The organism is Psychrobacter sp. UBA2769 (genome assembly GCF_002352555.1).
Classification (GTDB): Bacteria; Pseudomonadota; Gammaproteobacteria; order Pseudomonadales; family Moraxellaceae; genus Psychrobacter; species Psychrobacter maritimus.
In genome coordinates this window covers 1-57671 of record NZ_DEIR01000004.1, presented here as the reverse complement: position 1 = coordinate 57671, position 57671 = coordinate 1, and the positions used below count along the sequence as shown (strand labels likewise).

Genomic DNA, 57671 nt, shown 5'->3' with positions numbered 1-57671 from the left:
GACACGTTAGGGGTGGTTTATGGAACAGTACGCGCACGGGGCATATTTTGCCCATGATGAATAGTTTCTTAACAAGTATCGTGAGCAGCCAAAGGGACTTTTAGGACAGGTAACGAGGCAGGTAAAACCATGTATCGAAAATGACCCCATGAAAGGCTAGTTTATGGACAGGTATCGAGGCAGTTAATGGAACAGTACGCGCGCGTGATTAGTTTCGCGACAAGTCACCCCATGTTTTTGACCAGTAGCGACAGACAGACGTTGTTAAAAGGCTTGTTAAAAGAATAAGCGAGCAGACAAGAAAGCCCGAAATCACTTGGGCTGCAGGTCAATAGTTCGATGCCTTTACAGCGCACCGAGCACGATTTGATACTCACAATAATCATTTAGGAATAATATGAAAAAGATACTTACAGCATTAGCCATGACAGCGTTACTAACCGCTTGCAGTTCAAACGATACGGAAACCAAGCCAGTCGCCACTCAAAGCGGCATACCAAACTTAGGTGGCAGGTCTGAGGCTGAATTACTAACCGATTGCCAAATCGATATACAGAACAAGCTAAGCAATCCGCGCTCGATGGATATAATTTACAGTGATTTAAAATACAAAAAAGAAGTTAATCACGAATTATGGTTGCAGTTTTACGCAAAGAATCAGCTTAATGCGGAATCAAAGCATACTGGAATGTGTGAATTTGACGATAACGGCAAGCTATTAAGCTCTAAGTTTGAATAATTAACGAGTACATCAACAGCAATCAGGCAGAATAAAAACCGATTGTTGGTACTGGTAATGGTATTGAGCAAATCAGACCATGGGTAATTATTTACTTATCAATTACTTACGTCTAGTGTTTACTTCCTACAGTGCCGACCAAACTCACAAATGACAGCAAGTGACTTTTGCAAAGTGCGGTATGAAATGCGGTCTATTTCAAAGACAGAAAGCGAGCAGCCTTATCCATCAAAGGTTACGGCTGTCTGTTTACTTCCTTACTTACCGATCAAACATTAAAAAGCAACTTATCTGACAGGTAAAGCAGATGCTCTTCCAACATATAAAATTATGGATATACAGACTATTGTATATTTGATATCGTTATAAGAGCTTTACAAATTCACCACTAGGAGATGAAAAATGTATAGTGGATAACAATTTGACAGGAAGTGAATTAGCGCACGCCATGCTAAGAAATGGTTATAAAAATATATGGTGTGCTGTTGGTGATGAGAGTGATCAAGAAACGATGTCTTACCTCAGCGGTAATGACTTTACAGCTTACATCGTGGAATTTAAAAACGGCTGCTTTTATTGTAGTGGCGGTATGCCATGGTTGCATGCTGTACCAATCAAAATAGTGCCAATCACACAACATGAATTAGTTTATTAACTGACCCTAACTAAAAAACTTGCCATTTAGAGCGGGTTTTTTATTGCCTAAATATTGTGTTTAGCTGCTTATCGAAAACAAACCCATGAAAGGCTAGTTTCTGCACAGGTATCGAGGCAGTTAATGGAACAGTACGCGCACGGGGTAGATTTTGCTCATGCTGGATAGTTTCAAGACAAGTAACGAGGCAGGCAAGTGAGTATTGAGTTATCAACCAATGATATGAGCCTTAATACGTTATCTATACCGCCTAATTTAGCCGCTACAGCGTTTTAACCTCGATATGGTACAAAGTTAGCTAAGCTAAGTTAGAGCCTATGAGCTTGTTTTCACTTGCTGGCATGTTGAGGAATGTTGAAACTTAAACGACTGTTTTTAAGGTTTAGCCTGTTAAGTAATGTTAAGGTTTTAACTACCAATAGCCAAAAAATAAAGCTAATGGCTACCAAAACGGCTACCAAATATGCAAAGGTTTATATAATTGCTTTTAAAAACAATATGTTAGATGTAAAAAAGGACAGTAGCGTGACTGTCCCTTTTATCATAGTGCGGTAGGCTTACTTTATTATAAAAGTAAAAAATTAGCTAGCAGGTACATCAAAGTAATTTAGATCAAAGTTCATCATTGGATCGCTACCGGCTTTAACCATCTGTGCATGAGCATCGATACGTGGCAAGATACGACCAACGAAATAATCGGCAAGCTTGGCTTTATTGGTATAGAAATCACCTTCTTTACCGTTAGCGGCTTCGACCATTAAGGCAAACATATACGAGTAGGCAAGATAACCAAAGGCATGCATGTAGTCAACCGCACAGCCGTTGATTTCGCTCTTGCGCTCACCGATGTTGTTTAACACAGTAGTGGTTAGCTCTTCGATGGTATCAGCAGCATTTAGCGTCGCTTGCTTGATACCATGATCCGCTTGCATATTATTGACAAAATCACGAATCTCACCTAAGAAATGAGTGACGTATTTGCCATTATTTTTCGCCACTTTACGACCTAGTAGGTCAAGCGCTTGAATACCGTTGGTGCCTTCATAAATCTGCGCGATACGAGTATCACGAACGATTTGCTCCATACCCCATTCGCGGATATAGCCATGACCGCCAAATACTTGCTGGCAATCAATGGTCGCTTCTAATGCTTTGTCGGTCAAGAAAGCTTTGGCAACTGGCGTTAGCAGGGCAACGCGTGCTGCTGCTGCTTGAGCGGCTTCAGGATCGGTACTAAATTTCTCTTGATCTAGGTTTTTGGCAACGTACATTGCAAAACAACGTGACGCTTCAGTATTGGCTTTAGCATTTAACAGCATGCGACGTACATCGGCATGATGAATGATGGCATCGGCTGGTTTTTCTGGGCTTTGAATTTGCGTGTCGCTACGGCCTTGACCACGGTCATTAGCGTATAAAGCAGCGTTTTGATAAGCAAGCTCAGAACCACCTAGGCCCTGTAAACCCATGGTGACACGCTCATAGTTCATCATAATGAACATTGAAGACAGACCGGTGTTTTCTGCACCCACCATCCAACCTTTGGCGTTATCAAAGTTCATCACACAAGTTGCAGAGGCTTTGATGCCCATTTTGTGCTCAATAGAGCCAACTGCTAAAGTGTTGCGCTCACCTAAGCTACCATCTTCATTAACCAAGAATTTTGGCACAACAAATAACGAGATGCCTTTTGAGCCTTCTGGCGCATTCGGGGTTTTTGCCAATACCAAATGAATGATGTTTTCGGTTAGGTCATGCTCACCGCCGGTGATAAAGATTTTGGTACCAGAGATATCATAGCTACCGTCATCGTTAGGAACGGCTTTGGTTTTGATGATACCCAAGTCAGTACCAGCATGCGGCTCGGTCAAGCACATAGTGCCAGCCCATTCACCGTTGTACATTTTCTCTAAGTAAGTTTGCTTTTGCTCTTCAGACGCTGCCGCATTTAGGCAAAGTGTCGCGCCAACAGTTAGGTTTGGATAGAGGGCAAATGACTGGTTGGCCGTGAAGACCATCTCTTCAGTCAGCATGGTGACCATTTTTGGAAAACCTTGACCACCGTATTCAGAGTTACCGCTTAAGCCAACCCAACCTGATTCTGCATACTGCTTATAAGCCTCTTTAAAACCAGTCGGGGTGGTCACAATGCCATTACCTTCAAAGGTTGCGCCTTCTTCATCACCGCTACGGTTGATAGGCAATAACACGTTTTTTGACAGCTTTGCCATTTCTTCCAAAATCATATCGACGGTTTCCATGTCAACATGAGCAAGGTTTTCGTTATTTTGCCAAAATTCATGGGCTTTAAAAACGTCAGTTAAAATAAAGCGCATGTCTTTAAGAGGGGCATTATAAACAGCCATAAACATTCCTTTGGTTCAAATGAATAAAAGTAAGTGGGTGGAAAATATCGCGTTGTTCTTTTGGGTGGCACATAAGCATAGATAGCTAAAGTTTAGCAAATTAGCGTATCGAGAGGGGGTTTTCTTCGTGAATTGTGCGTACACCAAAAATAGTTTAATGGGCAGAGTCGCTGTTTTGTCTGCGTCAATTTTTAGTCAAAAAATCAGTTTGGTAGATTAGCTAAGAAAATCGGCAACACACCTAAGTATGTTGCCGATAGGACCTACATATTAACATCTACATCAACGCCGCTTTATTGTATAACACCTAAGCAATAAAAATAGCTTTAATCTATCTATTACTCATACAAGCATTATTAATTACAGCGTCGTCAATTTCCGCAAAAACTAGCCGTGTTAATTACTAGCCGTTTTCATTAAAAGGCAAATTGATCAACGTCCATCGTCATGTACGGCTCAACACCAGTGCTGATGCGCTGTACGTGCGTGGTGGTACGTGGCAATAACTTCGCAAAGTAGAATTGTGCGGTTTTTACTTTGGCATCGTAGAATGCTTGCTCGCTGCTACCATTAGCGATTTCAGTTTGTGCAACTAATGCCATACGAGCCCATAAGTAAGCTAGGGTCACATAACCGCTGAAGTATAAGTAATCAACAGCCGCGCCGCCAACCGCATCAGGGTTTTCAGTCGCTTGCATGCCGATACGGGCAGTCAAATCGCTCCATTCTTTAAGATGCTTGGCAAGTGGGCGGATAAACTGACCCATCGCGTCGTTTTCTTTATTTTCTTCGCAGAATGTTTGGATAATTTTGATAAAGTTGGCAAGCAGTTTACCTTGTGAACCCAATACTTTACGACCTAGTAGGTCGAGCGCTTGGATTTCAGTGGTACCTTCGTATAAGCAAGCAATACGCGTATCACGGACGTTTTGCTCCATGCCCCATTCGCTGATAAAGCCATGACCACCATAAACCTGCACGCCATGGTTGGCTGCTTCTAGACCAGTCTCAGTCAAGAATGCTTTAGCAATCGGCGTCAATAATGACAGCATTTGATCAGCAAACTTCAGGTTATCGCCTTCGCCTTTTGCCACGGTATCGGCAAAATGTGAGAGGTAATAAACCAAGGCACGACCGCCTTCTGCAAAGGCTTTTTCGGTCAATAGCATGTTACGAACGGCTGGATGCACAATGATAGGGTCAGCGACTTTTTCTGGCGCTTTAGCACCTGATAGTGAGCGCATCGCTAGACGGTCTTTGGCATAAGTTAGCGAGCCTTGGAACGCATACTCTGCTGCTGTTAAGCCTTGAACTGCTGTACCAATACGGGCCACGTTCATAAAGGTAAACATGCACTGTAGACCACGGTTTTCTGGGCCAATTAGGTAACCTTTGGCGCCATCGAAATTCATTACACAAGTCGCTGAGGCTTTGATACCCATTTTGTGCTCGATAGAACCACAAACGACGCTATTCTTTTCGCCTAGGCTGTTGTCTTCGTTGACCAATATCTTAGGAACGATAAACAACGAGATGCCTTTGGTGCCAGCTGGTGCGCCTGGTAGGCGAGCCAAACAGATATGGATAATGTTGTCCGTTAAATCATGCTCACCGGCTGAGATAAAGATCTTCTGACCGGTAATGCTATAACTGCCATCATCGTTAGGTACGGCTTTGGTGCGGATAATACCCAAATCAGAACCTGCATGTGCTTCAGTTAAGCACATGGTACCTGACCATTCACCGGTGACCATTTTTTCTAGGTAGGTTTGTTTTTGCTCATCCGTACCATGGTGCTCGATGGTTTGGATAGCGCCATGCGATAGGCCAGGGTACATAGAGAATGACCAGTTCGCGGTACCAACCATCTCATTGATGACGGTTGATAATGAGAACGGCATGTTTTGACCACCGAATTCTTCTTCAGCAGATAAAGCTGGGAAGCCAAGCTCACAATAGGCTTTATACGCTTCTTTAAAACCTTTTGGCGTGGTAACAGTGCCGTTGTCAAATTTACAGCCTTCAGCATCACCGCTTTGGTTCAATGGTGACAGCTCATTTTCAGCAAAGCTTGCCGCCATCTCAAACAGGCTGTCCATCAACTCACGATCCGATTCTTGGAACGCCGGCAAGGTTTTATAGTGACTTTCGCTGTCAAGTAACTCATGCATCACGAATTGGATATCACGTAGGGGCGCTTTATATTGCATAACTTCCTGTCCTTTTTTAAGGTGCGACCGGCAGTAAGGCGGCGACTATCATTGACTGTGATTAGTTAAGTCTGAGTCGCCAGCCAATTACTGGTATGAAATCTGTCTGCATAAATAACAAACAATGACACCGATCATATGAAATAGATTGAGAAGAGTAAAAAGAATTATGACTGTATTCGTAAATTCTTGGTAAAAGATAGGCGTTCAGTGGCAAATATACAAGTTTGGTGACAATACTGATAAGTCATCAACCTGTCTTGCATCCTATATATCATCGACCTTACAGAATAAAACGACTCGCAATAACTCTATGAAAATGCTATCAATCTACTTTTATTGGACAGTATTAAGAAGGATTGTTTTTGGACAAATGTTGCTGCGTTAATAGCACGGTTGCTTGCTCAGCCGTCATAGGTTTACCAAACCAATAGCCTTGCCCGTACTGGCAACCCATGTCTAAGAGTAAATCACGCTGCTGCTCGGTTTCGATGCCTTCGGCGATAACCTGCATATCAAGCGCCTCCGCTAAATCCAAAATCGCTTTGACAATCGCGCGCTGTGTACGGTCATCTGTGATTTTGGAGATAAAGCTTTTATCAATTTTAATAAAGTCAAAAGGGTATTCTTGTAAGTAACTCAATGAGGCATAACCGGTGCCAAAGTCATCAAGTGCCAGACAGATGCCGAGCTCCTTGAGTAAGTTAAGCTGCTTTTTGACATTGGCATGGCGCTGTATTAAAGAAGATTCTGTCACTTCAATATGCAGTTGGTGGGCGGCAATATCATGCTCTACTAGTAAGTTACTGACCATATCAAAAAAATCAGGATGGCTAAATTCAGCGGCATCAGCATTGATACAGATGTGTTGATCAAAGCCCAAACCTTGCCAAATTGTTAGCTGCTCGGCGATTTGAACCGCCATTTGCGAAAATAACTCAAGCGATAGTTTATGAGAAATGATGGCATCGATAAAATCAATGGGTTTTAGCAAACCGCGGCTAGGGTGTTGCCAGCGTACTAACGCCTCAAAACCGGTAATCATGCCTGTGTCTAAGGCAAATTTAGGTTGATAATAGGGTACAAATTGCCCTGCATTGGTGGCAGCTCTCAGCTCAGATTCTAGCTGTATATTATGCGCATTGACCTCATTTATGGCTTTATGATACCAACATACATCATCGCCACCCTGCTGTTTGACATAATTCAAAGCTTTTTCGGCTTTGGTCAACAGGCCGATAAATTCATTACCATTTTCAGGAAAATAGCTTACCCCGACAGAAATATGGCAATAGACCTCGGTGCCTTTTGCCGTGTTGCCATTTAAGAAGAAAGGGCGCTCGCACATTTGCATTAAGCTGTCTAACTGATGGCGCACCATATTGGCATCATTACATTCAAACAATAAGGCAAAGTCATCACCGCCAAAATGGGAAAAACAGCGTAAATTATCAAGCTCAAGCTCAGTAATACGTAAGACGAAATTTTCTACTAGGGTATTGATTGCATCCGGTCCCAATAGACTGGCAAGGTTGCGATAACGGTCAATGTTTAGGCGTACCACGACCACTTCTTGATAGCTGTCTAACAACAATTCACTGGTTTGACTTAAAAACACTTTACGGTTCGGTAGTCCGGTCAGCTGGTCATAATTCAGCAGGTGCATCACCTTTTTTCTGTTTTTAGCAAGCGTCGCCATATCACGAATGGTACCGACGTAATAAGGGGTATCTTCTAGATAAATTTTGCGGTAGGTGATATGGCAGTCGATGACTTGCCCGTAGCGGTTTGCCATTGAAAAGTCAATTTCACAAAATCCTGTACTGTCCAAGCTGTTAATCAGATTTTTGAGCACTGCCTGTTCATCTTCTGACAAAAACTCAGCAGCATATATCCCAAGTGGACGCCCAAGCAAAAATTTTTCTGTATAGCCAAGCATCAGCTCATAGTTAGCATTGACGGATAAATAGCGTAATTTTTCGTCCAATATGAATATGGCGTCTTCAAATTGCTCGCACAATTTGACCAATAGTTGCTGTTTATCTGATATTGGCATAGGGGTGAATGCGCTCATAATGGACTCATAACATCGAAATTAAATAATAAATGGGCTTGGTAATGGTGAACAGTTTGGCCACTATTGATTTAAAGCATGCATAGTTGCCAATGCCGACAATGTCGCCAGTGCAACCACGGGCGCGGTTTCAGTGCGCAGAACCCGTGGGCCAATTTGCCAAGGTGCAAAACGCACATCCGCAGCTTTGGCGCATTCATCAGCGCTAAGCCCGCCTTCAGGTCCGATTAATAATTCGATATAAGGCGCATGTTGCTTTAAGACGACAGGCAGGGCCTCAGGCATTAGAGGTTGTCCAGCTGCTGGCACACTCAGTTGCAGGCGCAAATCTGCTGGCTGCTGTAATACTTGATAATAAGTATCTTTACTCAGCTCAGCCACCATAGGGCTGACGACCATTTCTTTTTCGTTTGCTTTTTCGCTAGCTGCTACATTTAATAGCCAGTCATCAATCGATAATGGCGCGATAATAAGCGGTGGACGGTTAAGACCGCATTGCTCACAGGCGGCGATGGCGACTTGCTGCCACTGTGCCAGTTTTTTCTCTACTTGGGCAGGTTTTAGATTGACCTCGCCATGATGGCTGCTCAGCAATTGAATGGCAGTCACACCAAGTTCAGTGGATTTTTGAATGGCGTAATCCATTCGCTCACCGCGACTTATGACCAGTCCAATTTTCGTCAATACAGCGGCATTGCGGTCAGTATTTACATGAGCCAATAACGTTGCAGTGGCGTGTTTTTTGCTGATGGTTTGTAGCTGTACCTGATATTCACCGCCGAAACCGTCAAACAAAATCCCTTTATCGCCAATGTTAGCGCGTAATACACGGCACCAATGATGGACGATGCTTTCGGTTAATTCGACGCTGGCACCGATAGGCAAGGTGCTAAGCTGAGGGTAGGTCGCAGCCTTTTCATTTTCATTGGTAACGTCATTACTAATGTTGCTATTGGTGGCATAAAAGAAACGTCGCAAAATTACTTATTCCTATAATAGGTGTCATGATATTTTTCAATATCTTAGCAGAATATCATTTGAGTGGGTAAAGGGATTGTCACTAATGGAATGCGCATAACTGCAATTCCCATACCAAAAAAGACTGGCGCTCCTAGGAACGCCAGTCATTAAGCAATACATTCGATAAATATTTAAGCAATCAGGCCTAAGGCTTCGACTAAGCGCTTGTTTGGCTCAACCTTATTCATGCTATAAAAATGCATGGCAGGTACGCCCTCACTAATCAATCGCTCGCATAAACGATAAACGACATCAAAGCCGAACTCACGAATAGCAGTACGGTCATCACCAAAATCCGCCAAGCGCTTACGTACATAACGTGGAATATCAGCGCCACAGCTATCGGCAAAGCGCACTAGATTACTAGAGTTAGTAATCGGCATAATACCGGCTACCAATGGCTGTGCAACCGTATCAATACCGCGTTTTTCTAAGGTATCACGCAGATACAAGTAGCTATCGGCGTTATAGAAAAACTGGGTAATTGACGCATTGGCGCCCGCTTGGTATTTATTCACCAAGTTGTCAACATCAAACTCAAAGCTGCGCGCTTGTGGATGCATCTCAGGATATGCTGCGACCTCGATACGAAAGTGATCACCTGAATATTCGCGGATAAACTTAACCAAGTCTAACGCAAATGGCAGCTCGCCCATACCAACCTGACCGGACGGCAAATCACCACGCAGGGCGACCAGGCGTGTGATGCCCAAACTCTTATAAAGATCGAGCAATTCAGCGATTTCCGCTTTGTCATCGCCAATACAAGACATATGCGGCGCAATATCAGTGTCACCGCGCGCGCACAAAGCTTGAACGATATCTAAAGTGCGGCTACGGGTTGAACCACCCGCACCGTAGGTCACTGAAAAGTAAGCAGGTGATAGCTTATTTAACTCATCATAAGTGCTGAGAAGCTTTTCATGTCCTTGCTCGGTTTTAGCTGGAAAAAACTCAAAGGAGAAAGCAGGCTTAGTCACAGTCTGGCTCCTTTTAGTATTTATAAGCGTCAGGCTTAAATGGACCTTCGACAGGTACGCCTAAATACTCCGCTTGTTTTTCAGTTAGCTTAGTTAGCGTACCGTTAAAACCAGCAACCATCGCCGCAGCCACTTCTTCGTCTAGCTTTTTCGGTAAGACTTTAACGTATAAGTTGTCATTGCGCTTATCTGCTGGCAAGTCAGCGAATCTTTCTTCGAACAGATACATTTGCGCCAATACTTGGTTGGCAAATGAGCCGTCCATTACGCGCGATGGGTGACCGGTTGCATTACCCAAGTTTACTAAACGACCTTCAGCAAGCAGAATCAAATAATCGTTTTCATCGTCTGAGCGGAAGATTTGATGCACTTGTGGCTTAATCTCAACCCAGCGCCAGTTATCACGCATAAACTGCGTGTCGATTTCGGTGTCAAAATGACCGATATTACAAACGACTGCACCTGGTTTAAGAGCCGCTAGCATATGTTTGTCACAAACATGGTAGTTACCGGTAGTGGTGACAATCATATCTGTATCTTCAAGCAGACGGGTGTTGATATTTTCTGCGCCGCCAGTGTTATCACCATTGATGTACGGTGATAATACTTCAAAGCCGTCCATACAAGCCTGCATGGCACAGATAGGATCGACTTCTGAGACACGTACGATCATGCCTTCTTGACGTAAGCTTTGCGTAGAACCTTTACCAACATCACCATAACCGATAACTAAGGCGCGGCGACCAGCAAGGAACATATCAGTAGCACGTTTAATAGCGTCATTTAAGCTATGACGGCAGCCGTATTTGTTGTCGTTTTTAGACTTGGTAACCGCATCGTTAACGTTGATCGCTGGTACTTTTAGCGTGCCTTTATTGAGCATCTCAACCAAGCGATGGACGCCTGTAGTAGTCTCTTCAGAGATACCATGAATGTTATCAAGCAGCTCTGCATAATCATTATGAATCAACGCAGTTAAATCACCGCCATCATCTAAAATTAAGTTGGCATCCCAAAGCTGACCTGATTCTTCACCGCCAACGTGGATTTGTTGACGTAAGCACCACTCGTACTCTTCTTCAGTTTCGCCTTTCCAAGCATAAACAGAGATACCAGCAGCAGCAATAGCCGCAGCAGCATGGTCTTGGGTTGAGAAAATGTTACATGAAGTCCAGCGTACTTCAGCACCTAGCGCGACTAATGTCTCGATAAGGACCGCAGTTTGGATTGTCATGTGGATACAGCCAGCGATTTTCGCGCCTTTAAGCGGTTGCTCGGCTTCGTAGCGACGACGTAACCCCATTAGGGCAGGCATTTCGGCTTCAGCAAGTGAGATTTCACGGCGACCGTAATCAGCAAGGCTGATGTCGGCGACTTTATAGTCGGTGAAAGAGGGATCGATCGTATGGGCAGATGGGGTGTTAGACACTGCGTCCATAATATGCTCCTATCAGTTAATAGATAAAAAGAATAAAAACGCAGGTGCCGTTATTTGCGCTGTTCATAACCAAAAATGGCAATGAACAGTTAACCGAGCCTAACATAACAAATGATTTGCAAAGCGATAAAGCTTAAATGCAATAAGCACTTATTATGGCGCAACACCTCTCGGAGGTCGTTATTGTAATAGATGAATCAGTGATTGTCACCTATTGGATAACATAAATATTAGGCAGTAAAGGTATGAGTAATTTTGTCTTTTTGCTAGGCACAAAAAAAGGCCATCGATGGATAGCCTTGATTTGTTTTGATAATCACAGGAATTATATACTACTAGACAGGCTTAGAACCAGTTATAGGTTAAAGACGTGAAGAAGTTGATACCGTCTTGGTTATAGCGCGTGCCAAAATCTTCATTAGTTGCATAGTCTTTATTGGTAATATTGTTAAGACGACTGGTTAATGTTAGATTTGGGTTAATATGATAATTACCACTAATGTTAAATAAGGTGTAATTACCAAGTATGTCATAACTAGTATTATAGCGCTTACCAATATATTCTACTTCAGCCCGTATATCCAAATCTGATAGACGATAACCAGTATAAATTAAACCTGAGTGCTCAGGACGAAAACCAAGGAATTTATTATCGTTACTACTATCTGTAGCTTTCTGATAATCGTAATTAGCACCAAATAAATAATTATCTACTACCCAGTCTGATGTTAAGGTTACACCTTTTATTTTAGCTTCATTAATGTTTTTCATACTACCGTAAAGATTTTCAGGAGTAGAAATACCATCGTTAGCTATTAAGTCTTCAACATCATTACGATAACCTGTTATGCGCGTAGACTGGAGTAAGGTTTCATATTCAACAAAGGCTTCGTAGTTATCACTAATTTCAGGTTTAAGGTTAGGATTACCACTATAGCCTGGGAATATGTCATTGAACGTAGGTGCACGAAAACCCTTAGCGTAGCTGACACCAACACGAAGATTAGGATTAATATGGTATGCGCCACCTAAGTTATAAGTAGTCTGATCACCATATTGTGAGTTGTCGTCAAAACGGACGTTGGCTTGTGCATTGAACTGATTGTTTGCTAGCAAATAACCTAAAAAAGCACTAGTCACATCGCGATCGTCAACATTATATCCAGGAACATCAGTGTCTAGACTTTGATTGAGATACTCAAGTCCGTAGATACCTTGTCCAACTGGTAGTTTGTGCTGACCTATTAAACTAACTTGATCCTGTTTAGTATTAAACTCATTGCCATATTTACTGTAACCGTCACTGTTATCTATAGAATGTCCATATTGCAGCTTTACTGAGGAGTCGGGTAGATATTGCCAGTCAACAAATGCTTGCGCAGAACCGTTTTCTTGTTCAGCATGCGCATTCTCATAATCACCATCATCAAATTCAGTGGTTGATTTGCTATACAGAGCACTAGCACCTGCTAACCATTGGTCATTAATGCGTTGATTTAAGGCGATACTAAAGTTATTACTTTCAAAACCATCGTCATCTTTATTATAAGTGCTGCTAACGGGTTTGGAAGAAACAGCGCTGAATCCATTAGTTTCATTATGGCTTGCTGATAAACTTAGTGCCGTACCACTTGCATTAGCAAATTGAGCACTAGCACCATATAAGTATTGATCATGCGAACCGACACCAGCAGTAACAGAGAGTTGGCTTTTTTCAACATCCGTACCCTTTGTAAAGACTTGGATGACGCCGCCCATAGCATCTGCACCATAAATACTAGATCCTGATGCACCATATAAAATCTCGATACGAGCTATTTGATCAGCAGGTAATAAGCTAAGTGCAGCACCGCCTGCACTTAATGTGCTGTAGCGTATACCATCTATAAGCACTAAGATTTGCTTATTATCATAACCGCGCATATAAAAGTTTGATACCGTACCCGTGCCTCCGGACTGCTTGATATTAATACCTGGCTGACGTTTAAGTACATCAATTACCGTTTGACCCTGATAGAGCTTTAACTCTTCTTTATTAACAACACGAGTCTGAGCAATGGTATTGCTTATTTTAGTTGGCGTACGCGTCGCGGTTACCACAATTTTATCAAGCTCGACCTGTGGCAGCTCGCTATCATCAATAGTGCTGCTGTCAGCAGTTGCGACTGTAGCACTCATAGCAAATACGCCTAAAGCACTTAAGATACACAACCGAAGATAGGTGGTCGAAGACGAACGGGATAAAGCCATATTTGATTCCAAATTGATCATGTCAGAAAGTTACAGATGCGAAAGCTGAGACGCTAATATTTACAAAAAGTAATAATTATATTACACCCCCTTATTATCTATAAAAGTCCCTTACTTATAAACCACTTTAACCTAATGTTTATTCATTATAAGCTGAGCAGTTTTCATGATGGATGGTTGTTTATGCACTTAAATGACTTAATTAAATAAAATTAACTATAGTGGGTATATTCCTAAATTATATAGGTAGAGCGGCGATAAGAAGTGAATGCCTAAATATGAGAAGTTAAAATATAATTGCCTAATAAAGACTGCGATAAAAACACGCAATCAAAAGCATTACCGTCATAAATAATTGCTATCATAGGGCAGGTTTTATCTATTTTTCTGTTGTGCCATTCATCAAGCTAAGAGGTTTGTTTTGTCTATTCAGCGTTATCTGAGTGCTCGTACCGCGCCATCTCCCTCAATATCATCTCCGAAAACGCCGCTTATGATGACGGCGTTTCTGTTTGCGATGATATTGAGCGTATTAAGCCTGTTAAGCGTCGTCTTATCGCATAGTGCGACTGCTGCCGAAGCCAGCATACTGGGTGTGGGTGGTCAAAGTGAGGAGGCGACCAAAACCTCGATACCAGATTCGTTTGGTCGCGATACGCCGCGCCATACAGTACAAGGTTTTATCGGAGCATTAGGGGAAAACGACTATCTGCTGGCAAGTAATTATTTAAATTTGTCCAAATCTGATAATCCAACCACCATTGTGCGCCAATTTAAGCAAGCGCTCGATGCCGGTGGACGTTTTCAGCCTGACTTACAGATTAACAATACCCCTGAGGGCAATTTAACCGATCAGCTACCACCTAGCCAAGAAAGCGTGGGCGTGATTAATGTTGGCGATAAAAGCGTGCCGCTGCTGCTCGAAAGGGTTGTGTCTAAGGAAGGGGAGCAGTATTGGCAGTTTTCGAGTGACACGCTTGATGCCGTACCAGAGGTGATAGAGAACTATGAGCCGACGTTGGTTTCTCGCTATACCATTGATTCACTAGAAGGCAAAAAGCTGTTTGGTTACCAGATGGCGGATTTATTTGCTGCCCTCACCATGATTGTCAGTAGCTTTATACTGACTTATATTTTGGTTTGGCTGCTCTATCACTTATTAAAACTGGCTTATCCGCGTATTCGTGGTGAGGCATTACCCTTACCTGATAATGTGATATTGCCGCTGGCAGTAGTGGTTATGGCGCTGATATTGTCTGAGGTGATGGTTTATGCGGGTGTCTCAGTAACATTGCGCGAGCCGGTCAATCGCTTTACTGATATTGCCTCTTGGGTGGCGACCACTTGGTTGTTATTACGCGTTATTGATTCGATATTTACGCGCGCCGTCAATTTAAGCTATAAGAAAAACTATACCGAACGTGTTTCTATCTTGGGACTGCTGCGTAAAGTGGTCAAAGCACTATTATTGATATTTGCCGTTATCGTCATCTTTGGCAATTTGGGCTTTGACTTGACCACAGGTATTGCGGCATTGGGGGTCGGTGGTTTGGCCTTAGCCCTTGGTGCGCAAAAGACGATTGAAAACTTGGTTGGTAGTGTCGTAGTGGTAGCGGATTCGCCCGTGCGTATCGGTGATTATTGTAAATTTGGTACCTATGAAGGCACGGTTGTCGATATTGGCATTCGTTCATCACGGGTACGTACCTTGTCGCGTACCATCGTCACTGTGCCAAACGGTGATTTTTCATCGATGCAAATTGAAAACTTTACCTCGCGTGATATGTTCCGTTTTTTGCACCAGTTATATCTCAAGCGTACCGCTGATATTGAGGTGGTATTTAAAATGGTCAAAGACTTGGATGCGTTTTTAGATGAGCACTATCTAACCAACCAAGAATGGAATCAGGTCAATATCTTAGAGCTGCGCCAAGATTGCTACGTTATCCAATTACAGGCTTATGTCAATGCCAATGGAATTACCGAGTTTTATGACAAACAAAACGTGTTATTTGTCGATATCTTAAACCAAGTAGCGAAATACAAGGTCGAGCATGCCTTGCCAACCCAGCAGCTGATTGTCAATCAAGCTGAGCTTGAGCATCAAATGTTAAATGATATCGAGGATAATGGTAGTGAAGCGGTAGAAGATAATTTAAGCACTGATGAGAATAAGACTGAGGTTAATCATGACGTTAATGACATCAGCAACAGTGATGATATAGACGGTAAGCAGAATGCGGTTGATTTAAGCAAAGAGGTGGACAAAACCAAGGATAATAAAGCAGCTGAAATCGAAGCAAACAAAGAAGCCAAGCATAAAAAAATTAACTTAGATAAAGAGCGTCAACAAAAAAGAAAGGCATTGGTAAAAAATAAATTTAAGCGTGCCAAAAGAAAATTTGGTTTTTCTATTTGGAATCAGCCTTAGGGTGTCATGTGATAGTTTTGCTTAATAACTTACGCCACGTTTTGTTCGTTAGAAAACTATTTAGTTAGATGGCTATTCAGTTAGATAGTTATAAAGGCATAGCTTATAAAAGTGCCGCTTATAAAGGGATGGCATTTTTTTGACGTAAAAAACCATAGTACTCCCACAATAATAAGCTGGCAGCGCTACGATGCGGTGACCAATCGTGAGTGAGGTTTTTTAATTGTTTCGGCGTTGGGCGTTCTGCTAACCCTAGCAAGTCCATCGCCGCCACTTTAATCGCTAAATCATCGACTGCCAGCACATCGGCTCGTTGTAATGAAAACAGCAGATACATCTCAGCCGTCCAGCGCCCAATACCGATAACGGCGGTCAAGGTTTTGATGACTTCGTCATCGGGCAGGGCTTCTAAGGCGGTAAAATCTATATTGTGCTCGACTAAAGAGCGCGTATAACGAATTTTTTGCTTAGAGAGTCCTTGTGCTCGTAAGTCCTCATCTGTCGCTGCACGAATCGCTGACGGTGTCGTCAATCCTGTATCTACTAAGCGTTGCCAAATACTGGCTGCCGCTGCTACAGACAGCTGTTGCCCAACCATCGCTCTCATTATCTGTGTAAAGCCGCCAGCATTATGGCGTAAATCAGGCACGCCAACTTGCTTATAAATAGGCGAAAATCTTGGTTCGATAGCAATCAAAGCGCTGATATGCGCTTTTAATTCTTTAATATTTTCAATGGTTTGTATGGTCATAATAATTATGATTTCACTGTTTTTTAAACGGAAAAATAGAGATATAAAAATAATGGCGTATATAGTTAAAGCTTATGATTAAAAAATTTTATGATTTTCTTTATAAAAAAGGACTGCCAATTGCAGTCCTTTTTATTTCGATACTAAGCTAAAACTAAAAACTACTCGCCATCATTTTTAGGTTTTTTAAGTAAGACTAATACTGCGCCATTACCGCCATCTTTAGGCGGGGCAGAGCAAAATGCCAATACTTCTGGTAGTTGACGTAGCCAACCATTAACGCACGTTTTTAAAATCGCTTCAGAACCTTTACCATGGACAATTTTTACCATGGTGTCATTGTTTTGCTTGGCTTGGCTTAGTAGTTGGGTCATTGCCACGCGTGCTTCTTCGATGGTGCAGCCATGAATATCTACCGCATCATACCAACGTAGCTTACCTTTTTTGAGCTGATCAAAGATTTTGTTTTGCAAGGTAGGCTGCTTATAAGATAAGTACGCTTCAGCAGCAACCGGATTAAGTAATGCTTGCATATCTGACAAGCCTGCGCCCAAATCACTTGCTTCACTACCTTGAGCTGCGGCACGTTTTGATAACGTTGCGGCGTCAAGTTTGCCGGCCTTTGAGGCATTGGCAGGCGAGCGTACATTTTTATCTTCTAATTGATTGACGCCATGCATCGCTTGCATAAATAGCACTTTATCGTCGTCGATATGTTCGCTATCTAATTGCTTGACCGTTTTTTTAACTTGTTTTTGGGTCAACAGTGACACAGGTTCGGTTGGCTTTTCACTGTCGCCATCCGCTGAGTTGGTATCGCGACCTTTACTCAGTTGCCCTTTAAGCTCTTTTAGTTGGTCTTGCATTTCTTTTGAAAACAGAGAGTTTGACATAATAGTTAACGTATCGTTGGTGAGTGAATGAGTGGCTTAATGGTTTATATAGTACATAAAAAATCGATTTAGCTTACTTTACGCCTGTGCTGCAACGCTCGCAAGTAAGGATTGTAACGCTTGCCCTGGACGCTCGGTTTTCATAAATTGTTCACCGATTAAAAAGTGCTGAATATCGTTATTGAGCATCAAACGAATATCGTCGCTGCTATGGATACCGCTTTCGGTGACAATCAGTGGCGACGTCTTTGGTAACAGCATGCCGCTATCAATGTCAGCTGCTAAGGCTTCGATTAGTATATTTTTTAGCTCAAGCGTGGTTTGTAAATCAACGGTAAAGGTATTTAAGTCACGATTATTAATACCATAGATATTGTGCGCTGAGCGTGGCAGTTGTAGGGCGCGCTCAAGCTCAGCCTTGGTATGTACTTCAATCAATACATCCATACCAAGCTCGATGCTGAGCGCATGCAATTCTTGTACTTGGTCATCGTCAAGGCAGGCCATAATTAGCAAGATGCAATCGGCACCCATTAAGTAAGATTGATAAATCTGATATACATCTACCATAAAATCTTTGCGCAATATCGGTAAGCTGCAAGATTCGCGTGCTTGGATTAAGTAGCTATCATCACCTTGGAAATAATCACGGTCGGTTAATACCGACAGGCAGCTGGCACCGGCTTGCTCATATTGCTTAGCAAACAGCGCGGGCTCAAAGTTATGATTGATAATGCCTTTAGATGGCGAGGCTTTTTTAATCTCAGCAATGATACCAATATCAGCGCCGCGTAAAGCATTGGCAAAACCGCGACGGGGCTGTGTATCAGCAGCAACTTGTGCTTTTAATGCCTCAAGCGATACTGCTGCACGAGCAGCGACAACTTCCTCATGTTTGGTGGCGACGATACGCTGCAACACTGAAGGAATAGCGGTGTCTGATTTTGGATTGGCGGTCATGGCTATATTCCGTTATTTGATAAAAAAATTAGGGTAACAATTAGGCAAATAAATTAAGGCTGCATAAATAGTTGCGATTAACAGGGTTATGAGCAACGTATTTTTTTTATTAATTCTAAGTATTTAGCTTATTAAACTTGGTCAGCTAATTGCTGCGTATATTTGGCTAGGTCATCAAGCTTAATCAAAGCGTCACCATTTTGAATGACTTTTTGTGCGCGGCTCACGCCATTCGGATAGTTGCTGGCAAGTCCTGCGGTATATATCGCGGCACCGGCATTTAAGGCAATCATATCACGAGCTTTTAGGACAGCGCGGTCGGTGGTATCTGCTCCTGATAAAGCGGCACGAATCAGCTCAAGACTTTGTGCTGGAGAATCTACATCAAGGCCAATTAAGGTTTGTGATTCGACGCCGGCATCTTCTGGCATCATCTCATAAACAGATATTTCACCATCTTTTAACTCAGCCACCGTGGTCGAGGTCGCGAGACTGATTTCATCCAGACCATCTTTTGCACCGACCACCATGACATGGCGCGCGCCCAAGTTTTTCATCACTTTTGCCAAAGGTTCACATAGTTGCGCGGTAAAGACGCCGATAACGAGATTTGGCGTGCCAGCAGGGTTGGTCAGTGGACCTAAGATATTAAAAATCGTCCGCGCTTTTAGCTCACGGCGTACCGGATTGGCGTAGCGCATCGCACTATGATGATTGGGCGCAAATAAGAAACCAATGCCTTGATTTTCAATACATTGCTGCGCTTGTTCGGGGGTCAGCGTAAGGCTAATACCTGCTTGTTCAAGTAAGTCTGAGCTACCTGATTTGGTCGAAACTCCGCGGTTACCATGCTTAGCGACTTGCGCCCCCGCTGCGGCTGCTACCAAGGCTGCGGCTGTTGACACGTTAAACAAGTTAGCCCCATCGCCACCTGTACCGACGATATCGACCATATAACGACAGTCTTTTGGGCTGATATTGGCGGCTAAAGCACGCATGGCGCTTGCTGACGCTGTAATCTCGTCAATTGACTCACCTTTCATACGTAAACCAGTCAAAATCGCGCCCATCATAGCATCGCTACATCTGCCTTGCATAATAATGAGCATGACTTGATACATCTCATCAAAGGTCAGATCAATATGCTGAAAAATCCTGCCTAAAGCGGTGGTCAGGAGTTTATGAATATTCTCATCTGAGAGCTGATTGATGTCTTCAACCCCTTGCTGGGTTTGGTTAATTTGATTGCTCTTATTAATCTGTTCCATCATTGATTTTTCATCCTGCATAGCGGCAGAGGTCATAATATTCTCACTTATTATTATCTTTTATAGTTGTCGTTTAAATACATTCATTGGGTTAAATAGAGTTTTTCTCTTAAAACAGCTAGCCTACTTGCGGTAGCTCATCTGACGACATTACGGCTAGATTGTGCGTTTGTAAAAAGTTATTCAGCAGCTGATAACCGGCTTCGCTTAAAATCGACTCAGGATGAAACTGAACCCCTTCAATCGCAAACTCGCGGTGGCGAATGCCCATGATTTCCTCAATATCGCCATTAGCATTTTGCGTCCAAGCGCTAACCTCAAAGCATTCTGGTAAGCTTGCTTGCTCAATCACCAGTGAGTGATAACGGGTAAACTTTGCTGGATTGGGCAAGTTGACAAACGCCCCTTGTCCATTATGATAAATAGCCGATAAACGCCCATGCATGACCTCGCTTGCTTTGACGATTTTGCCGCCAAACGCTTGGCCAATGGCCTGATGACCCAAGCAAATACCTAATATCGGGATAATGCCTTTAAACGTCTCAATGAGCTCTAACGAGATACCGGCGCGGTCAGGGTCACAGGGACCGGGACCAATAACAATGGCATCTGGCGCAAGTGCTTTAATCTCATCAATACTGACTTCATCGTTATGCCAAACCCTGATGTCCTGCTGCAATTCACCGAAGTACTGTACAATATTGTAGGTAAAGCTGTCGTAATTATCGATCATCAAAATCATTATGTTTTCAACTTAGAATCTTTAACTTAGAATCTTTAACTTAGTATTTTTAACTTAGAATCTTAGACGTATTGCTATGCGGGTACTTTACGGTTTTATGCTGGGTCATGATAGTTTTTATGCTCATTTATAAAGCGCAGCCATTTTTATAATGCGAAAGCTTGTTAAGCTTGCCATATTAAACGTCGTTATCTTAACACTATTTTGCCATCTATTAAATGTAGCCCCGCCGCTCTCTAATAGATAACGGATGCACTATAAAAGTGCGACAATTATTAATAAAGTGCTGTTTATGCGCTTATATAGTGCGTTTATCGTTATGTTATACTTTCATGGTTAAGGATTACAAACCACAGTTGCCATGCAAATCATTTTTTAGTATGCCAATATTTCTTACATAACTATCTGTATTTACTATTAATAATTATGATTTACGGCTTTGTATTATATTAAAATTTTTATAGTGGTACTCAGAATTGGCATAGCAGTTGCACCCATAATCAGTATTAGTAACTAACGTTACGAAACAATGCGCTACGAAGTAATGCGCTACGAAGTAATGCAGAGTTATTTATTAATATGCATTTGAACAGTTCAGCATTATGAGTCAGATGTTGCTAAAATAGCTGCTGCTTGTAGTCGGTTAAGAAAATTACCGTTAAGAGTAAAGAGACATACTGAGTAAATAACGCTGATAACACCGATTTTCTAGAATCTAATATTTTTAATCCTAAGTTTTAATTTCAGTACCATGATAACCATAAGGGAAACTATCCATGTCGAATAAACTACTTGATCTTATCAAATCATCCAATGCCAAATGGGTCGATTTTCGTTTCACCGATACGCGCGGCAAAGAGCATCACATGAGCTTTCCAGCGCACAGCGTTGACGAAGAAGTGATGGAAGATGGCAAAATGTTTGATGGCTCATCGATTGCTGGTTGGAAGGGTATTGAAGCCTCAGATATGATTTTACGTCCTGATCCAGAGACCGCCTTTATCGACCCGTTCTTTGATGCGGTTACGGTGGTTGTGACTTGTGATATCATCGAGCCATCAACGCTACAAGGCTATGACCGTGACCCACGCTCTATCGCCCGCCGTGCTGAAGAATACTTAAAATCTACCGGTATTGGTGATACGGCTTTTTTTGGTCCTGAGCCTGAGTTCTTTGTATTTGACGAAGTAAAATGGTCGATTAACATGTCTGGCGTCAGCCATGAAATCGTTGCTGAAGAAGCGGCTTGGTCAACCAATAAAGACTATGAGTGGGGCAATATGGGGCATCGCCCGCGCGTCAAAGGCGGCTATGTACCAGTACCACCCGTTGATAGCTCACAAGACATGCGTGCGGTGATGTGCGAGCGTATCGAAGATATGATTGGTGAAGGTTGTATCGAAGTGCATCATCATGAAGTTGCCCCTTGTCAGTTAGAGATTGGCGTTGCTTTCAATACGCTCGTTCGTAAAGCGGATGAAGTACAAAAGCTAAAATATGCGGTCCATAACGTTGCCCATCAGTTTGGCAAAACCGCAACTTTTATGCCAAAACCAGTGGTCGGTGATAATGGTTCAGGCATGCACGTGCATATTTCTATCTCAAAAGACGGTGTCAATACTTTCTCAGGTGATGAATATGCGGGCTTGTCAGAAACCGCGCTATACTTTATCGGCGGTGTTATCAAGCATGCTCGTGCCTTGAATGCGATTACCAACCCATCGACCAACAGCTATAAGCGCCTTGTGCCTCATTATGAAGCGCCTATCAAGCTTGCGTACTCAGCGTCTAACCGTTCAGCGTCTATCCGTATTCCACACGTTAGTAGCCCAAAAGCGGTGCGTGTTGAAGCTCGATTCCCTGACCCAGCAGCCAACCCATACCTAGCGTTTGCGGCGTTGCTCATGGCAGGTCTTGACGGTATTCAAAACAAGATGCATCCAGGCGAAGCCGCTGATAAAAACTTATATGACTTACCACCAGAAGAAGAAGCACTCATTCCAACGGTTGCTGAAAACTTAGAAGTGGCACTACAAGCGTTGAAAGATGACCACGAGTTCTTATTAAAAGGTGATGTATTCACTAAAGAGATGCTAGAAGCCTATATTGCGCTTAAACAAGAAGAAGTACAGCGCGTCAACATTACTGTTCATCCAGTTGAGTTTGACTTGTACTATAGCTGCTAATCTATAATTAACACGCCAAATTCTCGATAAAAAAACCAGTTAAGTAATTCTTAGCTGGTTTTTTTGTTCAATCAAAGTGCGTGTTTAATTGGTCGATTTAGTGTGAAGTCATTGCTGATTTAATGTTAAAAATATCGCATAATGGTTTCATCTATATATTAATAATAAATATCTACTAGGCTAACTGACTATGATTGCATCATTAAAAAGTACGGTTTTTAATAAAAGGTTGTCGCTAAGTCTGCTGACAGGGCTCATCATTAGCACGGCCAGTCTTTACGCGCCGATGGCAAATGCCGCTGCTATTTATAAAGTTGTCGATGAAAAGACCGGTCAAGTCACCTTTACCGACCGTCCGCAGAACTATGAACAGCAAGCAGGCAAGCAAATTAGCCAAACCAGTGTCATGACTGGCAGCGACAGTGTGGGTGCAAATAGTTCTAGTCAAACAAGTAATACCAACAATCAGCCTGTCAATACCGCCCAAGCGCCTGCAGCCGCCAATACCACTGCCACCGCTGCCAACAGTGACTCAACCGCTAATAAAGCGCCCATTAACTATCAGCTGACCATGACAGAGCCTAGCGAAGAACGGGCGTATCGTCGTCCCGTACAAACTATTGAGGTAAAGGTGCAAGTAAAACCTGCTCTACAAGTGGGCGATAGTGTGAGCATTTACTTAGATGGAAACGAGGTGGCGCAGGGTTTAAGCGCCTCGATTGCAACTGTCGATATTCTGCCGGGTACACATAACGTTAAAGCCGTGATAAAAAATAAAAAAGGGCAGATAGCAAAACAGGTCGAGCGTACCGTTTATGTCATCCAAAATACGCAAACCTTGCAAAAAAATAAAAAATTAGCAGAGCAGCTTTTGGCGTATCAGCGTCTGCCTTGGTATCAAAAAGTGTTGCTAAAAATGCGTCAAGATGGCAAACAGCCTAATATGTTGTCATTTACTAAGCCAATAGTTGATAAACCCATAGTTGATACACCCATGACGCTTGAAGAACCGGTAAAAAAATAACTCTGTATCACTGTGTTAAAGGCTAGTAGTGAAAGGTTAACAGTGAAAAGATAGCGGCAACCCATTAACAATAATTGCTGGATATAAAATAAGGGCAATCACTGAAAGCAGTGATTGCCCTTATTGGTAGAAGTTAGTAATAATATATATTGCTTAACTCATTACCTCTGCGTTTATTTCGTTAACTCAATCGTACCATTCGCAGTCACTGAAATGGTACTGTTGCCCGATTCAAAGCTTTGGCTTGGTACTGAGGCATCCGCCGCTTCAGCTTTCATATTCATCGCGCTATACATAGGGCGAGGGTAGTTGCTACCGGTATTTAGATTGACAGTGACGACGCGATAGCCACGCGCATCCCATGCACGAGTCAGGTTTTTAGCCTGCTGCTGAAAAGCGCGAGAAGCATCGGTCATAAGCTTTTGCTCTAGCGCATCTTTTTTAGCGTCTGAAACCCCAAAGTTTAGGTTTTCCATCACTAAGGTCTCTTGCAAGTCTGCAATCAGCTGACTGGTCGCGGCAAAGTCAGTGCTCTTTAAATCGATGCTGGCTTGTCCTGTCCAACCAATGATTTTGTCATTTTTATCATAGCGCGGATAAGTGCGCTGCTGACCAGTACTAACCGTCACACTAGGATAGCGTTTAGCGATTTTCATCGCATTGTTGATAGAGGTGTTGAGGGTGGTGGCTAGCGTCTTAGCATCTGTTGCCTGTGCTTTTTTATACATACTGGCGCGAACTTCATCGTTCTGGACTTCTTCTTTGACTTCTGTCTGAAAAGTCAACTGATCATAGCCTGTGGGTTCTGCATGGGCGCTACCCATCATCGCGGTCAGTAGGGCGGCTGTACCCGTAGCAAGTGCGGCTTTGTTCATCCAAGTGTTTTTCATAATTATCTCCTAATGAGTGCTAGTAATGGTAATCTCAATTATCTGAGTCACATTGATTTACGTTGTTATAATGCGCATTGTTATATCGGCTGTTGTTTGTGTTCATTTTTTATTCAACAGACCTTAGGTAAAATAGCAAAAAATAAAGGGGTTGCTGTGAGAATTTTGTCACTTAAGTTACAGGCTCATTGAGTCTCTAAAGCAAACAGTTTGACGATAGGGGTTGTAATAATAAAAAATTCTTGTATAATCTGCAACTGGTGGCTCCATTGGTAGCCTCGCAACATTGTTCTATGAATCCCGCCAGGACCGGAAGGTAGCAACGGTAATAGTTATAATGTGTGCCGAGGATGTGCTGATGGAGTCGCTTTTTTTTGCCTAAAATTTGCTGATAGTCCTGCTATATCGTTTTAAACGAGTCAAACCTAATAATAAGTCCTTCATTGTAAAGGGCTTTTTTTTCGCCTGCATTTCGTCTGATTTTGGACTTTGAGCAATATATATGGGGTAAAATACATTGTAGTAACCTTTATTAACAATAGTATGAGTACAAAACTTTTTGGAGTCTGATAATGAAAATGTTTGTTTGGTTATTCATTGCAGTGGTCATATTGATTGTGGTTTTTGGGGTGTCAGTATTTAATAAGCTGGTACGTGCCCGTAACCAAGCAAAAAATGGCTTTGCGCAAATCGATGTGCAGCTAAAGCGCCGTCATGATTTGATTCCAAATTTGGTCGAAACCGCTAAGCGTTATCTGATCCATGAAGAAGAAACGCTGACCCGCGTGATTAGCGCGCGTAATCACGCTCAGAGTCTGCAAGATTCTACTAAGCATCAGCCAGATTCGCTTGAACATATGGCGTTGTTTGCCAAAGCAGAGGGTATGTTGTCGAAAGCCTTGGGGCAATTCTCAGCGGTTGTGGAGGCTTACCCTGAATTAAAAGCGGATAGCATGATTAAAGAGTTGATGGATGAGCTGACCAATACCGAAAACCGGATTGGCTTTGCCCGTCAGCATTATAATGACAGCGTGATGTTTTATAACAATGACCGTGAAATGTTCCCAAACAATCTTGTCAGTAGCACCTTTGGCTTTCGTCCACTTAGCCCGTTGGTGTTTGAAGACAGAAAGGCAATTGCTCAAGCACCTGTTGTCGATATGGGCTGATATTTACATAATGTCAAATGCACTTAGTTATGGTTAGGTAAGAGTAATAGATGGATTTTTTTGGTGCACAGCGTACCCGTACTCAGCGCAGCTTGTTGCTTTATGGGCTATTTTTTCTGATTGTCTTTGCCCATATTGCGGTGGCACTTGGTGTTATGGCGCTGCTGCTGACGCTATTTACCGGTGGCATTTATCATTGGGTATTAATACTGGTGGTCGTATGGACAATCGGTAGCTTTGTTGCGGGCAGTTTTTTAGAGTATAGACGCTTAAAAGCAGGTGGTCGTGCGATTGCTCAGCGCGTGGGCGCGGTGCGATTGTTTATCGACCACAGCCAAGATGCTTGGGAGCATAGTCAAGGCATTGCCCATCAGCATCAGCCTGCAGCAAAGGTTCGCTTTAGTGCCCGACATATTGCGGTGCGTGATGAGCGTGATTTCCCGCCTGTCTATCGGCGTTATTATGAGATTGCCCAGCAGCTAGCCATTGCTTCGGGTTTGCGTATGCCGATTCTCTATGTGCTGCCTGATGAACAAGGTATCAATGGCTTTGTGGCGGGTCGCCATAGCCAAGATATGGTGCTCGTCGTCACCCAGGGCGCACTTGATAAGCTATCTGATGAGGCGCTATACGGGCTGATAGGGCATGAGTATGGTCATATCTTACATGGCGATGCGACGTTTAATTTACAGCTAATGGTGGTGTTAGCAGGCTTGCAATTACTCTATGACTGGAGTGATTCTATTAGTAATTTTGGTTCTGGTTATAAAGTCAGTCATAAAAACAGTCAGCAAAACTATTTTGATGGCTCTTTTATTAATAGTGCGGTCAATCAAAGCAACCCTTTATCGCAAAGAGCGATTGATAGCCATGCGCGTAGCACTGAAGCGCAGACAGCAAACTTTACCACTCATAGTGAATGGGTCGCCTACTGGCAAAGCCAATCACAAGGCCAGCAATCATCAGCTAAGAGCCAGTCACGATGGCTACAACATAATAATAGGTTTGATAGTCAAGCACCGCGCAATATTTGGACATTATTAATACATGGATTGAGTTTTTCTAGTATGGCCAGTGCGCAACTGATTAAGCATAGCTTTAACCGTGAGCGCGAGTTGCTTGCCGATGCGACCAGTGTGCAGCTGACACGTTCGCCGGCTATTATGGAAACCTTAAAGGCCATTCATCAAGATGCGCTTGGTTCGCGCTTAACCGGCATCGCCGATATCAATGGATTAAGTCATTTCTTTTTTGCCAGTAGTGGTGCCGATTTGGGTGACGTATCGTGGTTTGCCACGCATCCAAGTTTGGCTGAGCGCATGAGTGCTATTAACGAGAATGCTTATCATGATTTCGCGGTGCAGGTTGCTAAAGAAAAACGCATCAATCAACAAAAGATTAAAGAGATATATGAGCAGCGCCGCTTAGGTGATTGGGGCGTGATAGTAGCAAATAGCCTAAGCAATAATAAACAAGAGAAAAATGCACGTCAAACTCTAGTAACTGCTGCTCAGTCAGCGTCAGATATTTATAAAAGCGCGACCGATAAAAACCGCTGTTCGGCTGAGAAAAGACTTAATAGTAACTTCAATGATGTTATTGAAAAAGATGCTATTAAAAAAGAAATCGCTACCTTTTCTACTAGTGAAATGCAGAACGAACTGCAAGGCAATAACGGGCTTGAATTTGTTGTAGAGCAAGATGTTGTTATTGATGAGCGTTTGCAGGTACAAGCAGAAGATATCGGTACTCAGCAGTTGCTTAAGCCATGGCAAGCTAAGCCTGATAGTGATTTGCCCTCAGATACCTTGATTGGTATCGAGGACATACAAAAAGTCTCGCTACCGCAGTATGTGCTCAGTCATAGTTATCACCCGCTGGGGGCGCAAGCTCTGATTGAGTCCGTGCTACTTTGTCATCAGGGTTGTGTGCTGTCAACAACAGCAACTTATGATTTAACTGATATCTGGCTTGGGCTTGCTAACGATGGAACCTCTGCTGCTGAAACTAATACAAGCGGCAACACACAAATTTTACCGCATACACTCGATCATAAATTATTAGCGGCAGTAGCAAATCTTGATCGGCGTCTAGACAGCGCTTTGATTGCGTTGCCGTTAAAGCAACTACGCCAGCATGATTTATCAGAAAGTGTTATTGATGAATTGCGCTTAAAATATGAAGCCAGTCATAGCAATCAAGATCATCAACATTATGTGCAGCAAAAAAAGTGTCGTACGATGCTATTGCGTTATCAGCAAGGCATCATTCAGCTGTTTGAAAACTCCCTAACGGCTGATTTAAGCCAAAATATCGCTGATAATATAGATAATGATGACTCTATTGATAAGTCTCAATCATTATTAAATCCTTTAGAGAATACCTATTCTCGGTCGCCAGCGATTTTAGCGTTATGGCAGGCGCTACAGCTGCAGCAATTGTTACCCGTATTGTCTGCCGTATTAAACGATACACAGGTTCAGTCGCATCTTCACCCTCAATATCCATACTATCAATGGCAGCAAGTATTGCACGCTGGCACGGATGATATTTATGCTCAGCTTGACCCGTCAGGACAGGTGTTTGATGGTCTCGATATTGCCGCGAGAACAATGCTTACTTTATTGGCTTATCGCTTATCAAAGGATGCCAAAGGGCAGATAATATCTGCACTAGATAGCTCAGTACCTATCTCAACACCTATTTCAGTGCTCAGCTACAATAGTGCTAGCGTTGCTCATTATCTTGTAGATTTACGCCGTCATGCACGTTTGATTGATATTGATTTAGCAGCCGTTAGTGAGGCAAATTTGCAATGGTTGTTATTGACTGCGCAAAGTTTAAATAGTGTTCAATTACTGGCATTGATAGAAGCCGTACCTATTTTTATAGCATCTGCCAGTCAATCATCTAGTCCTAAAGCCAAAGGTGATGATAATTATCGACAGAGGCAACAGGGCGGCGCTCAAATAGATTATAATGCTCATATACAGGACGGCAATGCAGATAGGGCAGATAGTGTAGATAAGGTGGGCAATGATAGTACGCGCCATTTTTATGCTTATCATACGTACCGGCAATGGCTGAGTACGTTGCATACAGTGATGTTACACGATACGATAGTCAGTCAAGATGAGTATGATTGCTTGACCGAGCTTGCCAATCACTGGCTAGGCGTTCGGCAGCTTTTTTGAGCAATGTCATTAATTGCATTTGAGTATTCTTTTGATAGTAAAAGCCTGTAAATCCATTTTAGATAAGTAGGATAGTAAATAAGCATGAGTGATATCCAAGACCCGCTAATTGTATTGCAGCATCGTATGCAGCAGCGCCAGATTTTAGCGATGATGGGTATCAATCAGTGGGTGCAGCCAAGCTCTGAGACATTGAGTATCGCGGATATTTCTGCGCCTGCCTTGCCTGATGCGGTTACAGCTAACGCTAGCATTGCATCTCATTCTACTGCTTCTACAACGAGCACTGAACAGCCAAGCCTTGAATCTTCTAATATTGAATCCCCAAATATTAATGCCATATCAGATATGGTAGATGATGAGTCTAATCATTCTTATGATGACGCTAATGAGACAGGTTTAAGTCATTCTGACCAACAAAGCCCCGTTACCTATAGTTTTGACTCGACTACCCCTGACATCTCTAAGCCCGCCGTTACCTCACTTGTAAATACTGTCGTTCAGCAAGCTGCGATTGATAATGTAAATAACGCTTCAAGCTTTGAAGATAGCAGTTTTAAAGAGAATAACTTTAAAGACGATAGCTTTAAAAAGGTAGTACCATTTGATTTACAAGGTGGTCGCTATGGCGATTGGGTAATTTTGGTTGATATTCAAGCCCTTAATCATGACAGTCAAAAGCTTTGGCAGAATATCACCCAAGCGCTATCCATCAGTTGTGAGACAACCTCATTTCCTATTTGTGAAGGTATGGATACAGCTGAGCTTGCTAATGCTAGCCTTGCAGGATATGTCTTTAAGATTGGTCGTCGCGAAGAGATAAAAGTGGCGGCATTGACTGCCTTGCCTGACGGCCTTGAGCATCCGAACCTTTCTACTGTGCCCACGCTCGATGACATGCTTACTGATAGTAGCCTTAAACGTCAGCTGTGGGAGCAGTTGTCGAGCCATAATTAAAGGCTTGCCACTTACTATGACAGAGATTAAAAAATAACGATAACATTCACCTTTAACCTTTAATAACCACGATGATTTCATCATATTTAGGATAATGATTATGACCACTAAAGCCGCTCCTAACCGTGTACCCAATTTTTCAGCGGGACCTGCCACCATACCGACCGCCGTCTTATCACGCGCTCAAGAAGAGTTGCTTGATTGGCAGGGACGCGGTATGTCGGTCATGGAAGTGAGTCACCGTAGTAAAGAATACATCGCGATTACCGAAAAAGCTGAAGCCAAATTGCGCTCGTTGATGAACATTCCAGACAATTATAAAGTGCTGTTTTTACAAGGCGGTGCCAGCTTACAGTTTTCAGCGATTCCATTAAACCTGTTAAATGGTGGCCGCGCAGACTATCTAACGACAGGTACTTGGTCTGGTAAAGCGGTTAAAGAAGCACAGCGTTATGCCAAACTGGGTCTGGGCGAGGTTAACGTGGTGGCAACGGGTAAAGACAGTAAATTTACCGACGTAGCAGCCCAAAGCGATTGGAACCTAAGCGAAGATGCGGCGTATTTCCACTACTGCGCTAATGAGACCATTCATGGTTTGCAGATTTTTGAGCCACCACAAGTCGATGCGCCGATTATCGCCGATATGTCCTCTTGCATTTTGTCACAGACAATCGACGTGTCTAAATTTGGCATGATTTACGCGGGTGCGCAAAAAAATATCGGGCCAGCAGGATTAATCATTGTCATTATTCGTGAAGATTTATTGGGCAAAGCAAGTGAATGGTGTCCATTGCTGATGAACTATGAACATCAGGCGGAAAAAGAGTCAATGTCAAACACGCCAGCGACGTATTCTTGGTATTTAGCAGGGTTGGTATTTGATTGGTTAGAGGAGCAGGGCGGCGTTGCTGCTATCGGTGAAATCAACCAACAAAAAGCTGATTTGCTCTATAAAACGATTGATGATAGCAGCTTTTATAGCAATCCAGTTGACCCCAAATATCGCTCTATCATGAACGTGCCTTTCACGTTAGCAGACAGCAGCCTTGACAAAGTATTCTTAGAAGAGTCAGCGGCAGCAGGTTTGATGAATCTAAAAGGTCACCGCGATGTTGGCGGAATGCGTGCCAGTATTTATAATGCAGTGTCGCTAGATTGGGTACAGCAATTGGTTGACTTTATGATCGCCTTTGAAAAAAAGCACGCTTAAGTTAGCACAGGTTTTAAAACAAAAGACGCAACTTTTATGAGCTGCGTCTTTTTTTATGCGTATTAGTGTTTTTTAAGCTGCATAATCCGTCATGTAGCAACCTTAACGCTGCAAAATATTAGGTTAAAAAACCTAAGTTTGTTATGATAAAATTTTGCAGCACTTACGATACGTCATATACGTCATATTTTTTCAGCTTTTATTTCATAAGCGGTCGGTGGCTTTCAGTAACTGGTTAAATGCTCAATATATTCATTCGGTCTGACAAAAGGGTTTGTTATAACTTTATGATGCTAAAAAATACCATGCTAAAAGCCGTCTTGCTTGCCATTACTATCAGCTGGATACCTGCTAGTATTGCTGCGCCAATCACTACGACTGCGCTTGGGCATAATAGTACCACTGAATATATTGACGTGCCGTTTATGCCTTATGCCAATCCCAATGCGCCCAAGGGTGGCACATTATCGCTTGAGGCACGCGGCACCTTTAATGCAGCCAATAAATGGATGACCACAGGTGTGGCGATGGTTGGTACGGACTATCTGTATGATACCTTGATGACAGGCTCACTCAATGAAGCCTTTACCATGTATCCGCAGCTGGCGAATAAAGTCACGTATGACCCTGATGATACCAGTTGGATTATTTACCATGTTAATCCTGCTGCGCGCTTTTGGGACGGGTCGCCAGTGACCAGTAGTGACGTCAAAGCCACTTATGATGCGATACTGACTAAAGGCCCAATGTATATTCGCAGTTATTTAGGCGATATTAAAGACATTGAAATTATCGATAAGCAGCGGGTAAAGTTTGTTTTTAAGTCTGATGAAAATAAAGAGATTTTATTAACGGTCGGGCAATTCCCTATTTTTGCTAAGTCATCGATTGATACAGATTTTGAGAAAATCACCTTAACGCCGCTCATGGGCAGTGGTCCTTATAAGCTTGGCCGCGTCGATGCGGGGCGCGCGGTCAGCTATGTGCGTGATCCCAATTATTGGGGCCGTGATTTGATGGTTAATCGTGGTCGCTATAACTTTGATATGATTAAGTTTGTCTATTATCAAAGTGATGAGATTGCTTTTGAGGGTTTTAAATCTGGGCAATATCGCTTCCGCCCGGAAAACAAAGCCTCTAATTGGGCAACAGGTTATAATTTCCCAGCTGTCAAAGCTGGTCTGATTAATAAAGAAACCATAAGCAGCGAAAATCCAGTACCGATGCAGGGTCTGGTGATGAATATGCGACGTCCCATCTTTCAAGATATTCGCGTCCGCCAAGCATTGACGGCAGCTTATGATTTTGAGTGGATGAACAAAACTTTATTCCATGGGCAGTATGAGCGCTTACAAAGCTTCTTTCATGGCTCAGAGCTTGCTGCTACTGGTACGCCATCTGCGGCTGAGATGCAGATATTAAGCCCATTGCTGGCCAAGCTTGAACCGATTCAGCGACAAGCGGTATTAACGGAATGGCGATTGCCAACCAGTGACGGTAGCGGCTTTAATCGTAAAGCCTTATTAGAGGCGCGCCAGCTGTTGCTAGATGCTGGCTTTTATTATCAAGATATGAAGTTATATCAGCCAAATGGCAAGCTTGCTCAGATTGAAATTTTGATGACAGGCGAGACCATGGGGCGCGTGCTGTTGCCTTATATCCGCAATCTAAAGCGTTTGGGGTTTGACGCGACCTTACGTCAAGTCGATGGGCCACAATATTACGAGCGTATGCGCCGTTTTGACTATGATATGGTGGTCGACGTCTTTGCACAGAGCTTATCACCTGGTGCTGAGCAGGCGGCGTTTTGGGGCAGTGTAGCCGCTGATGAAGCGGGCAACGCCAATACCATCGGTATTAAAAATATAGTGATAGATGAGGTCACAAGCGCACTTGCAAATGCTGAGAGCCGTGATGAGATTGTTTTATATACGCACGTACTTGATCGCCTGCTACGGGCAGGACATTATTTAGTCCCTTTATACGGCAAACCTAGCACCAATGTTGCCTACTGGAATCAATATCGTCATACTGCAAAGCTCCCGACCAATGCTATCGGTATCGATTATTGGTGGACAGATAAAGAAGCAGAAGCTCGCGTTAATCTATACTTAAAGCAATAGTTTAAAATAATGGCTTAAAACAGTTATTTAAAAATTATCATTTAAACCAGTAAATAAAATCGTGTTTCATTTGGTTTTTAAAATTTAATAAAAAACATCAGTAATAAAGACAATCACTGCTAAGGATTTTATATGAGTATTCGTATTCACCCCATTAAAGCGTTCAATGACAACTATATTTGGACACTCATTAATGAAAATAATAAGCAGGCGATTGTCATTGATCCGGGTCAAGCCGAGCCAGTTATCGCCTATTTAGAAGAAAACGGCTTAGAGCTGACGTCCATCTGGACCACGCATCATCACCATGATCATATCGGAGGCGTCGCCGAGCTACAAGAATCTTATCCAATGACTCATTTGGTTGCGCATACCGAGCACAATGTCGATGAAGATCAAACTATTAAAGACGGCAGTACGGTCAGTGCTTGGGGCTGTGCCGCGCAAGTATGGGATGTGTCCGGTCACACCGCAAGCCACGTGGCATATATTTTGGATATCGATGGACAGAAGCATTGTTTTTGCGGTGATACCTTGTTTAGTGCCGGTTGCGGACGCGTCTTTACCGGCACGATTGAGCAATTGCATGACAGCTTTAAGCGTTTAAATGGCTTGCCAGCTGAGACGCTGCTGTATCCAGCCCATGAATATACTGCCAGCAACTTACGCTTTGGCTTATCTATTGAACCGGCTAATGAAGCGATGCAGCAAGCGCTTGCGCAAGCAGAAGAAAAAACCGCCCAAGGTATCCCGACGCTGCCAGTCACTTTAGAGCATGAACGCGCAATCAATGTGTTTTTGCGTACGCAAGAGCCAAGTGTGATAGCAGGGGTGAAGTATAAAGTCACTATCGATGATGACAAGTCTTTGACGGTGTTCGCCGCGTTACGTGAGCTTAAAAATAACTTCTAAATACTAAGTTGTCATCTCTCTTTATTTTAGGAAGCCGCCATTATGGGTCGTTATATCTTAAAAAGGTTATTACTGATATTACCGACGCTATTTTTGATATTGCTGGCGAACTTTGTCATTGTCCAAGCGGCGCCGGGCGGCCCTGTTGAGCAGCAACTGGCACTTATTGAGCAAAGCGCAAAAGACAGTGCGCTAAGTGGTAATCTTGGCGCGGGTAGTGCCGGTGGCAACAATAGCACTTACCAAGGTACGCGTGGTCTATCTGAGGAGATGGTGGCGGCGATTAATGCGCAATATGGCTTTGATAAGTCAGCCCCTGAGCGTTTTTGGCTGATGCTAAAGAATTACGCCAAGCTTGATTTTGGTGAGTCGTTTTTTAAAGGTCAATCGGTGACGGATTTGATTGTCGAGAAGCTGCCCGTATCCATCTCGCTTGGGCTTTGGAGCACGCTGCTGATTTATATGATAGCCATTCCACTGGGCGTGTATAAAGCCATGCATCATGGCTCAGGGATTGATAAAGCCACGGCGATGCTGCTTGCTATCGGCCATGCGATACCTGTTTTCGTATTTGCCGTCATATTACTAGTATTTTTTGCTGGTGGCAGCTACTGGAATATCTTTCCGCTGCAAGGATTAACTTCCGAAAATTTTGATCAATTAAGTCTATTAGGTAAAGTGAAAGATTACTTTTGGCATCTGGCGCTACCGCTCCTAGCAAGTACCGTTGGCGGCTTTGCTGGCTTGACTTATTTGACCAAGTTTAGCTTTTTAGAGGAGCTCGGTAAGCAATACGTCCTCACCGCGCGTGCCAAAGGCTTGGGTGAGCGCCAAGTGTTATACGGTCATGTCTTTCGTAATGCCATGCTGATTATTATCGCCGGTATCCCAGCGGCAATCGTTGGTATTTTCTTTGCCGGTAATTTTTTGATTGAGATTATCTTTAAACTTGATGGTTTGGGCTTGTTAGGTTTCGAAGCCATTCAGCAGCGTGATTATCCGGTGATATTCGGTACGCTGTTTATCTTTACTTTGGTCGGATTGTTATTACAGTTAATCAGTGATTTGAGTTATCACTTGATTGATCCGCGTATTGATTTTGAGGGGCGCTAATGTCAAGTCATCCATTATCTTCAACGCCCTCAACCGCATCTCCTATTGGCCTAGGAAAAAAACGCCGCCTAAATCCTATCTGGCAAGCGCGCCTAAACCGTTTTCGTCATAATCGCCTTGGTGTCATATCGCTGTTTATTTTTGCGCTGATATTCGTCATTTGTATGGCAGCCAATGTCATTGCCAATGACAAGCCGCTACTGGTGCAGTATCAAGGTGATTATTATTTCCCCGTTCTAAAAGCCTATCCTGAAACAACTTTTGGCGGGGTGTTTGAGACTGAAACCAACTATAAAGACCCTGCGGTGCAAACGCTGATTGATGAGCAGGGCTTTTATATTATGCCGCCCATTCCATTTGCCGATCAGACGCCAAACGTTGAGTTAGGTATTCCGTATCCGGCCGCGCCGAATAGCCAGAACTGGCTTGGTACCGATGACTTAGGTCGCGATGTGCTGGCACGGATACTTTATGGGTTGCGGGTATCGTTATTGTTCGGTATCGCCTTAACGCTTGCGGGTGCACTCATTGGCCTTATCGTTGGTGCGATACAAGGGTATTACGGTGGCTGGGTAGATTTGGCAGGGCAGCGCTTTATGGAAGTATGGGGCGGTATGCCGCAGCTGTTTATGATTATTATTTTGGTCAGCTTATTTAGCCCTAGTATCTTTATGCTGTTTGCCATGATGTTGTTATTCGGCTGGATGGGGTTAGTCGGTTTGGTACGGGCGGAGTTTTTGCGGGCGCGTAACTTTGATTATGTCCGTGCTGCTCGTAACCTTGGGGTGTCAGACAGTCAAATCATGCTCAGGCATATCTTGCCTAATGCCTTAGCTTCAAGCTTGTCACAACTGCCGTTTATTTTAACGGCTAATATTATTGCTTTAACAGCTCTAGACTTTTTAGGGTATGGCTTGCCACCTGGTTCACCGTCGCTTGGTGAGCTGATGGTACAAGGGAAAAACAACCTCGATGCCCCATGGCTTGCGCTATCTGGATTCTTTAGCTTAACCTTTATCTTATCATTGCTAATCTTCGTTGGCGAAGCGCTACGTGATGCCTTTGATCCGAGGCGCTCGTGATATGACAACTGAGAATATGATAACCGCTAATATAACAACTGCTACTAAGCAAAAAAATTGTTTAAATGACAATCATAGCAATGCACAAAACAAGCTTATGCTGATAGTGGATAAGCTTAGTATTGCCAACACTCTTGGCGTGCCTTTAGTCGATAAGCTATCGTATGAGCTGCGGCAAGGACAAACACTTGCCATAGTTGGTGAGTCGGGCTCTGGTAAGTCGATTGCCAGTCTTGCGCTATTAGGTTTGCTACCCGACAGCTTGACCGTTACTGGCGATGTACAATTAGCAGATGTAACAGGAATGGTGACATTACCGGTAGCCAATGAAAAAGGGCGTAATGCGGCGCTGCGCTCTATTCGTGGTCGGCGTATCGGTATGGTATTTCAAGAGCCGATGACGGCGCTTAATCCACTACATACAGTCGGCAAACAAATTGCTGAATCATTGCATCTCAGCGGCGTAGCCAAAAAGCAATGGCGCGAAAAAAGTATCACCTTGTTAAATGATGTCAATATCAACGACCCTGCTGATAAGCTAAATCGCTATCCGCATGAGTTATCGGGCGGTCAACGTCAGCGAGTCATGATTGCCATGGCATTGGCGCAGCAACCTGATATTTTAATCGCTGATGAACCGACTACTGCGCTTGATGTGACCTTGCAACATGAGATTCTTGAGCTGTTAGATAACCTTAAGTGTCAGCATAATATGGCGATGATATTAATCAGCCATGATCTCAATTTGGTCAGGCGCTATAGCGATGACGTCATCGTCATGCGCCAAGGACACACTATTGAGCAAGGGCAAACTGCAGCAGTATTTAGCCAACCTAAAGCGGACTATACCCGCTCGCTTATCAAGCAAGACTTTGGACAGGCATTGGATTTATTCGCTGACAGCAGTAAGCAACCAACCGTATTGCAAGTCAGTAATTTACAAGTGCAGTTTCCGATTGAAAAAAGTTTGTTTGGCGGTACCAAACGCTGGTTTGATGCGGTAAAAAATGTCGATATGACCCTACAGAAAGGGCAGGCATTAGGTATCGTTGGTGAGTCAGGTTCTGGGAAAACCACGATTGCCCTTGCGCTAAGCCAATTACTTAGCAATCAAGCGCGTGTCAGTGGTCATATAATGGTCAATGGACAAGATATTACAGCATTGTCCAAACGTGATTTGCGCACCTTCCGCTCGCAAATTCAAATGGTATTTCAAGATCCCTTTGCCAGTATCAATCCGCGCATGACGGTTATGCAAATCGTCGAAGAAGGATTATTAGTACAAGGTGTTAATAAAGCAGAACGTCAGCAGGCGGTCATGGACAGTCTCACTACTGTACATTTGCCATTAGCGTTTGCGCAGCGTTATCCGCACGAGCTATCAGGTGGACAGCGTCAGCGCGTGGCGCTTGCCCGTGCACTCATTATGCGACCAAGTCTGTTGATATTAGATGAGCCAACGTCTGCGCTTGATAGCACTACGCAAGTCACTGTAGTTAACTTGCTACGTGAGATTCAAGAAAAATTGCAAGTCAGCTATGTGTTTATCAGCCACGATTTAAAAGTAGTCCGTGCTTTATGTCAGCATATGATGGTGATAAAAGACGGCTTGTGTATTGAGTCGGGTCGTAGTGAAGATGTGTTTAATAACCCAAAGCACCCGTATGCGCAGCAATTATTGCAGGCGAGTGTGATATGGACTAAGTAGGTTAGACTGAATAACTATACGAATTTAGAGAAATCGGAACTCACTACATGATAAGTAGGCTCAAAATAAAACCCATCCATGCTCGAGATACCAGCGAGCCAAACAGGCCATCAACCACGCTTGAGCTGTTGTTTGATCTGGTTTATGTGATTGCTGTCGCAGCCGCGGCACATGGGTTTTATAGTCGTTTAAGTGAGCATGACCTGTCAGGGTTTTTGACTTTTATTGTGGCGTTTTTTATTCTGTGGAATGCATGGACCAGCTTTACTTGGTTTGCATCAGGATATGACCCTGATGATTGGTTTTATCGTATCTCAGTGATGTTTCAGATGTTTGGTTCCCTGATGATAGCAGCCAATATCCATCAGTTTTATGAGCAAGGGCTGACATGGATTGGGGTCACGGGTTATGCCATTATGCGGCTGGCGAGTTGTAGTCAGTGGTGGCGCGTCTATCGACAAGTACCGGGTCACCAAAAGGTCGCTGGCCGCAGTATGGTCGGCTTGTTAACCCTGCAAGCCCTTTGGATAAGTTGGCTGTTTTTACCCGCATCATTACAAACGCCCGCTTTGTTTCTGTTTATCGCAGCAGAGCTACTCATGCCAGTATGGGCAAGATCAGAGCAGTTTAATAATTGGCATCCGGCACATATTGCCGAGCGTTACGGGCTATTGACCATCATTGTATTGGGCGAGGGCGTGGTAGGGGTTAGCAATACGATTCAATATTTTTTGACCAATTCATCCTCTGCTGCCAGCTCTATTATGTTTTTAGGCTCAAGCTTAGTCGCCTTGGTGTTTTCTTTATGGTGGCTATATTTCATCGTTCCTTTCGATACCATTTTAAATAAAGAACGCCGACGCCATGATTTGTTTTTATTTGGCTATGGTCATTTTTTTATCTTTGCCTCAATCGCAGGGTTAGGCAGTATGCTGAACTTGGTCACTGAGTCTGTCGCCGCGGATACTAGTGCTCCTGGCTATCAAATTATCTCCCAGCCATACGCAATGGGCATGTTAATGGGTATGCTGAGTGTGTTTTTATTAACGCTCACTATATTGCGCGAATTAATGTGTCGCAAATCGAGTCATAATGTCATCGCCATGCTTATTGCTTTAGTAATCATTGCGCTGAGCTATATGGCGGTCGTACAAGGACTGCCAATTACTTATGGTATTTGGCTGAGCATCTTGGCGCCTGTGGTGATGATTTGGTATTTTAATCAAGATAATAAGCAGTGGCTGGTCAAAGAAGCGGATTAATAGGACATGGCTAAGCTTATGATGATTATCAACTGACTGCTTAATAAGTAACAGTATAAGCAACAACATAAGCAACGACGTAGCGCTAAATAATCAGAACATCGCAGTTCATAATAATCGTAACATCCTAAAAATGGCGGTGGTACAATAAGTTTAAACAGTAGTTTGCTTTATGTAAATACTGATGCAGTATCTTTATTTTTTTTATTTTGACAGCGGTGATGATTCGCTGATTCAAGTTGTCGTTATTGCTAGTATTAGCATCATTAAAAAGGATTTTTATACCCATGAAAAAACAAAATACTATTTCTAAATTGGTCAGTAGCACGGGCTTACAACACGCCGGTTATTTGGCGGTTGCCAAGACGCGTGCCAAAGTGCTAAAAGCCTTTGCGTACGTTGTCCCTATCAGAAGACCTATGTTATTCGTCGGTGAGACCTCTTGTGAGGATTTGTGCGACATGCTCATCAATGAAGGCAATACCAATGTTTTTATCGTCACAGATGCGGTATTAAACAAACTTGGTATTCCTGCGAAAGTCACTGACTACCTAGATAGCAAAAATATCAGCTATAAAGTCTATGACGGCATTACCCCAGATCCTACTTTTAAAGTCGTCGAAGAAGGACTACGTAAGTCTGTCGACGCTAAGTGCGACTCAATTATTGCTATTGGTGGTGGTTCGGTCATTGATGCTGCTAAAATGATTGCCATGTCACAAGGCAATAACTGCAAGCCAAAACAGCTTATCGGTATCTTGAAAGCTAGAAAGCCTTCGGTTCCGCTTTATTGTATTCCGACCACAGCTGGTACGGGTTCAGAAGCGACTTTGGGTGCGGTAGTATCAGACGACAAAACCCATCAAAAAGCTCTGTCTATCGACCCAAGAATGGTGCCATTAGCCGCGGCTATTGACCCAGTTATTATGAAAGGTATGCCGGCGCATATCACAGCCGATACGGGTATTGATGTCTTAACGCATGCCTTAGAAGCTTGGATGAGTGCCAATGCCAGCGTCGAGACCGACTACTATGCCGCGTCTGCAGTTAAATCTGTGATGCAAAACTTACCCCTAGTTTATAAAGATGGCGGCAATCTTAAAGCCCGTGAAGAGATGGGTATCGCCGCTCATTATGGCGGTATCGCCTTTAATAAAGCCGGTCTTGGCTACGTCCATGCCATCGCTCACCAGTTAGGAGCGCATTATAGTATTCCTCATGGTCGCGCCAATGCCATCGTGCTGCCGTATGTGCTTGACGTCAATCGTAAAGGCAGCAAGAAAAGACTGGCAGAGTTGGCTCGTAAAACCGGTATGGTAAAATCGGGTCAAGCTAACAAGAGCGATAGCGACATTGCCGACCATCTCATCGCGCAAGTACGCGAATTGATTGCCACTTTACATATCGATCCAACCGTTAAAGGCATGCAAAGCAGTGATTTTGATAACATTGCCAAAGCCGCGGCTAAAGAAGTCAGCGATACTTATGCAGTACCGACTTATCTGTCTGCTTCTGAAATCAAGGCTATTTTAACTAAGATTCAACAAGCCAGTGATGAGCACGCAAGTCGTGACTCAAAAAATGATAAGGTGGCTTAATAACTCTCATTAACAATCTCTAATTAACAACCTTTATAAATAAAAAAGAGCATATTGCTAATATGGCAATATGCTCTTTTTTTGCTTTTATTTCTGTCGCTGGTTTTTATCTTGATTGATATTTAAAAAGCAGGTTTACGCTTTGGCACCGCATCTAAGAACTCGTTACGTGCTTGATTGTCGTGTACGTATTCGCCCAGCATCGCTGTACTGCGCGTGGTTGAATGCTGTTTATTCACGCCGCGCATCATCATGCACATGTGCGCTGCATCCATGACCACCGCCACACCGCGGCAACCCGTCACATCCATAATCGTTTGTGCCACTTGTTCGCTTAAATTTTCTTGGATTTGCAAACGACGGGCAAACATATCGACGATACGAGCGAATTTTGATAGCCCTAATACGTGACCATTCGGCAAGTAGCCGATGTGCGCGACGCCATGAAACGGCAACATATGATGCTCACATAATGAATAAAATTCAATGTTTTGCACCAAGACCAATTCACGATTGGTCGATGGGAATACCGCGCCATTGACGACTTCATCCAAGCTTTGATGATAACCCTTAGTCAAATGCGCAAACGCTTTTGCTGCACGCGTTGGGGTATCTTGCAAGCCGGGACGCTCTAAGTCTTCGCCAGTCGAGGTGATTAGCTGACGATAAGATTCGACACTTTCTTGAAAATCTGATGCTAGTGTTGGGGTATTGCTCATAAGTTTGGCAGCCATCCAAAATGTGGGTGTAGCTTAACGCTAAATCCTTGGTTACAAACAACGGTTGTAACGGATTTTTATAAAAATTGTGCAAGCTGGGAGGGCTGTGATTATACTTGAAATCCGCTCAACTTCATACTGCTGTGGTCAGTAGATAATCGTTTTATCCATATTAGATGGTACTATTAAAAGAGAATAGGTGTTCATACAGTGTAAGTAAATACAGTATACGAGTGTTTACTTAAATCAATTCGTGTATAATGAGTCATCTTTTAACTTGTGCTTTTACTCGCTATTTGTGCGCGAGCTATTAAAAATAATCTATCATTTAAATCGATTTACAGGGAAATATTATGCTACTACAAGGACAACGCTTTGTCGTTACTGGCATTGCAAGCAAGCTTTCTATCGCTTGGGCAATCGCTGAAGCCCTACATCGTGAAGGCGCGTCGTTAATTCTCACTTATCCAAACGATAAAATTAAAAAACGGGTCGATATGGCCGCGGAAGCCTTTGAAGCTGACTTGGTACTTGAGTGTGATGTGGCATCGGATGAGTCGATTGCGGCATGTTTTGAGCAAGTGACCGCGCATTGGGGCGATGGTATTGATGGCGTGGTACACGCGATTGGCTTTGCACCGATGGATCAATTGGATGGTGATTTTGTCAATGCCACCACTCGTGAAGGCAGCCAAATTGCCCATGACATCTCAAGCTATAGCTTTGTGGCATTGGCCAAAGAAGCGCGCGCTTTGTTGGCCATGCGCCATGGTTCTATGCTGACCTTGACTTATGAAGGTAGTATTTCAGTATTGCCAAATTACAACGTCATGGGCATGGCAAAGGCCAGTTTAGAGGCCAGCGTTCGCTACCTTGCCACTTCGATGGGCGGTGAAGGTATCCGTGTCAATGCGATTTCTGCTGGACCTATTCGTACCCTTGCGGCAAGCGGCATCAAATCGTTCCGTAAAATGCTTGATATCAGTGAAAAAATCGCCCCGCTACAGCGTAATATTACTCAGACTGAAGTCGGTAATGCGGCGCTTTTCTTGTTATCACCGTGGGCATCTGGTATCACCGGTGAGATTATGTTTGTGGATGCAGGTTTTAATACCGTTGCCATCAGTGAGCAATTAATGATGCTTGATGAGACAAAATAATTGTTTTAATCAAGGGTAATATGAGTTAAGACGTAAGGAAGGCAGCCAATTGGCTGTCTTTTTTGGTTATAATAGGGGCTTTTTGGTAATAAGCCATAAAGCGACGAATATGATAACCAAATTACCAGGATGGATATTGTGGGGCGGCGCTGTGCTGGCATTCAGTGCAGGCTGCGTCAATACAGCAGCATTAATGGGCTTTACTAATTTATCTGTCTCGCATGTGACGGGTAACGTTAGCTTATTTTCAGCCGCGATTGCCCATTTAGACGGCCGCAGTATTTTATATATCGGTGCGCTACTGTTGTCTTTTTTGGCAGGGGCGGTATTGAGCGGCTATGTGATTGGTCAACGGTCATTAAAATTAGGTCGGCGTTACGGCACGGCGCTTTATATTGAAGCGGCGTTGTTATTGATGAGCTACTGGTTATATCAGCAGCATGATTATTTAGGGCAATTGGCGGCGGCAATGGCGTGCGGGTTGCAGAATGCGATGGTTGCCACTTATAGCGGGGCTGTTATTCGCACCACGCATTTGACCGGTCTAACCTCTGATATGGGCGCTGCAATCGGCAATTGGTTGGCTGGTCGTCGTATCAGTAAGCCGACACTGGGCTTTCAGGCAATTATTTGGTACAGCTTTAGCGGTGGCGGAGCGGTCGGAGCATTTTTATATGCCAAAGTCGGCTATGGGGCGTTATTTGTCCCTATCACCATTGTTTTGTGCGCGGCATTTATTTATAACTATGTGTCAGATCGTCTGCCAGAAAAAAGACAGCCAAGACGCAAAAAGCACCCATCTACTTGATGGGCGCTTTTATTTTAATGTTATTACTTAAATAAGCTTAATTCTTAGATAAATTATTTCTCGTCTTCTTCATGATTTTCATGTTCATGCAAACCTTGCATCATATCCAGTGCAGAGTCATCAGTGCGCTGTTGGTCTTTTTTGGCCAAGCCATCTTGGTTGATGTCTTTTGGTGCCATTTTAGTGGTCGAGTCGGTTTTATTTGAGTCTGTCATAAAGTACTCCTAATTATTTTTATCAACTTCCAATAAAAAACGTTATAAGAATTTAATAAGTAACGTTTATTGGTGTTTGGTTTTATAGCGACTCATTTAGTATGGGATAGCAGCATGTGCTTGTACATATACAGTGTACGCTTGTTTAGTGACGATGTGTAACGGCACCTCACACGGTTTAATGCTGGATAAGGCTAATTAGCTATAAGGGTTTAAAAGCACTTCAGCTAACGAGAAAAATTTATCTTGGCAACGTATTGACTAAGGTGCATTCATTTTAGTTTATTAAAAATCACAATGCATTAAAATCAATTCTTTACCTTTGATATAACCATATCTATTGCAAATTTAATAACCGCTTTGTTCCATCAGTTTTTTGTTATATATCTGTTATGATGTCGGCGTCTTTTTAGTGGTTGCCGATGAATGAATGGCAAATCGCTAAAATGCATCTTTATTTTAGCGTCTTTTTACACCGTCTTTGGGAAAATAAGGACATTTTATGTCAGAGCAAAAACTAGATAGCCATCTTCCTGATGATGGCAACGAGTACTTATTTACCGATACCTTTCCAAAGGGTACCGGTAAAGGACTGATAGTAGTCGCTATTGCGGCGGTTATCAGTATGATTATTTATAATGTATTGCCGTTCGATATCAATGCCAATAAAGGCCTAGCGGTGTTGTTTTTCATCGGTGTGCTGTGGCTGACAGAGGCGGTACACGTCACGATTACCGCGCTTTTAGTGGTCGTCGTCGGAGCGCTTATTGGCATTCCAGAATTCGATGCGGAAATCGGTTTACAAAGCTTTGCCAATCCGACCATTTATTTATTCTTTGGTGGTTTTGCTTTGGCTGCGGCACTACACGTGCAGCAACTGGATAAAAAAATCGCGCTAAAGATTTTATCGATGTCAGGCGGCAAACTCAGTACGGCGGTATTTTTAATATTTGGCGTGACCGCATTTTTGTCAATGTGGATATCAAATACCGCCACCGCTGCGATGATGTTGCCACTGGCACTCGGTATTTTGACCCAAGTTGACCGTGAAAAAGACCGTGGTACCTTTGTATTTGTACTGCTAGGTATTGCTTACTCAGCGAGCCTTGGTGGTTTGGGTACCATCGTTGGTTCACCGCCAAACGCTATCGCGGCAAAGGCGCTCAACATTGCCTTTGTGGACTGGATGAAGTTTGGTGTACCGATGATGCTGGTGCTATTGCCACTATTATTGGGTGCGATGTATCTGTTTCTTAAACCCAACCTCAATCGTAAAATTGTACTGGTTGAAGACGAGCCTATCGCATGGAATAAACCGCGTGTGGTTACGATTATCGTCTTTATCGTCACTGCATTGAGCTGGATATTCTCTAAGAAAATCGGTGCTGCACTGGATATTACTGATACCGATGCCGTTATTGCCTTATCAGCTGCTGCCGCTGTGGTCAGCTTGGGCTTGGTATCTTGGAAGCAAGTGTCTGACAATACCGATTGGGGCGTGCTCATGCTATTCGGTGGTGGTATTGCGCTATCAACGATTTTGAAAGTGTCAGGTGCATCTTTAGTATTGGGTGAAACGGTCGCCAATGCGCTGTCGTCAGCACCGCTTATCGTGGTGATGATTGCGGTATCAGCATTTATCATCTTCTTGACAGAATTTGCTTCTAATACGGCTTCTGCAGCCTTGTTGGTGCCAGTATTTGCAGCTATTGCCGAGCAGATGGGTCTGCCACACGAAGTGTTGGTATTGGTCATCGGTATTGGGGCATCGTGTGCCTTTATGCTACCGGTTGCGACTCCGCCAAACGCGATTGTCTTTGGTACGGGGCTGATTAAGCAGAACGAGATGATTCGTACGGGTGTTATCCTCAATATCATTGCTACCTTTGTGGTCGGATTGTGGGCTTATTTCTTCTTAATATAGCCTCGCAATCAAGTTCATCATAACTCCTAAAACCCGATGTTTAAGCGCTTAAACATCGGGTTTTTTGTTCCCTTTTATTTTTAATGCCTGTATAACTAAAGCATGTCACCGTTTTTAAAGTAAGGACATGCTCAAACCATAAGTTTTATATATCTAATAAGGACTATATAACATGCTAACACTGTTTATGGTGCAACTTGGTGGCCGCCCTAAAGGTCGTTTGATTGAGCAGCACGATATATTTTTTGGCGTGGCTAATGAAGTCAGCGAGTTGATAGACGATATCAACCATCATTGGCCGGAAGTCAAAAATAAATGGCATATTGATTCGTATCGAGCGATTAGCAAAGTCGATAATTATGCGATTAAATTGGTTGAATCAAGTAGCCAAGCAGAGAGTGCCAACGATTTAAAGCTATTCTTTATCAATTTAGGTGGCTATCAGCAGGGCAGTTTTGAGGAGTTTCATCACAAGCTACTTATCGTTGCTGCTACTCAAGCGGACGCCATTAAGCAAGCAAAGCAGAGCGAGTTTTATAAGCAGTTCACTTATAAAGATAAAGACTCACCTTTCAACGCCGCCTCGCATATCGATGATAAGTTTGAGGTAGATATTGATGATATTTATAACGTCAATAACCTTATTTCAAACGTTCAGCTGTTAATTGAGCCTATGGCTAATGATAGTCATGAGCTTGTGAATGCTGATGATAAAGAGTACGTTGGTTATCTGAGTATCAAGAATTTAAGGAAGTTAGCATAATATGGCTTTAAATATGTATTTTAAAAACGGCATCATTCGCAAAACGCGTTGCCAGATACCTGATGAGTTATTGACCACGCTTTATCAGGTTCATAATAATGCCAATTTTCCGCAATTGACGTGGTTAATTGATAATCTTTATGAAAATCCGCAGATTCAGCCTGACGTCGCTAAGTCATTAGCCGATGAGGTGGTCGCGTTTGAGAGATTAATACTTTCGTTGCACCTGCCTTTTCCTATGGTGCCATTGCAAAAGCTCCATACCTTCTTTACGAGAGCTGCGACTAGTCGACAGCTCATTCATACCAGTAACGCTTAATTTTACTCTTTAGGCCGTTTTTATTAGTTTTAGGGCGTGCTTGATGGCTTAACCATGGTCATGAAAAGAGCTATTACATTATCAATGCCATCAAAGCTAGGGCTCTCAAAACTGATAAAAGATTTCAATGTGTCAACCAAGCACCATAACCATCTTGAATCATGCCCAAATTACCCCCATAATCTAAACACTTCCAAATAATAAATAGCCTAAGTAAATATGCCCAATACTTCTAAGAATGTCTCAGAAATGCCTACTGAAAACACCGCCAATGAACGAAACACCAGTGCCCTTAGCCCCAATCAGTCAAGTAATGAATCAAGTAAAATTGCAAACTTAGATAATGATGACTCAAATCTTACGGCAAACACTGATAATGCATCTTTGCAAGCTAAGGTTGCTGCTGATTTACCCGTGCTGGCAAAAGACAGCTATTTTCTTAGCCGCTTAGAGGGTGAGCTGGCGCGGGCTGCTGTGGCTAACAATAAGAGAGATAAAAAAGATGCTGATAATAAAGCAGAAGATGGGCTAGCCAAAAAACGTGCCCAATATGACAAGATAAAAACCCGCTCACAGCAAGCGGTGCAGGCACGTATGGATAGTATTCCAGACAAATTGGCTGAAAAGCTGAATCTTGATTTGCCCGTGAGTCAACGTGCTGATGATTTAATCCAAGCTATTATTGATAACCAAGTGATTATTGTCGCAGGCGAGACGGGCTCTGGTAAGACGACGCAATTGCCGAAATTGGCGATGTTGGCAGGTCGCGGTATTACGGGGCAAATAGGGCATACACAACCAAGACGACTGGCTGCTAGAAGTGTGGCAAACCGTATCGCTGAAGAATTGGGCGAGCAGCTCGGTAATACGGTCAGCTTTAAGATTCGTTTTAATGAACAAGGCACAGCGCAATCTGTCGTGAAGCTCATGACCGATGGTATTTTGCTGGCGGAATTGGGGCATGATCGGTTTTTAAGTAAGTACGACACCATTATTATTGATGAAGCCCATGAGCGTAGCTTAAACATTGACTTTATTATGGGTTACCTGAAAAAACTGCTGCCTAAGCGCCCTGATTTAAAAGTCATTATTACCTCTGCAACCCTTGATACTAAGCGTTTTAGCGAATACTTTAGTCGTTATGATAATAAGCTCAAGCGTAATGTGCCTGCGCCGATTTTTAATGTCGAAGGTCGTAGTTTTCCCGTAGAAGTTCGTTATCGCCCGTTGACTGATGAGCCAGTGAATAGCTCGGATGATGACAGCTATGATGATTTTGAAGAGAATCTGCCTCGCGCGGTGGTTGCCGCAGTGGAAGAATGCTTTAGTGATGCACAAAACAAAGGTCATGCTGATCAAGCAGATATTTTAATATTTGCGGCGACAGAAGCTGAAATTCGTGAGCTCCAAGAGGTACTTGAGCGTCATGGGCCAAAACATACCGAAGTGCTGCCACTATTTGCACGGCAGACCTATGAAGAGCAGCAACGTATCTTTCAGCCCTCAGGTCGCGGTCGGCGTATCGTTATCGCCACCAACGTTGCCGAGACTGCGCTGACCGTACCCGGCATTCGCTATGTCATTGACTTAGGATTTGCGCGGATTTCGCGTTATTCGTATCGCTCACGCGTACAGCGTTTACCGATTGAAGCCATCTCACAAGCAGCAGCCAATCAGCGTAAAGGTCGCTGCGGTCGTGTTGCGCCGGGCGTCTGTATTCGTCTGTATAGTGAAGAGGATTTCACAGGTCGTCCTGAATTTACGGAACCTGAAATTTTACGGACCAATCTTGCATCCGTTATTTTACAGATGGCCAATCTGCGCTTAGGTAGTGTTGATGATTTTGCCTTTATTGAGCCACCTGATAGCCGCTTAGTTACTGATGGGCATAAGCTGCTCGATGAGTTAGGCGCGATTACCTCTAAAAATGAAGCCTCTTCTGCTAAGCAAACCAACAAGCCCAAAAAAGGTCTCGACCATCTGGTTCTGACACCGACTGGGCAAAAAATGGCACGTATGCCAATCGACCCAAGGCTGGCACGTATGTTGGTTGCTGGTTCTGACTTTGATTGTATCCGTGAAATGCTCATTGTCGTTGCGGCGCTTGCCGTACAAGATCCGCGTGAGCGTCCGGTAAATAAGCGCCAGCAAGCCGATCAAAAGCACGCGGAATTTCGTCAAGATGACTCTGACTTTTTATTCTATTTAAGTCTCTGGAAAGCCCTGTTTGAAAAAGACGAAGACGGCAATAAGCTGTCTGGTAATCAGCGTAAGAATTTTACCAAGAAAAACTATCTGAGCTTCCCGCGTGTCCGTGAATGGGACCAAACCCATCGCCAGCTGGTACAAATGGTGACCGAGCTTAAGCTGACGGATGTTAAGGATGCAAAAACTGCTGATAAAGGTAGTAATAAAAAGGCTTCGTTAGAGAACGTTACGAGCGATCCTACTGCGATTGAAGATGAAGAACTCAAAGCCGTTAAATATGCCAATTTACATCGCGCATTACTAACAGGATTATTGTCTACGATTGCGCATAAGACCGAAAATCGCGGTGAGTATCTTGCTGCGCGCCAGCAAAAAGCCAAAATCTTCCCAGCCAGTACGGTGTTTAAACAAGTACCGCCTTGGGTCATGGCTTTTGAAGTGGTTGAAACCTCGCAAGTGTTTATGCGCACCGTTGCCAAAATTGAGCCGGAATGGATTATCTCAGCGGCAGGTGACCTATTAAAATATCACTACTTTGAGCCGCATTGGTCGAAGAAGACGGGGCGTGTCAAAGCCTATGCGCAGATTAGCTTGTTTGGTCTGATTATTATCAGTAAGCAGCTGACCAACTATGAGCAAGTCAACTTAGCTGAGTCGCGAGAAATCTTTATCCGCGATGGTTTGGTGACTGGTAATTTAGGTCGGCAAGCGCCATTTTTACAGCATAATATGGATAAAATCGCTGATATTGAACGCATTGAAGACAAATTGCGTCGCCGTGATTTATTGGTTGATGAAGAAGCGCTGTATCAGTTTTATGATAAAAAAATCCCCGAACATATTGCCAGCCGCAAAGCGTTTGAGGATTGGCGTGCCGAGGTAGAGAAAAATGATGCTAAGCATCTATTCTTTACCGATGATGACGTGCTTAATAGCCAAGCGCCAACCACAGGCGATTTCCCAGAAGTGTGGAAATTGGGTGATTTAAAATTACCGCTACGCTATGTCTTTGATCCGTCAAGCGATGATGATGGCGTGACCATTCGTGTGCCACTGGTGGCGCTACCGCAGCTCGATGCGATTGAGCTATTGTGGGGCGTACCCGGCTGGCGTTATGAGCTGGTATTACAATTGCTCAAGTCATTGCCTAAAGACATTCGCCGTCAAATTGTACCGATTCCTGACACCGCCGATAGCTTGTTCGATGAATTGCAGCCCGCTGGTGGTCAAGGACTGCTTAAGCAGCTTTGCCAAGCCCTAAATCGTCGCGGCATTATGTCGGTGACACCAGATAGCTTTAACCCTGCTAGTATTGATCGCTATTTGCAGCCGCAAATCTGCGTTGTTGATGACAAAAACCGCATTATCGAAAAAGGTCGCGACCTACAAACGCTACAAATTCGCCACGCTAGTGAAACCCGTCAAGCGGTGAATGAGCAGCAAGGCACGCACACCGAATTCCCTGAGCATTTTGCCTTTAGCAAAAACCATCATAGTGCAGGCGTGGTGATGAAGCAGTTTGCTGCCTTGGTCGCAGACGCGTCAGGTGAAGCGGTATCGATTCATCAATATACCGATGTCAATGCGGCGTTGCAGGCGCACCGTATCGGGGTTTTAACTTTGATAAAAGGTAAGCTTGGCGCGAAGAAAAAACAGCTGACCAGTCAAATTGATAAGATATTCAAATTGGCATTTGCGCCACTTGGGGATATGGAGAAGCTAAAAACCATCGTTATCGATGCGGCATTGGATGCGGCGCTTGAAGAGCATTATGTGTTATTTGATCATAGTGCTGATTTACCTGAAAGTGCTGATGATACTGCCATAGCCCTTGCTGAAGAATTGCCTTTCACGCCAGAAGAGTATGAAAAAACCTTGGAAGTAGTGGCAGGCAACTTCCTATTAACCGGTCAAAACGTGATAAAAACGCTTAAAAATGTCTATACCCGTTGGCAGCGTATCCGTCAGAGTTTGCTCATGCTTGATAGAGAGATATTTGGCGAGTCTATCGAAGATATCGAAGATCAGCTAGAGGACTTGCAATTGGCTGACTTTGTTTATCGCATGGATTATAGCCATTGGCAGCAGTATCCACGCTATCTGGAGGCGCTGGAGATTCGTATCGAACGCCTTGAGCATAATATTGAATCCGACCTTGAAGGTGTCTATGCCCTTGATGTGCACATGGAGCGGCTGGCAAATCGTGCCAACGATAAAGCCATCAGCGAGTATCGCTGGATGGTTGAGGAATATCGCATTCAGCTCTTCGCGCAACCGATGAAAACCCGCATGGCAGTATCACCGAAGCGTTTAAGCAAGATGTGGGATAAGATGAGTTAAGGCTCGATTTGAGCTTTAAAAGTTGATAATTGACAACCTATGACAATTATCTTGTATAGCTCTTCATTCTAATCGATAATATTTGATTAAAATGAAGAGCTATTATTGTTTTACACCAAATTTTTCTGAGCTTTACACAATAGATTGATGTAATTTTTTTAGCAGGGTAAAAAATAATGATTAAATTTAGACTGATAATATTAGGATTTGCATCAACTATATTTATTATTACGGGCTGTGATGAAACACAAGCCAGTAATAATAAAAACGTGAAGGAATTGACGCCAACAAGCGTGCAAAAAGAAGTGCAGTTACGGGGCGACTTCAAAAGAAGCTTTGAGGTTTATGAGTTGGCCTCTAATGACATCACTTACTACGTGTCAGATCCAAAGCAATTATTAATGAAAGATTCGAAGAGTATCAATCAAAAAGGCTATTACAAATATTTCGAAACTTGCGTCGTTGGCAAAATCAGTTCTATTGGTAAATATGGCCCTCTAGGCAAATATCAAAATCAAATAACTGTCCGTGAAATTTGCGTGTAGTTTTGATAGTGCAAGTTATTGAATGGATGCACCTTCCAATTCTAAGTAACTAACCCTCATTATCAATAAAAAAAGGCCAGATTAGCAATCGCTAACCCAGCCTGTTTATTTAACTAAAGACAGATTACAGTAAGGCTCTAACCTTTGGATATACCATATTGGCAGGAGACAAGATATCATCTAGCGTCTCTTTATCCATCAGTTTTTCTTCTAATACGATGTCATACACACTACCACCAGTCTCTTGTGCTCTTCTTGCGACAAAAGAAGACGCATCATAACCAAGATGCGGGTTCAGCGCAGTGACCAGTCCGATATTATTGAATACCTCGACGCTACACGCCTCATTATTCATCATCAAGCCATCGATACAGCGAGTAGCAAACATCTCACAGATATTGGCAAGCATGCTCATACCGGTAAACAAGTTAAAGGCAATCACTGGCTCAAAAACGTTTAGCTGTAGCTGACCATTTTCTGACGCCATAGCGATAGTATGATCGATACCCATCACATGGAAGCAAGCTTGATTGACCACTTCTGGGATAACCGGGTTTACTTTACCCGGCATAATTGAGCTACCAGGCTGCATTTCAGGCAAGCGATATTGCGCCAAACCTGCACGCGGACCTGAAGACTGCAAACGTAAATCATGGGCAATCTTAGATAAACGGGCGGCAAACAGACGTAAATTGCCAGACAGTGCAACATAAGCACTGGTATCTTGCGTGGCTTCAATCAAGTCTTCAGCGATATAATAAGGTCTGCCAGTCAGCTCTGATAAGCTCTTGGCAACTTCTTCAGAATAGCCAGCTGGGGCATTCAAACCGGTACCAATCGCTGTGCCACCCATATTGATTTCATGAAATAGCGCGCGAGTAGCTTCGATGCGCTCCATCTCTTTTTTTATCATGGTTGCAAAGGCATTAAACTCTTGACCTGCCGTCATAGGTACCGCATCTTGTAAATGGGTGCGACCCATTTTTAATTGATCAGCAAGCTCAACGCTTTTTTTCTTCAGGCTTGTGTGCAATATAGCCATCTTATCTAACAGGCGCACGCAATAATCGTCCAAAGCGACATTCATCGCCGTAGGGTAGGCGTCGTTGGTCGATTGTGACAGGTTGACATCGTTATTTGGATGCACATGCTGATAATCGCCTTTTTCATAACCGAGGATTTCTAGTGCTCGGTTGGCAATCACCTCATTGGCGTTCATATTGGTTGACGTACCTGCGCCGCCTTGGAACATATCTACGATAAACTGGTCGTGATATTTATTATCGATTAAGTCATCGCACGCTGCTGCAATAGCGTCTTTAACCGTGTCATTTAGTACGCCTACTTTGTTATTGGCGATAGCCGCCGCTTTTTTAACGGTAGCGAAAGCACGAATAAAGGTAGAAAACTGATTTAAGCGCACACCACTGACGGTGAAGTTTTCAAAAGCACGTAAAGTTTGGATGCCATAGTAAGCATCAGCAGGGACGTCACGATAGCCGAGTAGATCATGTTCTTGGCGAGTAGCAGTAGTCATTCAATAAAATTCCTTTCAATAAAAAGCCCTGATTAAGACGCAGTGAGACCGTCATTTATTAAAATGACAGTGGTTGCATCACATTGGTAAATCAATTCAATCAACATTCAAGCATAAGCCTTTTACAAGGCGATTAATAATGAATATTTATTGTATTATGCATAATAAAACAAAAAAGTTTATATCATAAACGGTTGATGATAAATGCTTGTAATTAGGCAAATGGGTTGAGCCATATGCTTAACTGCCGTGCAATGCTAACCCAAGTCCTCACCCTTAATTCAGATTACACTCAATCAAGTAGGGCAAGTAAGCTATGTAAGTATGGTAGGGTAAGTGGTTAGCGATGATAATTACTGATATAAGCACGAGTAAAAATATAGGCAAGTATCTACTGTACTATGTTTAGACGATTAAAGCGATAAGGCGTTGCACCTTATACCTTATAAATTCACAAGCAAAGACGAGGCGTTCTGTCTTTGCTCTAATGATTACGCTAAATATTCAGGTTTCAGGTTTATGAATGAGCTTTAGGGTTTTGCTCTTATATTTTCCGTAAGCACGCCCATACCATAAAACAAGAAGGCGATAAGCGTCAAGGCGACGATAAATGGCGTCAACAGCCAAATCAAAATATTGATTAATAATGACGATAATAAGCCATTAAAGATAATCGTATGAGGCGCGATAAAGTCTGAAACGACATCGACGGCACGCTTAGCAACCGGGAAGAGTAGGGTGCTGATGGCCAAAATATAGATATATTTTGCAAAGTTAGGATTGCTTGATAGGACAATGAAGTGAAATCCCAAGTAATACATGATACCTAATGCCCAACATTTGAGGGTGTAGCTTAAACGAATCATGTGACTTCCTCCCCAATATACTTGTGATTTTATACTGCATTAAAAGCACGTCAATAAATGCGGAATAATGAATATATTATATATGTTATATTATGAATACATGGGTAAAGTCAATGGTTTTCTACACTCACTGTTTATTTGCTCGCTATTTATATACATATTTTATAAATAGCCTAAGCAATAATATACTAAAGGAATGAGATATGTGGAACGAGCGCTATAACGAAGCAGAGTATATCTTTGGTACCGAACCTAATGATTTTTTAAGAGATACATTTAAGGAAATAGCAGCAGGTGGTAAGGTTTTATGTTTGGCTGAAGGCGAAGGTAGAAATGCGGTATTTTTGGCGGAGCAAGGCTACGAAGTGACCGCCATGGATATGTCTGAAGTAGGTTTGAATAAGGCATTAAAGCTGGCGCAAGATAGAGGCGTGGAGATTAAGACACAGGTTGCCGATTTAGCCGACTATGAGTTTGGCGAAGCACAGTGGGATGGTATCGTTTCTATTTGGGCGCATTTGCCTACAGCCATACGCCAGCACGTTCACGCTCAGATTGTACAAGCGTTAAAGCCGAATGGGATATTTCTCCTTGAGGCTTATACCGAACAGCAGCTAACCATGAATGCTGTCGGCGGACCTCCTGCAACGCAAAAAGAGCGCTTTGGTTCGTTAGCAGTCTTGCGTGCCGAGCTGGCAGAGTTAGAAGAAATAACGGGTATCGAAAAGCAGCGCATGATTTCAGAAGGTAAGCGCCATCAAGGTTTGAGTGCGGTGGTACAGTTTGTTGCCAAAAAAACAGATAGTTAATTATTGAGTTAGTCAATTATCCAACTATCTAATTATTCAGTTATCCAACAACCTTTGGCGGCAGATAAATAGTAAATGTATTTAATGGCTCAATGAGCACGCTATAAGGGTGATTTTGCTCTGAAGTGGTGACAATCCCTAAGTCTGATAATAGCTTGAAATTGGCAGAAATAACAGATGCTGGCTGTACTTCAAGTCTCTTATGCCAAACCCGATAAGTACCAAGCTTGCCATCACGGCGATGATAAAATCCTGCCAGCGGGTGAGTCAAATAAACAAGCGCCGATTCAGTATCGGGGAAACCTGAAAATGAAAAAGACTCCTCTGTATTTTGTGCAAGCGATACCGAAGCCGCTGCCCATTCTGATTCAGCGTTTACCGAATACTTTACATACTTGCCAGTTGCGTCATCAAATTGACAATCAAAAGTCATTTTCGCGCTATGCCAAGGCAGACTCCATAAGTATCTGGGCACTGCTAAAGTCCAAGAATCTAAAGTCGTGCCCAAAAACCACACACAGCGCTCACCCGTTTCTGTATCGATGATATAGATACGATAGTTGGTCTGTCCCATGGTGAATGCTGGAAAAGGATAAACAGCAGAAGTAAAATCAACATCGATAAAGGGTACCACAGAGATTAAACCTTTTTCTTCACCGTCTACCATTACCGTATCGAGCTTAAACTTAGCAGGAAATATCCCCTCAAACCTATCTGCTGGCACTGCATACGTGATAATAGAAAAATGCTTTAAGCCGCAGACAACGTCGAGGCCTGTCGGCTTAGGTCTATCATGTAAATAATCCTTAAAACGTCGTAGTTCCTGCACGATATTTCCTTATAAGTATTAATTTTAGGCGCTAATTTATAAACGTTATTGTCAGTTGTGATAATACAGATAATGATTATATTTATGGATATAAATGATGGGCTGACGATTCATTTCAGTTGTTTAATTCTAAGTATTAAATTCTGGTTATTAAATTCTAGGTCTTTAATTCACTGCTTGGGCTTACCCCAAATAGCCGTTTATATTCTCGGCTAAATTGGCTCGGGCTTTCATAACCAACTTGCATGGCGATTTGCGATATCTGAAAGTCATTTGCCTGAATCAGACGCCGGGCTTCCATGAGTCGCAAACTCTTTTGATATTGTAACGGGCTTAACTGAGTAATTTCTTTGAAGTGATGATGAAACCCCGAAACACTCATACCGCAGCGACTGGCCAATTCCTCTACAACAACTGCCTCATTTAGATGCGTCTTTATCCAATCGGTAGCTTGGGTGATACGGTGCGTATGGCTGCCATTGACTACCAGTTGGCGTAGTTTATTGCCTTGCTCTGCTATAAGCAGGCGATAGTAAATCTCTTGCTGAATTAATGAGGCAAGAAAGTCGATATCGTCTGGATAGTCAAGCAAGTGTATAAGGCGCTCAAATGCCCCCAGTATGGTGCTGTCCAATTGCCACTTTATTCCTAAGTGATTAGCAGGTTCAAGTGCTTCGGGCTGTTTGGGCGGTATTTTTGCTAAAACCTCACCAATCATGGCAAGGTTTAATTTCATAGACAGCACAATGACCGGATGCTCTACCGATGCGTGCTTTATATGCATGCTTAAAGGAATATTGACCGGACAAAACATCAGATTGCTCTTATCAAACTTTTGGCAATCTGCACCTAAATAAATCTCACGTGCGCCTTGCAAGACGATACAAATACTGGGTTCTTGGATATAACTGATGGCTTTACTGGGTTTATCTGCACAGTAAAAAAATAAGCCTGAAATAGCAGATTGAATGGTTTGGTTTCTAGGCAAGAGGGAGAGTAGTTGCTCAATAGTTGATTGGTTCATTAGGCTTTCTTATTTTCTTTAATTGCTCGATACTATAGATATTTGTAGAATTAGGCAAGACGTTTGGAGCTATGTTCTAACGGATTGTCCTACATACTCCTATAATAGCTTTATTGGAAATGACCAAGCGCTACTGCTAATGCTAGCGCTAAACACAATAAACTATCTAAAACATAGCTGAGGAATCAATCATGAAAATATTTTATAAAACTCGCGCCACTGCAACCGGTGGTCGTTCTGGACATACCGGTCTTGACGATGGCTCATTGGGTTTTGATTTGGTCTCGTTTCAAGAAAAGGACAAAGAGGGCGTCAATCCAGAACAGCTTTTTGCCATGGGTTACGCCGCTTGTTTTGATAGCGCCTTAAACCTGACAGCTCAACAAATGAAACTGCCAAT

43 protein-coding genes, 1 other RNA gene and 1 pseudogene are annotated in these 57671 nt (G+C 43.1%); 26 read left to right on the top strand and 19 right to left on the bottom strand.

Translation table 11 applies throughout. The annotated features are described in order from the left end of the window. Positions 1-397 precede the first annotated feature (397 nt). Positions 398-739, top strand: a complete 342-nt coding sequence (locus B3Q63_RS01285) for a hypothetical protein (protein WP_290189096.1) — start codon at positions 398-400, stop codon at positions 737-739. Between the two features lie 421 nt (positions 740-1160). Further along, positions 1161-1394 carry a hypothetical protein gene (locus B3Q63_RS01280; protein WP_290189095.1) on the top strand — a complete coding sequence of 78 codons (234 nt, stop codon included), beginning with the start codon at positions 1161-1163 and terminating at the stop codon, positions 1392-1394. A 581-nt stretch (positions 1395-1975) separates the two neighbouring features. On the opposite strand, the gene B3Q63_RS01275 is transcribed toward B3Q63_RS01280, so the two are convergent. The 7 genes from B3Q63_RS01275 to B3Q63_RS01245 form a co-directional block, all read right to left on the bottom strand. Further along, positions 1976-3760, bottom strand: a complete 1785-nt coding sequence (locus B3Q63_RS01275; RefSeq protein ID WP_296172871.1) for an acyl-CoA dehydrogenase C-terminal domain-containing protein — start codon at positions 3758-3760, stop codon at positions 1976-1978. Between the two features lie 416 nt (positions 3761-4176). Next, a complete protein-coding gene (locus B3Q63_RS01270) occupies positions 4177-5970 on the bottom strand; it encodes an acyl-CoA dehydrogenase C-terminal domain-containing protein (protein WP_296172867.1) in 1794 nt (597 codons plus the stop codon). A 349-nt stretch (positions 5971-6319) separates the two neighbouring features. After that, positions 6320-8044 carry a bifunctional diguanylate cyclase/phosphodiesterase gene (locus B3Q63_RS01265; protein ID WP_296172865.1) on the bottom strand — a complete coding sequence of 575 codons (1725 nt, stop codon included), beginning with the start codon at positions 8042-8044 and terminating at the stop codon, positions 6320-6322. A gap of 63 nt (positions 8045-8107) precedes the next feature. Beyond that, positions 8108-9022, bottom strand: coding sequence for a 16S rRNA (uracil(1498)-N(3))-methyltransferase (locus tag B3Q63_RS01260; protein ID WP_296172863.1), 915 nt, complete (start codon positions 9020-9022; stop codon positions 8108-8110). A 173-nt stretch (positions 9023-9195) separates the two neighbouring features. Next, positions 9196-10044: a methylenetetrahydrofolate reductase gene (locus tag B3Q63_RS01255; protein WP_271133361.1), complete on the bottom strand. Its 849-nt coding sequence runs from the start codon at positions 10042-10044 to the stop codon at positions 9196-9198. A 13-nt stretch (positions 10045-10057) separates the two neighbouring features. Further along, positions 10058-11482 carry an adenosylhomocysteinase gene (gene ahcY / locus B3Q63_RS01250; RefSeq protein WP_296172862.1) on the bottom strand — a complete coding sequence of 475 codons (1425 nt, stop codon included), beginning with the start codon at positions 11480-11482 and terminating at the stop codon, positions 10058-10060. A 345-nt stretch (positions 11483-11827) separates the two neighbouring features. Continuing rightward, positions 11828-13660 (bottom strand): TonB-dependent receptor plug domain-containing protein, encoded by a 1833-nt coding sequence (locus B3Q63_RS01245; protein ID WP_296172860.1) that lies wholly within the window; start codon positions 13658-13660, stop codon positions 11828-11830. Between the two features lie 589 nt (positions 13661-14249). Here B3Q63_RS01245 and B3Q63_RS01240 point away from each other — a divergent pair. Continuing rightward, complete coding sequence (locus tag B3Q63_RS01240; protein ID WP_414706292.1) at positions 14250-16163, top strand: mechanosensitive ion channel family protein; 1914 nt, start codon at positions 14250-14252, stop codon at positions 16161-16163. Positions 16164-16281: 118 nt separating this feature from the next. On the opposite strand, the gene B3Q63_RS01235 is transcribed toward B3Q63_RS01240, so the two are convergent. The 5 genes from B3Q63_RS01235 to B3Q63_RS01215 form a co-directional block, all read right to left on the bottom strand. Next, positions 16282-16914, bottom strand: coding sequence for a DNA-3-methyladenine glycosylase family protein (locus tag B3Q63_RS01235; RefSeq protein ID WP_296172857.1), 633 nt, complete (start codon positions 16912-16914; stop codon positions 16282-16284). Positions 16915-17075: 161 nt separating this feature from the next. Continuing rightward, on the bottom strand, positions 17076-17807 hold the full coding sequence (locus B3Q63_RS01230; protein WP_296172856.1) for a Smr/MutS family protein: 732 nt from the start codon (positions 17805-17807) through the stop codon (positions 17076-17078). Between the two features lie 78 nt (positions 17808-17885). Then, entirely contained in the window at positions 17886-18767 is an 882-nt protein-coding gene (gene trpC, locus B3Q63_RS01225) for an indole-3-glycerol phosphate synthase TrpC (protein WP_296172853.1), read from the bottom strand. A 131-nt stretch (positions 18768-18898) separates the two neighbouring features. Further along, positions 18899-20035, bottom strand: a complete 1137-nt coding sequence (gene trpD, locus B3Q63_RS01220) for an anthranilate phosphoribosyltransferase (protein ID WP_296172909.1) — start codon at positions 20033-20035, stop codon at positions 18899-18901. 118 nt (positions 20036-20153) lie between these two features. Next, entirely contained in the window at positions 20154-20777 is a 624-nt protein-coding gene (locus B3Q63_RS01215; protein WP_296172850.1) for an anthranilate synthase component II, read from the bottom strand. 776 nt (positions 20778-21553) lie between these two features. On the opposite strand from B3Q63_RS01215, the gene glnA reads away from it, so the two are divergent. Together glnA and B3Q63_RS01205 are read left to right on the top strand one after the other, a co-directional pair. Continuing rightward, a complete protein-coding gene (gene glnA / locus B3Q63_RS01210) occupies positions 21554-22963 on the top strand; it encodes a type I glutamate--ammonia ligase (protein ID WP_296172849.1) in 1410 nt (469 codons plus the stop codon). Positions 22964-23153: 190 nt separating this feature from the next. After that, a complete protein-coding gene (locus B3Q63_RS01205; RefSeq protein WP_296172847.1) occupies positions 23154-23987 on the top strand; it encodes a DUF4124 domain-containing protein in 834 nt (277 codons plus the stop codon). A gap of 173 nt (positions 23988-24160) precedes the next feature. Here B3Q63_RS01205 and B3Q63_RS01200 read toward each other — a convergent pair whose 3' ends face one another. Next, positions 24161-24877: an SIMPL domain-containing protein gene (locus B3Q63_RS01200; RefSeq protein WP_201620364.1), complete on the bottom strand. Its 717-nt coding sequence runs from the start codon at positions 24875-24877 to the stop codon at positions 24161-24163. Between the two features lie 267 nt (positions 24878-25144). On the opposite strand from B3Q63_RS01200, the gene ffs reads away from it, so the two are divergent. From ffs to B3Q63_RS01140, 12 genes are all read left to right on the top strand, one after another. Continuing rightward, an RNA gene (ffs, locus tag B3Q63_RS01195) (signal recognition particle sRNA small type) lies at positions 25145-25241 on the top strand. Positions 25242-25449: 208 nt separating this feature from the next. Beyond that, positions 25450-26046 (top strand): LemA family protein, encoded by a 597-nt coding sequence (locus B3Q63_RS01190; RefSeq protein WP_296172844.1) that lies wholly within the window; start codon positions 25450-25452, stop codon positions 26044-26046. Between the two features lie 50 nt (positions 26047-26096). Further along, positions 26097-29240, top strand: a complete 3144-nt coding sequence (locus tag B3Q63_RS01185) for a M48 family metalloprotease (RefSeq protein ID WP_296172842.1) — start codon at positions 26097-26099, stop codon at positions 29238-29240. Between the two features lie 84 nt (positions 29241-29324). Beyond that, complete coding sequence (locus B3Q63_RS01180) at positions 29325-30197, top strand: hypothetical protein (protein ID WP_296172839.1); 873 nt, start codon at positions 29325-29327, stop codon at positions 30195-30197. 100 nt (positions 30198-30297) lie between these two features. Further along, positions 30298-31407 carry a 3-phosphoserine/phosphohydroxythreonine transaminase gene (gene serC, locus B3Q63_RS01175; protein ID WP_296172837.1) on the top strand — a complete coding sequence of 370 codons (1110 nt, stop codon included), beginning with the start codon at positions 30298-30300 and terminating at the stop codon, positions 31405-31407. Positions 31408-31697: 290 nt separating this feature from the next. Then, positions 31698-33530 (top strand): extracellular solute-binding protein, encoded by a 1833-nt coding sequence (locus tag B3Q63_RS01170; RefSeq protein WP_296172906.1) that lies wholly within the window; start codon positions 31698-31700, stop codon positions 33528-33530. 132 nt (positions 33531-33662) lie between these two features. Next, complete coding sequence (gene gloB, locus B3Q63_RS01165; protein ID WP_296172836.1) at positions 33663-34442, top strand: hydroxyacylglutathione hydrolase; 780 nt, start codon at positions 33663-33665, stop codon at positions 34440-34442. 42 nt (positions 34443-34484) lie between these two features. Next, positions 34485-35555, top strand: a complete 1071-nt coding sequence (locus B3Q63_RS01160; protein WP_296172834.1) for a microcin C ABC transporter permease YejB — start codon at positions 34485-34487, stop codon at positions 35553-35555. Further along, positions 35555-36637: an ABC transporter permease gene (locus tag B3Q63_RS01155; protein ID WP_296172832.1), complete on the top strand. Its 1083-nt coding sequence runs from the start codon at positions 35555-35557 to the stop codon at positions 36635-36637. Before B3Q63_RS01160 ends, B3Q63_RS01155 begins: the two co-directional genes overlap by 1 nt. A gap of 16 nt (positions 36638-36653) precedes the next feature. Beyond that, on the top strand, positions 36654-38345 hold the full coding sequence (locus B3Q63_RS01150) for an ABC transporter ATP-binding protein (protein ID WP_414706291.1): 1692 nt from the start codon (positions 36654-36656) through the stop codon (positions 38343-38345). A 47-nt stretch (positions 38346-38392) separates the two neighbouring features. Further along, entirely contained in the window at positions 38393-39607 is a 1215-nt protein-coding gene (locus tag B3Q63_RS01145; RefSeq protein WP_296172828.1) for a low temperature requirement protein A, read from the top strand. 287 nt (positions 39608-39894) lie between these two features. Next, a complete protein-coding gene (locus B3Q63_RS01140) occupies positions 39895-41205 on the top strand; it encodes an iron-containing alcohol dehydrogenase (RefSeq protein WP_296172826.1) in 1311 nt (436 codons plus the stop codon). Between the two features lie 122 nt (positions 41206-41327). On the opposite strand, the gene folE is transcribed toward B3Q63_RS01140, so the two are convergent. Beyond that, positions 41328-41924: a GTP cyclohydrolase I FolE gene (folE, locus tag B3Q63_RS01135; protein ID WP_183618337.1), complete on the bottom strand. Its 597-nt coding sequence runs from the start codon at positions 41922-41924 to the stop codon at positions 41328-41330. Positions 41925-42277: 353 nt separating this feature from the next. Here folE and B3Q63_RS01130 point away from each other — a divergent pair, with 353 nt between their 5' ends. After that, positions 42278-43084, top strand: a complete 807-nt coding sequence (locus tag B3Q63_RS01130; protein ID WP_068405263.1) for an enoyl-ACP reductase FabI — start codon at positions 42278-42280, stop codon at positions 43082-43084. A 109-nt stretch (positions 43085-43193) separates the two neighbouring features. Next, complete coding sequence (locus tag B3Q63_RS01125) at positions 43194-43892, top strand: YoaK family protein (RefSeq protein ID WP_201564990.1); 699 nt, start codon at positions 43194-43196, stop codon at positions 43890-43892. A gap of 53 nt (positions 43893-43945) precedes the next feature. Here the strand turns inward: B3Q63_RS01125 and B3Q63_RS01120 are convergent, their stop codons facing one another. Next, a complete protein-coding gene (locus B3Q63_RS01120) occupies positions 43946-44107 on the bottom strand; it encodes a hypothetical protein (protein WP_201564991.1) in 162 nt (53 codons plus the stop codon). A 502-nt stretch (positions 44108-44609) separates the two neighbouring features. On the opposite strand from B3Q63_RS01120, the gene B3Q63_RS01115 reads away from it, so the two are divergent. The 5 genes from B3Q63_RS01115 (at position 44610) to B3Q63_RS01095 (ending at position 52206) form a co-directional block, all read left to right on the top strand. Beyond that, on the top strand, positions 44610-46031 hold the full coding sequence (locus tag B3Q63_RS01115) for an SLC13 family permease (protein WP_201564992.1): 1422 nt from the start codon (positions 44610-44612) through the stop codon (positions 46029-46031). 172 nt (positions 46032-46203) lie between these two features. Next, complete coding sequence (locus B3Q63_RS01110) at positions 46204-46794, top strand: DUF1543 domain-containing protein (protein WP_296172812.1); 591 nt, start codon at positions 46204-46206, stop codon at positions 46792-46794. A 1-nt stretch (position 46795) separates the two neighbouring features. Further along, entirely contained in the window at positions 46796-47113 is a 318-nt protein-coding gene (locus B3Q63_RS01105; RefSeq protein ID WP_296172811.1) for a hypothetical protein, read from the top strand. Between the two features lie 219 nt (positions 47114-47332). After that, a complete protein-coding gene (gene hrpA / locus B3Q63_RS01100) occupies positions 47333-51661 on the top strand; it encodes an ATP-dependent RNA helicase HrpA (protein ID WP_296172808.1) in 4329 nt (1442 codons plus the stop codon). A gap of 176 nt (positions 51662-51837) precedes the next feature. Then, positions 51838-52206: a hypothetical protein gene (locus tag B3Q63_RS01095; protein WP_296172806.1), complete on the top strand. Its 369-nt coding sequence runs from the start codon at positions 51838-51840 to the stop codon at positions 52204-52206. A 124-nt stretch (positions 52207-52330) separates the two neighbouring features. Here B3Q63_RS01095 and B3Q63_RS01090 read toward each other — a convergent pair whose 3' ends face one another. Next, positions 52331-53743, bottom strand: a complete 1413-nt coding sequence (locus B3Q63_RS01090) for an aspartate ammonia-lyase (protein WP_201620297.1) — start codon at positions 53741-53743, stop codon at positions 52331-52333. 530 nt (positions 53744-54273) lie between these two features. Further along, a complete protein-coding gene (locus B3Q63_RS01085) occupies positions 54274-54609 on the bottom strand; it encodes a hypothetical protein (RefSeq protein ID WP_296172801.1) in 336 nt (111 codons plus the stop codon). 203 nt (positions 54610-54812) lie between these two features. On the opposite strand from B3Q63_RS01085, the gene B3Q63_RS01080 reads away from it, so the two are divergent. Further along, positions 54813-55418, top strand: a complete 606-nt coding sequence (locus B3Q63_RS01080; protein WP_296172798.1) for a class I SAM-dependent methyltransferase — start codon at positions 54813-54815, stop codon at positions 55416-55418. Between the two features lie 40 nt (positions 55419-55458). Here B3Q63_RS01080 and B3Q63_RS01075 read toward each other — a convergent pair whose 3' ends face one another. Next, entirely contained in the window at positions 55459-56247 is a 789-nt protein-coding gene (locus tag B3Q63_RS01075; protein ID WP_296172795.1) for a DUF2071 domain-containing protein, read from the bottom strand. Positions 56248-56404: 157 nt separating this feature from the next. After that, positions 56405-57271, bottom strand: coding sequence for an AraC family transcriptional regulator (locus B3Q63_RS01070; RefSeq protein ID WP_296172792.1), 867 nt, complete (start codon positions 57269-57271; stop codon positions 56405-56407). 191 nt (positions 57272-57462) lie between these two features. On the opposite strand from B3Q63_RS01070, the pseudogene B3Q63_RS01065 reads away from it, so the two are divergent. Continuing rightward, positions 57463-57671: pseudogene (locus B3Q63_RS01065) on the top strand (organic hydroperoxide resistance protein); the annotation flags it as partial.

Bases quoted from the DNA above. Each gene is read 5' to 3' on its own strand.
- B3Q63_RS01205 (WP_296172847.1), top strand. From the start codon at position 23,154: ATGATTGCATCATTAAAAAGTACGGTTTTTAATAAAAGGTTGTCGCTA.
- B3Q63_RS01270 (WP_296172867.1), bottom strand. From the start codon at position 5,970: ATGCAATATAAAGCGCCCCTACGTGATATCCAATTCGTGATGCATGAG.
- B3Q63_RS01185 (WP_296172842.1), top strand. From the start codon at position 26,097: ATGGATTTTTTTGGTGCACAGCGTACCCGTACTCAGCGCAGCTTGTTG.
- B3Q63_RS01115 (WP_201564992.1), top strand. From the start codon at position 44,610: ATGTCAGAGCAAAAACTAGATAGCCATCTTCCTGATGATGGCAACGAG.
- B3Q63_RS01070 (WP_296172792.1), bottom strand. From the start codon at position 57,271: ATGAACCAATCAACTATTGAGCAACTACTCTCCCTCTTGCCTAGAAAC.
- B3Q63_RS01170 (WP_296172906.1), top strand. From the start codon at position 31,698: ATGCTAAAAAATACCATGCTAAAAGCCGTCTTGCTTGCCATTACTATC.
- B3Q63_RS01190 (WP_296172844.1), top strand. From the start codon at position 25,450: ATGAAAATGTTTGTTTGGTTATTCATTGCAGTGGTCATATTGATTGTG.
- serC (WP_296172837.1), top strand. From the start codon at position 30,298: ATGACCACTAAAGCCGCTCCTAACCGTGTACCCAATTTTTCAGCGGGA.
- B3Q63_RS01105 (WP_296172811.1), top strand. From the start codon at position 46,796: ATGGCTTTAAATATGTATTTTAAAAACGGCATCATTCGCAAAACGCGT.
- B3Q63_RS01230 (WP_296172856.1), bottom strand. From the start codon at position 17,807: ATGTCAAACTCTCTGTTTTCAAAAGAAATGCAAGACCAACTAAAAGAG.
- B3Q63_RS01200 (WP_201620364.1), bottom strand. From the start codon at position 24,877: ATGAAAAACACTTGGATGAACAAAGCCGCACTTGCTACGGGTACAGCC.
- gloB (WP_296172836.1), top strand. From the start codon at position 33,663: ATGAGTATTCGTATTCACCCCATTAAAGCGTTCAATGACAACTATATT.
- B3Q63_RS01125 (WP_201564990.1), top strand. From the start codon at position 43,194: ATGATAACCAAATTACCAGGATGGATATTGTGGGGCGGCGCTGTGCTG.
- B3Q63_RS01275 (WP_296172871.1), bottom strand. From the start codon at position 3,760: ATGGCTGTTTATAATGCCCCTCTTAAAGACATGCGCTTTATTTTAACT.
- hrpA (WP_296172808.1), top strand. From the start codon at position 47,333: ATGCCCAATACTTCTAAGAATGTCTCAGAAATGCCTACTGAAAACACC.
- B3Q63_RS01235 (WP_296172857.1), bottom strand. From the start codon at position 16,914: ATGACCATACAAACCATTGAAAATATTAAAGAATTAAAAGCGCATATC.
- B3Q63_RS01095 (WP_296172806.1), top strand. From the start codon at position 51,838: ATGATTAAATTTAGACTGATAATATTAGGATTTGCATCAACTATATTT.
- B3Q63_RS01080 (WP_296172798.1), top strand. From the start codon at position 54,813: ATGTGGAACGAGCGCTATAACGAAGCAGAGTATATCTTTGGTACCGAA.
- glnA (WP_296172849.1), top strand. From the start codon at position 21,554: ATGTCGAATAAACTACTTGATCTTATCAAATCATCCAATGCCAAATGG.
- B3Q63_RS01140 (WP_296172826.1), top strand. From the start codon at position 39,895: ATGAAAAAACAAAATACTATTTCTAAATTGGTCAGTAGCACGGGCTTA.
- B3Q63_RS01285 (WP_290189096.1), top strand. From the start codon at position 398: ATGAAAAAGATACTTACAGCATTAGCCATGACAGCGTTACTAACCGCT.
- folE (WP_183618337.1), bottom strand. From the start codon at position 41,924: ATGAGCAATACCCCAACACTAGCATCAGATTTTCAAGAAAGTGTCGAA.
- B3Q63_RS01240 (WP_414706292.1), top strand. From the start codon at position 14,250: ATGATATTGAGCGTATTAAGCCTGTTAAGCGTCGTCTTATCGCATAGT.
- B3Q63_RS01110 (WP_296172812.1), top strand. From the start codon at position 46,204: ATGCTAACACTGTTTATGGTGCAACTTGGTGGCCGCCCTAAAGGTCGT.
- B3Q63_RS01145 (WP_296172828.1), top strand. From the start codon at position 38,393: ATGATAAGTAGGCTCAAAATAAAACCCATCCATGCTCGAGATACCAGC.
- B3Q63_RS01215 (WP_296172850.1), bottom strand. From the start codon at position 20,777: ATGATTTTGATGATCGATAATTACGACAGCTTTACCTACAATATTGTA.
- B3Q63_RS01090 (WP_201620297.1), bottom strand. From the start codon at position 53,743: ATGACTACTGCTACTCGCCAAGAACATGATCTACTCGGCTATCGTGAC.
- B3Q63_RS01265 (WP_296172865.1), bottom strand. From the start codon at position 8,044: ATGAGCGCATTCACCCCTATGCCAATATCAGATAAACAGCAACTATTG.
- B3Q63_RS01160 (WP_296172834.1), top strand. From the start codon at position 34,485: ATGGGTCGTTATATCTTAAAAAGGTTATTACTGATATTACCGACGCTA.
- B3Q63_RS01130 (WP_068405263.1), top strand. From the start codon at position 42,278: ATGCTACTACAAGGACAACGCTTTGTCGTTACTGGCATTGCAAGCAAG.
- B3Q63_RS01120 (WP_201564991.1), bottom strand. From the start codon at position 44,107: ATGACAGACTCAAATAAAACCGACTCGACCACTAAAATGGCACCAAAA.
- trpC (WP_296172853.1), bottom strand. From the start codon at position 18,767: ATGACCGCCAATCCAAAATCAGACACCGCTATTCCTTCAGTGTTGCAG.
- B3Q63_RS01150 (WP_414706291.1), top strand. From the start codon at position 36,654: ATGATAACCGCTAATATAACAACTGCTACTAAGCAAAAAAATTGTTTA.
- B3Q63_RS01155 (WP_296172832.1), top strand. From the start codon at position 35,555: ATGTCAAGTCATCCATTATCTTCAACGCCCTCAACCGCATCTCCTATT.
- B3Q63_RS01180 (WP_296172839.1), top strand. From the start codon at position 29,325: ATGAGTGATATCCAAGACCCGCTAATTGTATTGCAGCATCGTATGCAG.
- B3Q63_RS01245 (WP_296172860.1), bottom strand. From the start codon at position 13,660: ATGAGTGCTACAGTCGCAACTGCTGACAGCAGCACTATTGATGATAGC.
- ahcY (WP_296172862.1), bottom strand. From the start codon at position 11,482: ATGGACGCAGTGTCTAACACCCCATCTGCCCATACGATCGATCCCTCT.
- B3Q63_RS01085 (WP_296172801.1), bottom strand. From the start codon at position 54,609: ATGATTCGTTTAAGCTACACCCTCAAATGTTGGGCATTAGGTATCATG.
- trpD (WP_296172909.1), bottom strand. From the start codon at position 20,035: ATGGAACAGATTAATAAGAGCAATCAAATTAACCAAACCCAGCAAGGG.